Origin of the sequence: Herbidospora galbida (genome assembly GCF_005233835.1) — a bacterium.
GTDB lineage: Bacteria > Actinomycetota > Actinomycetes > Streptosporangiales > Streptosporangiaceae > Herbidospora > Herbidospora galbida.
In genome coordinates, this window is the sequence record NZ_SZQA01000026.1 from 1 (window position 1) to 56,661 (window position 56,661).

Below are 56,661 nucleotides of genomic sequence, written 5' to 3' on the forward strand. Positions count from 1 at the left end.
GCCGAGCCGGTGCCCGCCGGCGCCGCGCCCGCTCCGGCGCCCAAGCCGGCTCCGCGCCGCAAGTCGCGGGCCCGCCGCGCCTCGGTGCCGTCGTGGGACGAGATCATGTTCGGCGCGCCCAAGCAGGACTAGCGCTTGAGGAAGGGCGCCATCCAGTCGGGGGTGACCTCGGCGGCGAACGCGGCCGCCTGGGTCTCTCCGGCGTCGATCGCCTTGTAGCCGCCGCTGCCCGCGCCGACCCCGGCGATCACGGTCACCAGCCCGGCCCGCCGCTGGAACCACGACTGCTCGATGGTCCAGCCGACGACGGCCCGGCGTTCGACGACCGCCTGGGCCCGGCGCAGCGACCCGGAGCGGACCGACAGCCGGGTGCCGTCGTAGGTGTGGCCCAGCGAGCGGTAACGGTCGAGGCCGAGGGCGATTCCGGCCACGGCCAGGACGGTGGCGGCGACTCCGATGAGGGCGTAGCCCAGGGCGTACATGACCAGGGCGAGGACCACCCACGGCGCGATCGCCCGGAACAGGCGGCGGCGGCGCGCGGCCGGCGGGTGGGGGCGCAGCGCCTCGCTGAACGGGCCGACGGCCTCGGCGGCGATGTCGTCGACGGCGGCGCGGGGGGCCACGGGGAGCAGCTGGCCTCGGGTCTGGGAGTCGCCGAGGCCGGTCACCACCGCCCACAGGCGGGCCACCCGGGCGCGGCGCTCCAGCGGGCTCTCGGCGATCTCGTAGCCCCGGATACGGCGGCGTTCGAGGGAGACCACGCGCCGGTTGACGAGGCCGCGCTCGGCCACCAGGTGGTCGCCCCGGCCGAACAGCACGAAGTTCCAGTTGAAGACGGCGTACATGGCCGTGGCCAGGAACGGCATCAGCACGACCAGCACGATCGCGGCGCCGACGAGGAGCAGCGGGTGGCCCCAGAGCCATTCTCCGGCGGCCACCGCGTCGTCTTCGTCGAGGCCGAGCTCGCCGCCCCACTGGAAGGCCAGGCCGACCGCGCCGGCGACCAGCGCGAACGGGGTGAACAGGTAGGCGCCGGACAGCGGGCCGTAGCGCAGCCAGGCCATCGGGACCCGGAGGAACACGTGATCCTGCGGCGCGGCGGGCTGTTCCTGGGCGACGGGGGTGTGGCGGGACAGCAGCACCGCGCGCAGCCGCTCGGCCTCCTCGACGGTGATGCCGTCGAGCTCGCCCTCCTGTTTGTCGCCTCCGGCGCCGGTGTCGAGCTTGAGCACGGCCAGGCCGAGCAGCCGGTGGAGGAAGGGCGTGGTGACGTCGACGCCCCGGATGCGTTCCAGCGGGATGACGCGGGTCGAGCGGCCGATGAAGGCGCGGGACAGTTCGAGCCGGCCGCCGGTGATGGTGTAGGAGAAGGTGGCCCAGCGCACGACGGCGTACAGGACCGAACCGGCGACGCCGAACGCGGCCCAGATGAACGAGCGCGGCGAGAAGCCCCCGGCCACCAGCACCCCGGCGAGCGGCACGAGCAGCGAGGGCAGCACCCTGATCGGGTCGATGAGCAGCAGCTTGGGACTGAGCCGGGCGGCCTCCGGCACCGGCTCCTGGAAGGGCATGCTCACGTCGCGTCGTCCCGGAGTTCCTGGGCCCGGCGCGACAGCTCCTCGGCCAGCCGCGCGGCCACCTCGTAGTCGAGGCCCTTGATGGTGGACGACCCCGCGTAGGAGGCGGTCCGGATCTCGACGGTCGCCAGCCCGAAGAAGCGCTCCAGCCAGCCCTGCGCCTTGTCGACGGTCTGGATGCGGGACACCGGCACGAACACCCACTTGCGCGACAGCCAGCCCGAGCGTGCGTAGACGACGTCTGCGGCCAGCTCCCAGCGGTGCACCGCGAACCGGACGACCGGCTCGGCGAGCACGAACGGCACGAGCACCAGCCCGATCACCAGCGAAGCGACCCAGGTGCGGTCGAGCAGCCACTGGGGCAGGAACTCCCACCCCGTCATCCACATCGAGAGCAGCACCAGCCCGCCCACCAGCAGCACCGTCACGATGACGGCCTCCGCGAACCAGAGCGACCTGGCCCTCGGCGACACCTGGTTGGCGGGGTCACGCAGCGCGTCACGCATCTGGCATCACGATCCCACCCTAAATCGTCGGGATGTGCCGTTGGTCACCCCCCAACCCGCGCTTGAAGATTTCTACCGGCCAGTACCACTTCCCCACCAGAATCATAGGAATCCCAGGTCACACGGGTCTGGCCCGGGTGGACCACGGTATGAACCCGGCGAATATGGAGATTCTTCTCGCTGTGGATCATCGCGATCGGGTCGGCGCACCTGCGGGATCCGCGTAGCATCATCGGGCATGGGGTCGCTGACGAAGTCCGTTCGCACGCGCCGAGCCGCTCTCATTCCGGCGGCCGTCGCAGCGCTGACGGCATCGGCCTCGGGCTGCGGAATCGTGGGCGGAGGTTCGCCCGCCGACCTCGACGTGATCAGTGTGTCGAGCCCGCAGTTCCGTGACGGCGACCCGCTGCCGTCGGGCTACTCGTGCAAGGGAGACCTGGGCAATCCGCCCCTCCGCTGGTCGGGTACGTCGGGCGCCAAGTCGGTGGCCCTCGTGGTCGACGACAACGCCGCGGGAGACAAGGCGATGGTGCACTGGGTGGTCTTCAACATCGAGCCCGACACCACCGAACTCGCGGAGAACGGCATCCCCCGGGGTGCACGGCAGGGGCAGACGACTAGTGGAAAAGTCGGATATGTGCCCCCCTGCCAGCCCAATGACAGCTACCGTTTCACCGTCTACGCCCTGAACGAGAAACTGGACCTCCCGCAGGGTGCCCCCCTCTCGGAGAGTCTGGCCACGATCGCGTCGCACACGATCGCCCGAGGTCGCCTCACTGCGGCTGACATCGAGTGACATGCTGATGACCGGAGGTAGTAGTGGTGGACCAATCTTCGCCTAGGGTGTGACAACGGTCATTGTGGTCGAGCAGAATCGGATCCTGAATTGCTGAGCGCAGGTGATCACAGGGGGCAGGTCGCGTCGATGGCCGCGCGATCTCACCGGCGCCGCTGGAAGGCCATGGCCTTGAGGGTGGTGCTATGACCGCGGTCATTTTGGGCCTTGTCGCCGTTGTGCTGTTGGTGCTGATCGTCGTGGCACTCGGCATGCGGTCGATGAACCGGAGAGAGAGTGCGCTCTCCTCCGAGCGCATCAAGGCGATGGCCGAGGGCGCCGCGAAGAAGAAGGGCAGCCGGCCGGCCGAAGAGACGTTTTTCGAGAGCTTTCCCGAGGGCTTCGACGCCTTCGAGGAGCCGAAGAAGGCTCCGCCGAAACCGGCCGCCAAGGCCCCCGGCGCGCCGCCCCGTCCCGGCAGCCGCCAGGGCGCCAAGCAGCCGGCGCAGCGCGCCGGCGCCGGAGCCCCCCGTGGCAAGCGCGGGGTAGACGAATGGGGCGCCGACGACGACTACGACGACGACTACTGGTCGCGCGTCCGCGCCGACGACGGGGCGTTCGGCGGCACCATCAAGCAGCGCATGGCCACCCCCCGTCCGGTCGAGCCCGAGCCCGCGGCGGCCGCCCCCACCCCCATCGCGTCGGTCACCCCCATCAGCGCCGTCGACCCCAACGCCGCGACCGTCCAGGGCGTCCTCCCTCAGCGCCCGGCCGCGCAGCCGCCCGTACAGCCCGTCCCGACTCCGGGCGTCGTGACCCCCATCGCCGCCGCGCTCACCCCGGGGGTGGTCACCCCGATCGCCGGTCTGTCGACCGGCCCGCTGAACACCGGAACCCCGTCCAACGGGTTCCTGTCCCCCGACACCGGCATGGTCGACGGGCTGCGTGCCACCCCCTCCTCGCAGCTGGCCGAGCAGAAGACCGTCACCTTCTCCGCGCCGACCCCCGACCTCAGCAGCCCCGCGACCGGGCCGTTCACCCCGCCCGGCGCCTCGACCGGCCCGTTCTCCTCCGGTCCGTCGACCGGGATGTTCGAACGGCCGGCCGCCTACGACCAGCCCCCGACCGGACCGTTCCCCAGCCGCCCCGCCTACGACGGCGGCTACGACACCGGCTACACCAGCGGCAACTTCCCCACGCCCGCCGCGCCGCAGCCTGAACCGATCCCGCCGGCCTACCCCGAGCCCGCCGGCTGGCCCGCCCCGCCCGCGGGCGGCACCTACCAGCCGCCGGCCGCCGCTCCCCCGTCGTGGGGCAGCACCAGCGGCGACGTGTTCGACGACCCCGAGCCGCCCCGTCCGGGCAGCGGGTCGACCTGGTCGACCGGTGAGGCGGCGGGCTACCAGATGCCCGCGGCGCCGCCCTCCTACAACGACTTCTCGACCGGCGCCTACCAGACCGGCAACCTGCCGACCCCGGCGCCCGGCTCCTACGAGGTCAGCGCCGGCTGGGCGACGATCGACGACTCCGACTCCGTGGCCGGCTCCTACGGCTACGACCAGCAGCAGGGCTACCCCGGGGCCGTCCCGCCCGCCCCGCCGCAGAACAACGGCGGCAGCTGGCCCTCCTACGACGAGCTCTACGGCGAGCAGACCACCCGCAGCGGCGGCGGCCGCCGGGGCACCCATCGGAACGGCCCCGAGACCGACCAACCCGACTATTACCGCTGATTTCGGCGTTCCAAGTAGGACCCTCGGCTGACCTTGGCATAAGGTCGCCGCATGACCGGGGGTAACAGTTCGACCACGCAGCGTGTCGCATCCGTGCTGCGCCATGACGTTCCGGCCTCACTCGTGGTGTTCCTGGTGGCGGTTCCACTATCGCTGGGCATCGCGGTGGCGTCCGGGGCGCCGATCGCGGCCGGGCTGGTCGCGGCGATCGTCGGTGGCATCGTGGCGGGCGCGCTGGGCGGCTCCGTCGTCCAGGTGAGCGGTCCGGCGGCCGGGTTGTCGCTGGTCGTGGCCGACCTCGTGCAGGTCTACGGCTGGCGGGCCACCTGCGCCATCACCCTGGCGGCCGGGCTGCTGCAGATCGTGCTCGGCGCGTTCCGGGTGGCCAGGGCCGCTCTGGGGGTCTCCCCCGCCGTCATCCACGGCATGCTGGCCGGGGTCGGCGTCGTCATCGCGCTCTCCCAGCTGCACATCGTGCTGGGCGGCAGCCCGCAGCGGTCGGCGCTCGACAACCTGCTGGAGGTGCCGGCCCAGGTGGCCACCCTCCACGGCGACGCGGTGATGATCGGCCTGCTGACGATCGGGGTGCTGCTGATCTGGGACCGCATCCCCAAGGTCCGGCTGGTGCCCGCTCCGCTGGCCGCGCTCGCCATCGCGACGGTGACGGCGGCGCTGGCGGGCTGGAAGTTCACCGAGGTCGACCTGGCCAACGGGCTGAGCCAGCTGGCCGGGCCGATCCTGCCCACCGGCGACTGGCACGCGATCGCCGCCTCGATCCTGCTGGTGGCCGTGCTCGCCGGGGTCGAGTCGCTGCTGACGTGCGTGGCCGCCGACCGCATGCACGACGGGCCGCGCGCCGACCTCGACCGGGAGCTGTGCGCGCAGGGCGTCGCCAACGTGGTGTCGGGCGGGCTCGGCGGCCTGCCGGTGTCGGGCGTGGTGGTCCGGACGACCACGAACGTCCGGGCGGGCGCGCGGTCGCGCTGGTCGACGGTGCTGCACGGCGTGTGGGTGCTGATCGCCACGATCGCGTTCGCCTCGGCCCTCGGGCTGATCCCGATGGAGGCGCTGGCCGCCCTGCTGCTGTTCATCGGCGTGAAGATGGTCAACCTGGGCACCGCGCGCGGGCTGCGCGGCCACGGCGAGATGCCGATCTACTTCCTGACCATGGGCGCCGTCGTGCTGGTCGGGCTGGCCGAGGGCATCGTCATCGGGCTCGGCCTGGCCGCGCTGCTGGCCCTGCGGCGGCTGACCTGGGTGTCGGTCGAGGTCACCCCGAGCGGCGGGCGCTGGCGCGTCGTGGTGACCGGGTCGCTGATCTTCATCGGGGTGCCCCGGCTGACCGACTCGCTGCGCACGATCCCGCGCGGCGGCGACGTCGACCTGCTGCTCAACGTCGACTTCATGGACAACGCGGCGTTCGAGGCGCTGCACAACTGGCGGCTGGAGCACGAACGGGGCGGCGGCACCGTCGAGATCGACGAGCTCCACGACGACTGGTACATGGCCGCCGCCAGCGGGACCCGGGTGTTCCCGGCCAAGACGCCGCCCAAGCTCGACTGGTCGTGGCTGCCGTGGGCCTACCGGCGGCCCCCGGCGGCCGAGCCCGGCGACCTGCTGGAGGGCACCCGCGAATACCAGCGCCGGACCGCCCCGCTGATCCGGCCGCTGCTGACCCGGATGGCGCGCAAGCAGTCGCCGTCCCACCTGTTCATCACCTGCGCCGACTCGCGGGTGATGCCCTCGGTCATCACCGCGAGCGGGCCCGGCGACCTGTTCATGGTCCGCAACGTCGGCAACCTGGTGCCCCGCTTCGAGTCGGTGCCGGCCGACGACTCGGTGGCGGCGGCGATCGAGTACGCCGTCGGCGTCCTCGGCGTCAGCACGATCACGGTGTGCGGCCACTCGGGGTGCGGCGCGATGGCGGCGCTGCTCGGCGACGCGCCCACGGGCCTGACGGCGGTCGGCAACTGGCTGCGGCACGGGCACCACTCGGTCGAGCGGTTCGAGAACACCCCCCACGGGCCCGAGCAGGCGCCGCTCGACCACCTGTGCCGGGTCAACGTGATCCAGCAGCTGGAGAACCTGCGCAGCCATCCGATGGTCGACCGGCTGGAACGTTCCGGGAAGCTGAGGCTGTCGGGGCTCTACTTCGACATCGCGACCGCCCGGGTGCACGTCCTCGACGAAGGGGGCTTCAGTCCCGTGCCGGAGCTTCGCACAGGGTGAAATCGGCTCCCGGTGAAACGGGGCAGACCCCCCGACATCGGGCACCCAGGATGGGGCCATGAGAATTCTGGTGATCGGCGGCTCGGTGTTCCTCGGCCGGGCCGTCGTCGAGGAGGCCCTCGCGCGGGGCCACGACGTGACCGTGTTCAACCGGGGGGTGAGCCGCGCCGACCGTCCCGACGTCGAGTCGGTGCATGGCGACCGCGACAACCACGACGACCTGGTGCGCCTGGTCGAGGGCCGTGAGTGGGACGCCGTCGTCGACGTGTGCGGCTACACCCCCGCGAAGGTGCTCGACGGGGTGCGCGTGCTCAACGGGCACGCCTCCCACTACACGTTCATCTCCAGCATCAGCGCCTACAAGGGGTTTCCCGGCGAGATCGGCGTCAACGAGGAGTCGGAGCAGTTCCCCGGCGACCCCGAGGCGACCGAGGGAGACTACGGCCCGCTCAAGTCGGGCTGTGAGGTGGCCGTCAGCGAGAACTTCGAGGGCGGCACCCTCATCGTCCAGCCGGGCCTGATCCTCGGCCCTCACGAGAACGTCGGCCGGCTGCCCTGGTGGCTGACCCGGATCGAGCGCGGCGGCCGGGTGGTCGCGCCCGGCAACCCCGACCGGGAGATGCAGCTCATCGACGCCCGCGACATCGCCGCGTTCACGATCGCGCAGGTCGAGAAGGGCACCACGGGCAAGTTCCTGACCGGCGGCGTGCCGGCCAACACCACTTACGGCCAGTGGCTGCGCGAGTGCGTCGAGGTCACCGGGTCGGACGCGGAACTGGTCTGGGTCGACGACGCGGTGCTGCACGAGCACGGGGCGCAGATGTGGACGGAGTTCCCGCTGTGGGCCGACGACAGCATGCCCGGGGTGTGGCTGACCGACTCGTCGAAGGCGCACGAGGCCGGGCTGACGTGCCGCCCGGTCAGCGAGACGGTGCGCGACACGTGGGAGTGGCTGCGGCACGTCCCGGTCGGGGAGCGGGTGTTCGGGGCGCGGTTCACCCACGGCATCGATCCGGACAAGGAGGCCGCCATCCTGGCTGACTGGGACAGCAGGGGCTGACGACTTTCCCGGCATCCCCACCGAGAGCGGAACGGTGCCCCTAGGATTCACGAGCCGCGTTCAGACGGCTACGCCACGTGATGACTCGGGGAGAAGCGTTTCATGGCAAGGTCCATCAAGGGGAACTCCGCCCTTGCCCGGCCCTACCGCGACCTCGTGTGGCTCGCCTATCTGACGCTGCCGCCCGACAGCGGCGAGCGGCGGGTGCTGCTCGCCCACCGCCTCGCCGCGCGGGCGCTGCTGCGGCGTCCGGGCGACCCGGCGCAGGCCCGTCTCGACGTGCTGAAACGGGTGCTGAAGCGGCGTCCCTACCCGCTGATCGGGTTCGGGCGCCGTCTCGAGGTGGTGCCCGCGGTCGTCCGCAGCGACGAGCGCGCCTTCACCGCCGCGCTGGAGGAGCTCCCGCCGGCCGCCCGCGCCGCTTACGCGCTCACCCGCATCGAGGGCCTCGACGCGGGCGAGGCCCGCCGCCTGCTGGGGGCCGCCGGGGTGGCCGAGCCGACGATCGCGCTGGCGCTCATCGACGCGCTCGACGACGAACACGGCCGCCTCGAAGACCACCGCCCGGCCGCCGACCCGACGCTGGCCCGCATCTACGGCCGGGGCCCGTCCAAGGTCCTGATCGCGCTGACCGCCGTCGGGGGCCTGCTCGCCGTCTCGGGCGTCCCCCACCTGCTGGGCCTGTACGACGTCCGCGCCGCCCCCGCCGCCCCCGCCTTACCCGAGGTCAGCCGGGTCTCCCCCGGCACCTGGCGGACCACCACCACCCTCGACCTGCACACCTGGGAGCCCCGGGGGGACCTGACCGACGACAACGGGCTCGTCGCCCGCGCGGTCCGGGCCTGGCAGGGCGAGGTGACCCCGCAGCCGGTGTCGGGCGCGCTGCCCAGCCCGCCGGTCGCGCCCCAGCTCCTCTACGCGGGCCGCCTCGACGGCACCACGGTCGTGCTGCTGCGCGACTCCGGCCGGGTCGCCCGCTACGCCGAGACCGGCCGGTCGCGGTCCGTGGAGGTGTTCCCCGAGCCCCGGCTGAAGGCCGACGGGTCGACCCCGCTGAAGCTGTCGGGCGGCCGTTACCTGGTGCCGCCGTGGGTGACCGAGGTGTCGGCGGCCAACCTGAGCCGGCTGGGCGCGAAGTGGCGTGCGGTCGCCCTGACCGGCGGGGTGACCGATCCGGTGCCGCAGGTGGCGGCCGGTCCGTGCTGGCGCGGCCCGGTGCTGCGGCTGCGTGCGCCGGGGGTGGCCCACGGCATGGCGTACACGATGCTCGATCTGGGGCGGCTCGCGCTGGCGAACGTGACCCACCAGGCGCCGCCGCCCGCCGAGATCAACCGGATGGGGCCGGAGGAGATCGACGTGTCGCCGGGCGGGTTCAGCGCGTGGGCGCACCTGTCGTGCGCGCTGCCGTTCCCCCCGGCCGAGGCCGAGGCGGCGACGGCCTGGGAGTTCTGGTCGGGCGAGCTGCCCGAGTCGGCGCGGGCGCGGTGGATGTGCGCCCGGTTCGGCAACGCCGACGGGAGCAGTTCGGTCAGGGCGGTGCTCGCCGTCGCCACCCCCGGCCGGACGGTGACGATCCCGACCGGCTCGCGCGCCGGCACGTGGGACTGCAGCCGCCTGAGGCGCCACGTGGTGGCGGCGACCTGGTGGCAGGCGCCGTCGGGCCAGTGGTACTACCTGGTCGCGGGCAGCCGCGACGTCGCCCGCATCACGGTGACCGGGCCGACGGTCAAGGACGTCCTGGCCGGACGCGGCCTGATCGCCACCCTGGGCCCGAGCGGCGGCACGCAGCCGACCGGAGAGGTCACCGTGACGGCCGGCACGACGACCGTGCTCCGCGAGACGGCCCCCTGACTATCGTGACCCCGTGGACCAATGCGTGTGCGGGCACGACCGGCATCGGGCGCCGCGTGACAAGACCGAGGGCCTGGTGCTGGCCGGGCACCTGCGGGTGATCGAGCCCATGCTCGAAGTGGTCGAGCGCGACGACTCGCGGTGGCTCGGCATCCTGCGGTGCACGTCCTGCGGCCGTTACTGGGCCGAAGACAGCATGTCGTCGGGGCACGCCGACCTGTTCTTCGTCTACCCGGTCGACACCGCCGACCCGCGCGCCTGGCTGGCGGCGGCCCGGCCGGTGCTCTAGGCGATCCAGGGCGGGGTGCCGTGGACGGTCCCGTCGGGCAGGATCGCCTTGGCGTCGCCGGCGGCCGTGACGACGGCGGTGAAGCCCTCGTCCGCGGCGGTGACCTGGCGGGCGGTGTGCGCCGGCATGACCACGGTGTCGCCCCCGGCGACCTCGAAGGTCTCGCCGCCGAGTTCGACGGTGGCGCCGCCGGTGACGAACGCCCAGATCTGCTCGCGGTCGAAGTCGTGCCTCGGCCCGGCGATCCCGGGGTTGCCCTCGACCCGCCACACGGAGTGTGCCGACCCGCCCTGGCTGGGTGATGCGAAGGTGGTCATGACCCCGCCGGGGGTCTCGGAGCGGCGGGCCGCGGCGGCGCGGATGACGGTCATTTCAGTCCTCTAAGATAGACAACATCGTTGTCCATATAGTCAATCAGGTTGTCTTTCATGTCAAACGGGTTCGAGCTGCCGCTGCGGCTGCTGATGGCGTTCCGGGTGCTCATCGACGCCCTCCACGAGGAGCTCGCCGAGCGGGGCCACCCCGGCATGCGGCCCATGCACGGCTTCGTGCTGCAGGCCGTCGCCCGGGGCGCCGACTCGGCCGCGTCGCTGGGCCGCACGCTGGGCGTCTCGAAACAGGCGGCCGGGAAGACCATCGAGACGCTGGAGGGGCTCGGGTACGTCACCCGGGTCCCCGATCCGGCCGACTCCCGCCGCAAGACGGTCGTGCTGACCGATCTGGGGGTGGACGCCCTGCGGCGGTCGGCCGAGGTGTTCGACGAACTGCGGACGCGGTGGGCCGCCGAACTCGGGGCCGGGCGGCTCGACGACCTGGAGGACGCCCTGCGCCGGATGACGCCGGGCGACCTGTTCCGGCTCGACGTGCCGGGGTGGTTCGGCTAGCTCCCCCAGCCGGGGACCGTCCGATCGAGGATCACCAGGGGCAGGTCGCGGGGCGACTTCGCCTCGTAGGTGGCGTACAGGGGGAAGATCTCGGTCATCGTCGGCCAGAGGTCCCGCTTCTCCTCCGGCGTCGCGGTGCGGGCGCGGGCGGTGAAGACCTCCGGGCCGACCTGGACCGTCACGTGGGGGTCGGCGGTCAGGTTGAGATACCAGGCGGGGTGGGCCGGGGAGCCCCCGTTCGAGGCGACCAGCAGGTGGCGGGGGCCGTCGGTGCCGTAGAAGAGGGCGGTGCGGCGGGGGCGGCCCGACTTCCGGCCGGTCGTGGTGAGCAGGAGGGCCGGTTTGCCCTGGTAGGTGTGGCCCTTCCGGCCGCCCGACTCGACGTAGGTCGCCACGTGGCTCGCCACCCAGCCCGTGGGGCTGCTCTCGATGTCGGCGCGGGGCCTGATGGGGGCGTACCGGCGGAAACCACCGCTGGTCATCCCGGGGAAGTCATAGACCCGCTGCCAGGCCGGGCTGCGGAGGGTGAGCGCCTCCTCGTGGGCCTCGGCGCCGGTCCAGCCGGCCAGGTTGAGCATGCGGGTGCCGTCGAGGCTGGTGTGGAAGCGTCCCGAGATGCCGCCCGGGTGGGGGTCCTCGGCGGCCATGGCGTCGAAGACGGTGTCGATCCAGCGGCGCAGCCGGTCGGGGTCGGGGGCGTCGAACTCCGCCTCGACGGCGACCACGCAGCCGGGCTCGCGTCCGTCGGCCGCGTGCCGGTAGAGGTGGTAGGCGGTGGGGTCGGCGCCGGTGAGGTCCTTCAGGAAGGCGCCGCCGTCGGTGGTCCATCGGCTGTACGTCAGGACGGTGGTCGCGTCGAGGCTCTCGTACACCTCGAAGGAGACCAGCCCCTCGGGCCACGGCGCGGGGGCCCACCCGTCGGCGGCGTTCGACTCGGTCGTGAAGAACAGGTCAGGCAACGGGGACTCCGTAGGGGTGAGCCCGGCGGGCCGACGCGAGAGCGCGCCCCCACCAGGTGAGCTGGTCGAGCAGCCGGTCGGCGGCGGCGCCGCACGGGCCGGGATCGAGCGGCCGCCCGTCGTCGCCGAACTGGCCCGGCGCCCAGACGAAGGAGACCGTCTCGCGGACGGTGACCGCGTGCAGCTCGGCGAAGACCTGCCGCAGGTGCTCGACCGCCCGCAGGCCACCCGAGATGCCGCCATAGGAGACGAACCCTATGGGTTTGGCCTGCCACGGCGTGACATGCCGGTCGATGGCAGTTTTCAGCGGGCCCGGGAAACTGTGGTTGTACTCCGGCGTGACCACGACGAACATGTCGGCCGCCAGCAGCGCCTCGTCCCCGGGGTCCCCGTCGACCAGGTCGACGACCTCGACGGTCAGGCCGGTCCGCTGCCGGGCGTGGCCGGTGAACCACTCGGCCACGACGGGCCCGAACCGGCCCTGGCGGGTACTGCCGACGATCACAACGAGCTTCATGGCTCCACCCTGGAACCTCAACCGGGCTTGAGGTCAAGCCGTGATACTGGAGTCGTGCTCTCCACGGTCCGGTCGCGATTACGCGCCTTCGCTGAACACCGGGGTCGGCGCAGTGCTCGCGGCCTCGTGGAAGGACATCGGGCCGAACCCGTGGATCCTGCTGGTCGCGCTGGAGATCCAGTGTCTGGCGTGGTTCTGGATGGTGCGGTCGTACCGGCAGCTGAACAGCGCCAAATACGCCGTCATCGGCGCGCTCGAGGAACGGCTGCCCGCCTCGCCTTATTGGCGCGGGGAATGGGAGGCGCTCGGCCGGGGAGTCGATCCCGGCCGCTATTGGCCGCTGACGCGCGTCGAACAGTGGATTCCCCGCCTGTTCGCCGTCACGTACCTGGCGGCGTTCCTGGTGGCCCTGCTCGTCTGACGACGCGGCCGGTGAAGTCGACCACGACGCGGTTGCCGAGCGGCTCCTTCAGGCTGAGCGTCGCCTTCCTGAGCGGCACGGCCACCCGCTGGTCGCAGTCGCCCGTCTCGGTGCTCGACACCCGCAGGCCGATCTGGACGAACGACGGGAACTCCACCACGGTCGGCACGATCTGCGGCTCCGGCGTCCCCGGGCACGGCATCCCCCAGCTGACGGTGAAGGTCGCCGTCAGCCTCTGACCGTCGACGGACAGGTCGTTGACCAGCGTGGACGGAATGATCGAGCCCAGCCGCCAGAAATGGCTCGCCGTGAGGGCGGGCCAGGTCAGCGTGCCGCCCTCGGCCAGCCGGAACCGCCAGGCCGGGAGCTCGATCGGCCCCCGGTCGGTCGTGAAGGCCGACTCGGTGAGCTCCGTGGCCGCGATGCGGGCCTCGGGGCCGCCGGTCGTGAGGTGCGAGCGGAGGGCGGTGAGGGCGTCCTGGGGGCTGGTGAGGGTGACGTACCGGGGCAGGCCCTGAACGGTGAGCTGCCTCGACGGCGGGGCGGTCCCGGGCAGGCTGGCCTCGGCCGGGGCGCGGCCCCTGGCCGCCTCGTCGGTGAGCGGCAGCGGGTCGAGGACGATGAGCGGGCGATCGAGCGCCGAGGTGACCGGGAAGTCGCGCCAGAGGTCGGCGACCTTCGGGCCCGGCGCCTTCGGCGGGGCCGCCGGGTCGGGGGTGCAGGCGGCGACGGCGAGGACGGCGGCCAGGAGCAAGAGGAACCTGCGCATGACGCCTCCCGTTTCGGGATCCCAACCGAAGAGACGGATTCGGTGGACGAGAGGTTCGTTTCCGGGACCCTCAGATCAGGTTCTCACGCGCGTAGACGGCGGCCTCTGTCCGGTTGCGGACACCGATCTTGGCGAAGGCGTTGTTGATGTGCGTCTTCACGGTCGTCTCCGCGATGAACAGCGCCGCCCCGATCTCGGTGTTGCTGAGCCCCCGCGCGACCAGCCGCAGCACCTCGGCCTCCCGCCCGGTCAGCCCGTCGGGCAACGTCACGCTCGGTGGCGGCGCGGCGCGGACCAGCGCCTCGACCAGCCGCCGCGACACCGCGGCCGTGAAGGTCGACTGCCCGGCGGCGGCCGACCGGAGCGCGGCCGCGATCTCGGCCCGCCCGGCGTCCTTGGTGAGATAGCCGCGGGCCCCGGCGAGCAGTGCCGAGTCGACCGACCGGTCGTCGTCGTAGGTGGTCAGCACCACGACCGCCGTGCCGGGATACTGCCGGGCGATCCGCCGCGTGGCCTCCACGCCGTCCATGACGGGCATGCGCAGATCCATCAGGACGACGTCGGGACGCCTCTCCGCCACCAGGCGCAGGGCCTCCTCCCCGTTCCCGGCGTCGCCGACGACCTCGATTTCGTCGACCAGCCCGAGCAGCGCCACCAGCCCCTCGCGCATGACCTGCTGGTCGTCGACGACCACGACCCTCACTCGGGCACCTCCGCGCGGACCACCCATTCGCCGCCGTCCGGCCCGGCGGTCAGCGTCCCGCCCGCCAGCGCCAGCCGCTCCCCCATGCCGCGCAGCCCGTGCCCGCTCGTGCCGGGCAGGCCGGCGCACGGGTTGCGCACCACCAGCCGGACCGCGTCGTCGCCGTACCCGAGCTCGACCGTGACCGGCGCGCTCGCGGCATGCCTGGCCGCGTTGGTCAGCGCCTCACGCGCCGTGCGCAGCAGGCACACTTCGGCCGCCGGGGTGATCGGCCGCCGGACCCCGGTCGTCCGCAGCTCGGCGGCGACGTCGTGATCGCGGCGATGCTCGGCGACGAGCAGGCTCAGCGCGTCGGGCAGCGGCGGCACGTCCTCACGCAGCGCCGCCACCGCCGACCGCGCCTCCAGCAGCCCTTCCCTGGCCAGCGCCCGGGATCGCCGAATGCGCGCCGCCGCCCCGTCGACGTCGCCCTTCTCGGTGAGCAAAACCTCGGCGACCTCCAGCTGCACCCCGAGCGCCCCGAGGGAGTGTGCGAGGACGTCGTGGAGCTCCCGCGCGATCCGGGCCCGCTCGGCCAGGGCCATCGCCCTGATCCGCTCGTGCTGGGCCCGGCGGTAGTGCCGGCGGTGCAGGGCGAACAGCACCGCGCACGTCATGACGGCCCCGCTGACGACGATCGCCGACCGTGGCTGCGTCCACCACAGCATGCTCGCGGCCATCAGCCCCAGATCGGCCCCGGTGACCACGACGATCGCCGCCATCGGCGGCGTGAGATGCGCGGCGAACAGCAGCAGCGTGGCGAACAGGAACACCGTCGGCGCCGCCTCCGCCGACCCCGACACCGCCGCGGCCGCCCCCGAAGCGGCCGCGAGCAGGCTCGCGGCCGTTCTGGGACGACGGGCGTCGAGGAGGACGAAGGCCAGCCAGCAGGCCATCGACGCCCCGAGGGCCGACCAGACGAACGCGGGGGCGCGATCGGGCGAGGCGGTCACGAGAGACCAGCCCAGGACCAGCGTGATCAGCAGCCTGACCAGGCGACCCGTCTCCGGGTCGTCGGCGGCCAGCAGGCGCATGACCCGCGCGCGCACCTCACGCATCTGCTTAGCGGGCGTCCTTCAGGGTCAGAATCATGTCCACCAAGATAAGGCGGAAGGCGACGAAGCCGACCACGACCAGGATGGCGACGACCACGATCGCGAGCAGGAGCTTGCCGTTCATCTTTCCCCCATTGGCGTCCAAGAGCCGGTGCAGCAGGTCGAGCCAGATGCCCGAGCGGTTTGTGGGTTTGGTCATGGGTGGGACGGTAGGGAGAAGGTGGGGTGGAGTTGGCCCTTCTTTGGGTGGAAAGGAGGGTGGAGGCCGACCGGCCGGCGGCGCGGCCTGCGCGCCCGCGGGCAGGGCTACGCTCGGTCGCATGGCCATGCCGAGAAAGGGCTCGCGGCTCATCACCGTGGCCGACACGGTCTATCGGTGGCGGGTCCGCCACAGGCCCACATATTGCGAGGGCCTCGCCTGGAGTCCGCTGTCCTTTTCGGTGGAGCACGCCACGCGCCCCCGAAGCGCCCTCAAGGTCACTCTGCCCTGCGCCCGGCCCGACAACTGGCTCGGCGAGAAGACCATGACGCTCCGGCCGGCGCTGGTGGCATCGGTCATCCGGCGCGCGCTCGGCAGGGGATGGACGCCGGATGCCGGTGCCGGGGCCGTGTTTCTCGACATCACCGAGGACGAGCTGCCGGAGCTTCTGGGCGAGCCGCCCGAATATGTGCTCCCGTTTCTACGAGGCGGGATCTGAGCTCGGCCTCAGTCGAGGCTGGCGCGGACGTAGTCCGCTCGAGTCGGGGCGCTCATCTCATGCCTCGCCGGCGGAGCTGCCGTCAACCACCCCGATCGAGCGGGTCCAGGATCACCGGCTCGCCTTGGTCGCCGATGCAGGCTCTCGGGTGACGCTTAGGCTTGCCGGGTGAGCCATGAAGATCAGAGCGCGATCGAATCGGCAGATACTTCGGCCCTGGTCTTCCGCAGAGGACTCCTAGCTGGCGGCTGGCGAGCAAATGTCCAGGCTTGCCGCTGACGTCCGCGCCTTCTTGAACCGGCGGCCGTAGGAGCCTGCATGCCCGGGGGCCGATGTGCCCCGATGATGATCTGGCCGGCTCAGAGAATTAAAAGGCGGACGAGTCGGCCTATAGGCCGGGTTCATATTCGGTATGGGCACTGCCTGCGACTACGCCGGCGGGACGGCTCGCTACCTGCGAGAACGATTCCACCTGTTCTCATCGCTTGCCAGCGCTTTCCGGCGCCATGTGCCCTAAAAGTGCCCGAGAGCCAGAGCAACCACAAGCCCACCGCCGCCGACCACTTGGCCATGCGAGGGGCATTCGACCCTGTCAGACGACCCGGGCACGGATGCCTTCGACTACGAGAGCGCCCGATAACGAACCAGATCCCGATCAAGCCAACAACCTCTGACAGGCCCAAATCCTGACCGCAGCAACCGTGTCGTCGCTGCGTCGGCTTTTGCAGCTCCATGTTTCCGCAGGTCATCCAGTGTGAGAGCAGCAAGAATGCTCTGAGTTAGATCAAGGGACGAGGGAAACCCCACCACTCGATCGGGCCCAGAACCTCATCGGCAGAGTAACCCCCGCCCAATCTCATGCGATACATCCTCGGTGCGCCGCTTCAGCCTGACGCGCACCTTTAGGTCAACGCGCCATGTGGAGCATAGTGACGAATAACATGAAGGACATCGCCCTCATCGGCACTATCATAATCGCCCTCTTGGGCGGGTACTACTTAAAATCGAATCACCGAGAGGAGATCGAATGCATGAAGGCCCGAATGGAATTCGAGAAAGCGGAGCTGGCCGCCTACTACAACAATGAGCTAGCCGGGCTTGGCCCAGCCTTACATCGCGACGCTTTGGAGCGGACCAAATATGCCGCAGAAGCATCGATGAGATCGATGGCAAACGCAGTTCTTTTCCACGAGGACTGCTTCAGCACGACAGAGATAGGCAGGGCCCAAAAGCTTTCTGATAACCCATAGAAGTTCGATAGCTAGAAACTAGCAATGAAAGGCTAACAATTCAACATTGTAGATGATTTCGAAAGCTACTGACAGGGGCCCGCAGAATTGGGAAATCAGGCTATCGGCTACTTTGAGGCGTGGGTCGCATGGGCTAGCGGCACCGACATCCGCCATCGATTACTCTGGGGATTAGCAATCTACTGGTGGGCTCGGGCTTCTAAGGTTGCCGCACTCATTGCAGGTCTCGTGATTGTTATGGACATCATTGGAGAACGAAGGCTCAAAAAATATCTCGAAAACAAGAAAGACAGAAGAGCCAATAGGACCGCCAGGGTGGCGACATATATTACGCTCGCAAGCTCGGGATATGTGGCGGCCGTACTAATCTCACCTCAAGAGGCCAGCATATTTACGTTTACATGGCCAAGTTGGCAGATTCTTCTGGGTACAGCAATCGCCGAGCTAGCAGTCGGCATAGGACTATTCACGCTCGGCGCACATCGCATAGTGTCCACCTTCCTTTGGCTCTATAATCACGAGAATATAAAACGCGCCGCACTCGCCCTCAGCGCACTACTTCTCCTTTTAGCATTTCATTTTGACTTTCTTGCCTCGTGAACCCGGGTTGCAGTCAAGAAGGCTCTTGGCGCTCAATTGTCTGAGCAAGTGGCAGTCCATCAGTTATCAAGAATTCAACACGGTATTTCGCTCCAAACGAGTCCTTGACAACAACATCCCAGCTCTCCGACGAAATATTATACGACTCCGAAACCAACTCAAGACTGTCGCTCTCATCTGGGAAGTCGATGTTCGCCGATGCATATGTGTTTCGCAGCAATTTGCTATATCTACTCCAGATCATCCACCGAGCAAAACTAATAGCTTCATCTCGGTCCATTTCGCGGAAGTTACCGAAATCATCGGCAAAATTCCGAGCACTTTCCCCGGCTCGTTGAAATCTGGCTTGCAGGGAAGCAAACAATTTCAGCGTCGTTGCGGCAATGAGTCCATCAACAGTGGACTGAGCCAAGAATATCGAGATCTCATAGAACGGGCCCCCGTCAGCACCCCAAGAGTACCGCCCTTCATGTGCATCGATGAAATGAGCAGGCACCCGCTCGATGTCCTCTAAGAACAACCGCTCTAAGTCTTCTCGGATCGTCCGCGCTTCCGATCGCGGGAGTGCAATCGTGGTCAACCATATTTTTGTGCTCCCGAGAGAATCTCCTTTTCCTTCGGCCACCGTGACCGTGACCCGCGTCATTTCGTTTGCTCGATCGAAAAGCGAACTCATTTCGCACCTCCATGTCATTGCAGCATACGGACTTGGACCCTACATCAGCGCGGACATTCGATCACCTCGTACGCCGTCGTCCCACCCCGGAGGGGCAGCGGGCCGGAGCCGGAGGGGCAAGCCCGGCTTTACGTGTACCTGTTCCCGGTGACATTCCTCATCCGCTGGTTGCCCTGCGTGCAGAGCCGGGCTTGAGCCGGAGTCTCCGGTCTGCTGGGCTTGCCTGGGACGACGGTGTGCGAGGTGATCCCCCGCCACCGCTTAAGAACCCGTCACGTCTTGCACCCACGATCACCTCGGGGCCGGAATCCCCGCCGGAGGCAAAACCCCTGATCTCCTGCGATCGGCAATGTCATTGCTCCGCCGAGGTCCGGTTCTCATCCGGCTACATGGTTGAACCGCTGTTCCGAGTCGGGCGCGGGGAGGTGGCGCGGCCGGGACCGGCCCGAAGAGGCCGCACGCCCGGCCGTGCCAGGCCGTACCGCGCCGCCGGCGCCCGCAGGGCGGCGGCTTGAACCCGTAAAGAAGGTTGTAACCGGCACTCGTACGTGAGGCTTCTTGCAGCGCACAGACAGCAATCCGTGCCTACCGAGTCCTCTCAGCGATAAGGTCCCGAAGATCAATGCCGTAGTCCCTGACAAGCAGGCTGATCACTATTCGGGAGGTTGTCACCGCAGTGAGATCTCCTGCCAAGCCAACGCGCACGATTTGGCGAACGCTGTCGATATGTCGGACTATCCGCCACGGTTTTGGGCTTACACGGAGCCATCGGTCTAAGATTGCCAAACTAACTTGAGTGTGCTCAGAGGCTATTTCTGCAAGCTTGGAAAATACGGAGCCGTCAACCTCAATACGACCAGCTAAAGTGAGTGTCACGAGGACTTGTTTTGATGACCATGATGCGTCAAAACAACCACTGGCGAACCAGCGGCCAAATTCAGCCAATTCACCCGCGTCACTACCGTTTCGAGCGGCCTCTACCCGGAACTCCCACAATCTAGTGAGGCGCTCAATTAGGGCAGGGTCAGAATAATCCAGTTCCTTTAACCCGAAGCCAACTGACCGGAGAAGATCCTTTGCGACTTCCTTCGATGCATGCAGATAAAATCGGCGCAAAAGCGAGTTGTGGCTCTCTAGGTCTATTTGACCATTCCACAGACGATTGATTAGATGACTTCCAAGTGCCTCAACACGGAATTCCGCCACCCTATCTTGATCTTCCGACTCCATCCGATCAACCATGGCGCTATAGACGTCAGTTAGCAGATCCCAGGTTTCGGAATTCAAATTCCCTCGAAGTAAATAGCCATCCCAAGCCGCCTCTAGTAAATGCGACTGATCTAAATCGAGCGGGAAGATTCTTGACGCATTCCGCCGCGTCCATTCACGGTCCATCAACACCAGGCGAGCAAATTCTTCACCGTAAACAGAACGCACTGCTCGGGATGGCTCGTAGCTCGAATCGAGATGGCGGTCCAAGAGTATAAGCAAGTACTCGATCACCGAGTCAGGCGATCGTTGCCGAAGTCGCAGCCCGTAGGAAACAGCAGAACGCAACCCCTGAGGCCGTATTGTACTCTCGGCGAGCGCTAAGAATACACTTCTCTCTTCTAGCGCTTGGCCAGCTTCATCTTCGAGCGTAGGCGTGGGGTCCTGACAACAAGATTCGATGATTGACCAAATCTTAAGGTCGAGGTCAGAGGAATTTGAGCCGGACTGTCGAGTAAGTCCAACGGCCAGGAGTTGGATCATTTCAAGGCGAAGGCCGCGCCATTCTCCGCCGACGCTGGAATCCGCTTCACCAACCAGCGCGGATTCCGCTTCCCGATTAATCCACGCCAGGAGCTCCAGAATTCCGGCCCAGTCAAGGTGAACATTGGTTTGCGCGGCTTGCCATAGCCCATTCAACACAGCGCTGACATAGATAGCAGGAAGCCCAATGAATGCGCTGGCTTCATTCGACCATCGCGCAGGCTCACGCTGCACGACTGAACTAAGCGCTCCACGCAACGATGCTGAACTCACGGCCGGCCAGCGATCATTTGATGGCTGCCAGGTCCGTAAAAGTTCAATCAGATCATCGGTAGGCATAGTCGCTAGCTCGCCCGGCCTGATTGCCTCCTCGATTTGCCCGGACCATACAGCAAAAGACTGAGGGGCGGGTAAGGTTGGATCAGGCGCTTCTCCATATTCAGCGACTAAAGCCTGATAACGTGCGTCACGATCCGGCGGCAAAGCGCTTCGGATAGCACCGAGTCGATCCCGCTTCCACCGTGCCACACGTTCCGGCGCGAGCGGCTCAGCTATTCGCGAATTCGCGGTCGGCGAGAGCGCTCCGATTCGAGCGGCCTGAGGCTGAGGACCCTCATCAATAAGATTGATTAGTCGACGTAGACTGTACGGATTGAGACAAGAAGCTCCATGATGGGCAAGCAACAGGTACTCGTGGTCCAGATGCGAGTCCTGAATAATCTCCCTATTCACTAGATGAGAATTTACGAGATCGCATGCTTTATTCACATATTGTGAAAGCACATAGAGAGCTAGACGACGAAATATGGGCCACGAGTGCGACTCCAGCTCACCAACGACCTCGGAAATCTTATCTTGATCCGAATCAATGATGGCCTGCGCACTATCGCGTACAACATCTACAAGCATATGCCTTAGGTCGGACTCGTGGGCCACTTGGCGACCTGCAATATTCGGCCGCCAAATCATTGACCCATCATAACTTTGTTCTTCACCGCGCTCCTCCATTTCACGGCTGATCACTTTGGCGAGTTGTACCGACAACTCTGCGAGCACATCCACCCCTACTTTGTCTACAAGAAGAGGCACATATTGCTGCAATACTAACCCATATTCGTATGCGTCAACGCTACTTGTGGGACCATAACGGTTCGGTAATTGTGCTAGTAAAACTCTGGCCAGCGTCATAGCAGCATCGACCTCACCACCTTGACACAAGGCCGCCATCAGTGCGCCGACCTCATCGGGAAACCACATTCCGAATCTACTCTGGATTCCTTGAACGATGGTCGGCACGAGTCGAGCGCCTAGCTCTGGTGACACCGCACCACCAACCATGACAATGTCGCGATGCACTCGGCTATTGTCGGTAGCGGGCATCAATAGCACCGTCTCGACCGCTGCTTTCGGAGCCGCTGATGCGATTCTGGCCAGATATTCTGATTCCGCCCAGCTAGGCATCTGTACCGTACCAGCGTTGTCATCCACTTCTGGAGAAGGTGGTGAACTGAAATAGCCGACTTGACGCAACGGCAGGAGCCAAGTTGCAGAAGCCCGCGAGAAGAAGTATCCAGAGACCACCTGTGTATGCGGGAAGCTCTGCTTCAAGGTATTGGCATCAGCTTTAGTCGGAGTAGATATTTTCAGGAGAAGATCGAGACGCTCGAAGACCTGAAAGTATCTCGACTCAAACTGCTCCATGATCGCATCGAGCACTTGCTCAAATCGATCGATAAGCCCTAAGAAATCTTCATCTACGGGGCGAGGGGGATCTAATGCCAATCGATGAGCCCGGCCAGCCAAATTATCTGGACTATCCTGCCCCGCCATCCCCAGCCAAAAGACCGCTACTGCATCCTCATGCGATATGCCTAGGTCGTCCAGAACCGCACGGATCTTTGCCCGGTGACGGTCTTCCTTGACTCCCTCCGCTGCATCTGCAGGCTCCAGTACCGACTGAACGGCGCTAGCCAACTCACGGAACGCGTGCGCGACCAGATGTGTCACTGTACGCCGACGTGGATTTTCCGCCATCAACTCACAGGCATCACGGAAGAACGCAGCCGGGCCAGGACCTACCTGTGTCAGCAGCCAGCGAGCAATCCTCTCCTGACGAGGAGATAGGGGCAGATCTCTGCTAGAGGATGGCGATGAACTCAACAACGTGATCAGCTCTCCGCTCGGCGACCAAGACTAGGCCGAGCCTGCCACATGCAAGTGCATCTTTACGGGTATAAGCGCTCTTTTCGCGTACCCGGTTCCCTCGTGCTAATACGCGAGGCCGGCAAGCAACGATACCCACAGCTCGTGCCCTGCGCCGGTCGACATCCGAGGCGTCTCGCACGTCACCCCACGGCGCCGACGACGGATGAACGTCTGCCCTCCGGCCGCGCACAGCTCATAGACAGTCGGCTGGCACTCACACGTCCAAGCAAGCGACCGAACCCGCCCCATAGTCTCCGTCCGCCACCACGTCAGTTTGACGTGCTTGTCCTGCGCCGGCGCAGGATGCGGACTCAGGCACGAGTTCATGCGCACGGAAGCGGCGAACCCATCGCCACCGTCGCCCACACGGTCCGACTCCGCTCGTCTCCATGTACGCCCCACGCCTGCGCCAGGTGGTCGACGAGATCGAGGCCACGCCCGCACTCCTGGCGATCGTCAGGCTTGCGCACCTCGGGGCGCCCCGCTCCCCCTTCATCGAGCACGCCAAGCCACACCCGCGACGCCTCCACACGGACCGTGACCATGAACCGGCCCCCGGGCTCGCCGCTGCCCGTGTGCCGGATGGCGTTCGTCGCCAACTCCGAGACGATCAACTGGGCAGTCTCGACCTCGGCCCGTGGGGGTAGATGCTCCGCCACGAACCGGCGGGCTTCGCTGACCTGTCTGGTGATTCCGGGAAAGGTGCGGCGCCACTCAAAGGGGTGGGCGTTCATCTCGGCGCACCTCACGATCATGCAGGTCACACACGGTCAGCTCGCGATCGGTACTTAAAGTACTGCTACAGTATTCCAAGTACAAGTCACTTCCAGTACTTGCCACGCACATTAAGTACTGATCGCATGGGAAGCGGCGACTCCAACGGGCCACACGAACGGCCCCACACACGAAAGGAAGGGGTGTCATGTTCGGCCTAGTAGTCCGGTTCACCTGCAAGGACGACACCACCGCAGAGGCGTTCGACCAGCTCATCGGCGAGACCATCGAGGGCATCAAGGCGCACGAGCCGGGCACGCTCGTCTACACCGTCCACAAGGTCGAGGGTGAGCCGCTGCTGCGGATCTTCTACGAGCTCTACCGCGACCGCGCCGCCTTCGACTTCCACGAGGAGCAGGAGCACACCAAGCGGTTCCTCGGCGCCCGGGACGACCTGCTCGCGGATGTCGAAGTCGACTGGCTCGACCTCCAGGTCGGCAAGGTCACGACCCCGTGAGCGAGGAGTACCAGCGCGCCTTGGGCCGGCGGATCGCCCAGGAGCGCAAGCGGCGTGGTCTTTCCCAAGTGGAGCTGGCCAACCTCGTCGGCCGGTCGGTCGCCTGGGTCTCGCAGGTCGAGCGCGGCGTTCGCAAGATCGACCGTATGTCGGTGCTGGAGAAGGTCGCCGAGACCCTCGAAGTGCCCTTGTCCGAGTTGGCCGCTGAGGCGCCGATCGTCGCCGCCACCGCTGAGGAGATCCCCGGCTCGGCGAACCTGCGCCTCGTACTCTCCGGGGCGCACGCGTTGCGGGCGATGCTGCACGCGGCTCCCGTACCGCTGGCTGATGAGATCCGGCCGCAGGTCGAGCGGGCTTGGCATCTCACCCACGAAAGCCAGTACGTCGAGCTCGGAGACCTGCTGCGCAGCCTCATTCCGGTGTTGGAAGGGGCGGGCCGGTCGGCGCCCGAGGAACGGCGGCCGGAACTGTTCGAGATGCTCGCCGCGCTCTACCAAGCGTGCTCGGCGGCGCTGGCCAAGCTCGGCGAGCCCGAGGCGGCATGGATCGCCGCCGACCGCGCCATGGTCGCGGCCGAACGTGGCGGTGACCCGCTGATGGTGGCCGCCGGCGCTTTCCGGCTCGGCTTCGTGTTCCTCGGTGCCCGTCTCTTCGACCAGGCCGAGGAGACCGCGCGGACCGCCGCCGAGGCGTTGTGGTTCCTGGCCGACCAGGGCAAGCCCGAGGCTATGTCGTTGTGGGGCGGGCTCACGCTGCAACGTGCGGTCGCGGCGTCGCGGCTCAACCACGCCGACGCGGCTTACGACCATCTCGCCCGTGCCCGGGGCATCGCCGAGAAGCTCGGTGAAGGGCGCAACGACTACAACACGGAGTTCGGCCCGGCGAACGTCGCCCTCTATGAGGTCGCGGTGGCGGTCGAGCTGGGCGACGCCGGTCACGCTCTGCGGGTCGGTACGGCGGTCGACACGTCCTCGTTGTCGAGTGAACGCCGCGCCCGGCTGCACATCGACGTGGCCCGTGCGCATGCCCAGCGCCGTCAGGTCGCCGAGGCGACGAACGCGCTTCTCGAAGCGGAGAGGATCACACCCGAGCAGCTTCGCAACCATCGCATGGCCCGGCAGCTCGTCTCCGATCTGCTCACCATGCAGGACCCGCCCACCTCTGACCTGCGAGAACTCGCAGAGCGGATCGGCGCGTAGGAAAAGTACTAGAACCAGTACTTATAGTACTAGCTAATATTCGGAGTACCAGGTAGCGTCTGTGTTGGCGCTGAGGTCCCTGAAGCACCAGGGATCACGGCCCCAGCACAGGCGCTTTCTGCGTTTCCAGGCCGCCACTCACGGCGGCGAACATCAACAGCCAAGAGATGAGTTCAGCATGCGCAACATCCCCGTTGACCTGTCCGCCCTGTCCTTCATCGTGGCCGGCGAACCCGAACCCAAGCTCCTCGACCGCGCCACCGGTGAGGTCAAGAAGGACGCCGAGGGCCGCGAGCTCTACACCATCCCCCTGCTGCCCAAGCCCAACGACGACCGCCGCAACCCCGTGATCGTCGTGACGTTCCCGTCCGCCACGTTCCCGAGCATCCCCGAGGGTGTGCAGGTCCGGCCGGTCGGCCTGGCCGCCTTCTACTGGCAGATGGACGGCCGCTCCGGGCTCGGCTTTCGCGCCGAGGCCATCCTTCCGGCCAACGTCAAGGCCGCCTGACCGGCGACATCCCGCGCCCCGGGAGCGGGTCTAAGCCTGCCAGCTCCCCTGCTCCCGGGGCCTTCCCTTCGCTCACCGAAGAGAGGCACCAAGTATGACCGACCTACTCGATTCACTCGCCCCGATCGGGGTCGTCCTGGCCTTCGTCGCCGCGCTCCTCGTGACCTGGCGATACCTTCACCCACCGTCGTTCTGGCTCGGCGTCGGCTACCCCTTACGGGCCATGCGCGTCTACCTCACCTGGCCGAGCGTCGCCGCCGGCTGCGGGCTGACCACCAAACGGCGTCGTCTCCGGCGACGGCTCGACGGCGTCGAAGTCCTCAACCTCATCGCGACGGGCCGCGACCACAAGCGCCGAGTGCACCGCGTCGCCGTCGACAAGGCGCCCTGGCTCGGCCTGGTCCTGCCGCTGCGGCACGGCTTCAAGCTGTGGGTACGTCTTCCGGACGGCCACACCCCCGACCACTACGCCGCCAAGCTCGACCATCTCGCCCACGCCTGGCGTGTGCACTCGGTCCGGGTACTGGGCTGGAAGCCCGGCAAGGTGCAGCTTCAGGCGACCGTGTACGACCCGCTCACCTCCGTCAGCGCGCCCATCGTCGACCGGTTCCTGAAGGTGTGCGTCGGGCGGCTGGAGACCAATGCGCCCTGGGTCATCGACTTCCTGACCGTCCCGCACTGGCTCATCACGGGCGCGACGCAGTCCGGCAAGTCGACGCTCATCAACCGGCTCATCTGCGGCCTGGCGCCGCAACGACTCGCCCTCATCGGATGCGATCTCAAGGGCGGGGTCGAGCTCACCCCGTACGAAGACCGGTTGACGGCGCTCGCCACCGACCGCGCGCAGATGACGGCGGTGCTGAACCGGCTCGTCGACGAGATCCGGCGCCGCATGGCGATCTGCCGTGACTTTCGGGTGCGCAACATCTGGCAGCTCCCCGAGAGCGGTCAGCCCATCCCCATCGTCGTGTTCGTTGACGAGGTCGCCGAACTGTTCCTGATGGTCGACAAGTCGGAGAAGGACGAGATCGCCGCGACGGCGACCAACCTCATCCGCATCGCCCAGCTCGGCCGGGCGTTCGGGGTCTATCTCGTCATCTGCGGCCAACGAGTCGGCTCCGACCTCGGGCCTGGAGTCACCGCGCTCCGCGCCCAACTCTCCGGCCGCGTCTGCCATCGCGTCAACGACCCCGAGACGGCGAACATGACGCTCGGCGACATGGACCCGGCCGCGCTCAACGCCGCGCGGCTCATCCCCGCCGAGACGCCCGGCCTGGCCGTCGTCACCGGTTCGGACGGCCGTTGGTACAAAGCCCGGTCCGAGTACGTCACCGAACAGCAGGCGGAGCAAGCCGCGGTGACCTACGCCCACATGACACCCACGTGGGCCGACATCACGACCGTGAACGTCGAACCCGTCAGCGACGACGAGTTCGACCAGTACGCGGCCTGACCATGCGCCGGCACCTCCTCGACTCCGGCCCGGTCGCCGTCCTGGCGGTCATCGCGGCGGTCGGCTCCTTCACCCACATCAGTTCGCTCGCCGCCAAGCACGGTCAGCCCGGCTGGCAGTCCTGGGCCGTGGCCGTCTGCATCGACCTCATGTGCGTCATGGCGACCCGCGAACTCCAGCGCGACAAGCGCACCGGCCGCCCTCGACGTGGGCTCGTCTCGTGGCCCGGCCTGGTCCTGGCCGGCGGGATCGTGCTCACCCTGGCGGCCAACCTCGCCGAGGCCGAACCGACCGCCTGGGGCTGGATCACTTCGGCGACTCCGGCCGTCGCCTTCCTGGTAGCGGTGTCGATGCTCGAACGCCGCTCCTCACACCAGCCCGAAGAACCCGCACCCGAAGACGACCTGATCAGCAGAGCGCGGCATATCGCCGAGGAACACGGCGCCCCGCTCACCTGGGAAGTGCTCAGCGAGCGTCTCGACGTCGCCCCAGATGTCGCCTTCGACCTGCTGACCCGCATCTGAAGGGAGACCGCTCATGGCCAGACCCCGGAAGAAGAAGCCCGTCCCCTGCCCGGCCTGCAACGGTGAGGGCCAGATAGAGGCCACCATCACCGTCAAGCGGGGCCGCACCATCGTCCAGCTCGACACCTGGGCGTTCTGCTTCGACTGCACCGGAAACGGCGCCTCGTGATCCGCTCCCGCTGCTGCACCTGCGCCGGCACCGGGCTCGTCAACGACGACCAGGGCGAGGCCGTCACCTGCCTCGACTGCCTGGGAACCGGCATCGACAACCACGGCATCTGAACCCCTCGACGCGAGGCGGGTCCACGCCTGCCAGCTCCCCGCCTCGCCTCCCCACCCCTCAGCTCACCTGGAGAACCCTTGTCTTTCGCATGCCTTCGGGCGGTCGCATGACCCCCACCTCGATCTCCGACCTCCTCGGCCCGGTCCTCCGCGACCTCGCCCGACGCTCTGGACACGACCTCAACCGCTGGCTGGAACAGGTCGACCGCCTCGGCGGCTGCCGCGAACCGATGCGGCTCACCGGCCACGCGGAAACGGTCGACACCCGCACCGGTCAGGTCATCGCCACGTACGACACCAACCGCGAACCCCACGGACACCTCCTCCTGCGCTGCGGCAACCGGCGTGCGTCCCGATGCCCGTCGTGCGCCGAGGTCTACCGGCGCGACACCTTCCACCTGATCCGCGCCGGACTCCTCGGCGGGGACAAGGGTGTACCGGAGACCGTCAGCACGCACCCGCGTGTCCTGGCCACGCTCACCGCCACTTCCTTCGGGCCGGTCCATCGCGGTCCCGGCAAGGACGGCAAGACCGTCGTGTGCCATCCCCGGCGGACCGGCCCGTCATGTCACCGCTGGCACAAGGCCGGCGACCAGCGTATCGGGCAGGCTCTCGACCCCGACACGTACGACTACACCGGCCACGTGTTGTGGAACGCCCACGCGGGGGACCTCTGGCGGCGTTTCGCCATCTACCTCCGTCGCCACCTGGCCGCCGCCGCCGGACTGACCCGGGCCGTCTTCAACGACACCGTTCGGGTCTCCTTCGCCAAGGTCGCCGAATACCAGGCGCGCGGCCTGGTCCACTTCCACGCCGTCATGAGACTCGACGGCCGATCAACTGTTGGCCTTCACGCTCCTCCCGACTGGGCCACCATCGATCTGCTCGACGCGGCGATCAGGTCGGCGGCGGTGTCGGTCAGCCTCGACGTCCCCGGCCGTGATGAGCCGCTCCGCTGGGGGCGACAAGTCGACGTCTCCCCGATCACGGCCGGGGCCATGACCGAACGCGCCGTCGCCGGATACGTCGCCAAGTACGCCACGAAGTCCGCCGAGACCTCCGGCACCCTCGACCGGCCCGTCAAGGCCCACGACATCGCCCGCCTGGACGCCCAGGGCGTGCCCAATCACACCGCCCGCCTGATCCGCACCGCCTGGCGGCTCGGCAACCACCTCGTCCACCCCGAGTACGCCCACCTCCGCCTCCGGGAGTGGGCTCACATGCTCGGCTTCCGGGGCCACTTCTCCACCAAGAGCCGCCTCTACTCGACCACCCTTACCGAGCTCCGTCAGGCTCGCGCCGACTTCCGCATCAGGTTCACTCGCGACCCGGCGACCACGCTCGTCCTCGGCAACTGGACGTACGCGGGTCAGGGCTTCACCCGAGGGGAGCGCGCCTTGGTCGCCGAACTCCGGGCGGAGGAGGTGGGCCGATGAGGAAGAACGACCGCCTGTGGTCCGTGGACGACCTCGCCGACTTCCTCGGCGTCCCGGCCGGGACCATCTACCAGTGGCGCACGCGCCGGACGGGACCTCCCGGCCGCAAGATCGGCCGTCACCTGAAGTACCTCCCCGAAGACGTCTACGCCTGGGTGCGTGAGCAGTCATGACGGTCTGGGACCAGTGGCACAAGACCCACCCCAAGCCGGGTGAGGCGAAGTGTCCCGAACACAAGCGCGTACCAACCGCCCTGCACGGTCAGGGCACGCGCTGGCAGGTCCGCTACCGCGACGAGAAGGGCCACCAGCGCAAGCGCAACTTCGAGAAGAAGGCCGACGCCGACCGCTTCGACGCCACCCGTCGCGCCGACGAGCCGCGCGGCGAGTGGATCGACCCCAAGCTCGGCCTCACCCGATTCGAGGCGTACGCGGCCACGTGGTTGGCCTCACGGCTCCACAAGCCCGGCACCTCGACGACCTACACAGCCCACCTGAAGAAGCACATCTACCCCATCTTCGGCTTGGTGCCCCTGGTGACCATCCGCCCCACGGCGGTGCAGAAGTGGGTCAAGGACCTGAACGCCAAGGGCCTCGGCCCCCGGACCGTAGAGACCATCTACGTGATCTTCTCCAGCATCATGCGCGGTGCCGTCCGGGATGGCATGATCCGCCGCTCCCCCTGCATCGACATCCGTCTTCCCGACGCCGACAAGACGACCATTCGCCTGCTGACACCCGCTCAGGTGATGGCTCTCTACCGGGCCATACGACCGGAGTACGCCCCGCTGATCCTCCTGGGCGCGGCGGCCGGCCTCCGCCAGGGTGAAGCCTTCGGGGTCGCCCTCGACCGCATCGACTTCGTCGAGGGCATGCTCACAGTGAACCAACAGGTCGTGATCGTCGACCGGCGCCCTACGTTGGCCGTCCCCAAGACGAGAGCCTCGATCCGAGACGTGCCGCTCCCGGAGCTCCTGTCCGACGCACTCGCCCGTCATATCGAGAAGTACGCCCCCGAGGATGTTCTCTTCCGAACCGGCCAGGACAACCTCATCCGTCGCGACTACTTCAACGCCAGGGTTCTCAAGCCCGCGATACTCGCCGCCGGCGTCCCCGCCGACATGACGTTCCACGACCTACGCCACACCTTCGCGAGCACAGCCCTCGCCGAGGGCGTCCCCATTTCCGAGGTCTCCTGCTGGCTCGGCCACGAGTCCATCACGACCACTGTCGACCTCTACGGCCATCTCGTCCCCGAAGCGTCCGGACGAGTTCGCGACGCGCTCGACTCCGCCTACGCCGCCGCTCTACTCCTCGACACCTAACGCTACGCGTTCATCGCATCCCAAGTCGAAAATTCCCGCTGTAATCTTGTGAGCAGTAGTCACAGCCCTAGCTTCATTTCCGCTCCGGCAACTGTCTCCAACCTCGCTTTTTCGCTTAGGACGGTCTGTGGTTAGCAGACCTTTGGGGTGCCAATCACGGACCGTTTACGTTTGTGTATATAGGTACACACCTCCAGTCCTCACACCAGAGTACTTTTAGCCCATTAAATTCACCGACTTTTATAGGCTAGAGATGACTCAATAATCCCCCCAGAAATCAGACTCAGAATCCAGGGAAAAATCTTCTTGGGACCCCGCGCCAGACATTCAGGTCAGCAGGTATCCCGGAATGCGATAGTCGCCGGAATGTAATTCCGCCATTCTTGCTCAGTAAGGCCACCATCGGCTCTGACGCAAACCATTGCAGGTGCATCTTCAATCGTGATATCGATCTCTTTGAGGTTACCAGCGGCCTCCAATGTATAGAGGGTACGGCCGTCAGAACTGAATGACACGGCTATAACGTCACTGCCATAACCGGTAATTGGTACACCTATGAGTGCGTGGGTCTTTACATCCCAGATTCGCACGCTTCGATCCTTACTAGCTGTCGCAATCATGGTTCCATCTGCGGAAAATGCGGCAGCAACGGTCGGTCCAGTGTGGCCCGACAAAGGGGGATTGATCGGTTTCAGTGTTTCTGTATCCCAGAGCCAGACCCGAGCGTCAATAGTGGGACCGATCTGGCCTCCGCAGGAACAGTCGTTCTCACCACGCACTAAGAGGGTACGACCATTAGGACTCACAGCAAGAGCTTCACTGCTTGCCTCCATAGTGGAGCCCTCACCTAGTTCGCTACTTGCTGTGGACGGGTCCCAAATTGTCGTATGGGTCGTATGACTGAGCGCAAGGCGTTTATCGGGAGTCCAAACAAGCGTGGAGACGACAAAAGGAGTGGTGACAATGGTTTGAGAGTTGCGGCGGATGTCCCAAAGTCGCAGATGGAAATCGCGGTCAGAAATTGCCAGAGTATGGCCATCCGGATGGAAGGCAATAGCCATGACTTCGTCCATGTCCTCGTCTCGCTCTGACACGGTGATGCGAGACTTCTCCCGCATGCGGGACACATCAATAAGGGATATCACGTGGTTCGAGCGCACGATTGCCAAGGTCTGCCCGTCAGGTGAGTATGACATGGCCGGTACGCTAACAGCGGGGGGTTGGATCGTGTCCCAATTGACATCCCATGGCCCCTTTATGTCTGCGCCAATCTGTCGACCAGTACTTCGGTCCCATAGTCTGACAGCACTATCCGCCACTGTCGCAACGGTACGTCCATCTGGGCTGAACAGCGCTCCTCGAATGGGGCCACCCAAGGCGCCGGTATGGGCGAGCAGCGACTTGGGACGAGTAAAGGAGCTAACGTCTACGACACGAGAGGTAGCGTCATGACTTCCAATATGCAACGCCGCGTCGTCTCGCATGAGTGCCACAGTATTGATAGAAAATCCGGGATAGGTAAGGCGATGCAATTCGGCCATAGTCTCCGTGTCCCACAATTGAACCGCCCAGCCGTTTGAAGTGACCAGTACGCGGCCGTCCTGGCTGAAGACTCCATCCACAACACCTGGTGAGTCCACTGCACCACTAGCCCAATTTAGCGACCTGGCTTTTACTTTGCCCGTGAGGTCCAGCAACCGAGCGCCCTGGCCAGTCGTCATTACCCACCTCTTATTTGAGCTAATTCGTATGCCATATTCCGTCGGACCGCCATCGTCCCTTTTCATTCGCAGCCTGTATATCCGGGTGGCGGTCGCTCCAATCTTGTACACATCAACATTCCTGCCGTTGACCAATGCCACTAGATCGCCTGCTGCATTTGTGTCAATACGCTGGACTTGAGTGGGTAAACCAGGTACTGGCGTTACGTCAGGCAGTCGAATGAGAGTCTCCTCAGCCTGTTTACCTATAGAGGCACCGAATTTTTCTGATGCCACGAGACGAATGACACCTGATGGCTCGGCCATTATCTGGCCGCTTCTGGAGTTCCACACCATGCTGCGATTCGCACCACTATCATCACCAAAGGTTGCTCCCACTAATTGTCCATCGTGGCTAAGAGTTGTCTCAGCCACATCCTGATTCACATGCAGCGTTCTTCTTAAGCGGCGAGCCCTTAGGTCCCAGATTTGTATGTTGTGGCCGACGACCACCGCCCCAGTGGATCCATCTCCGCTAAATTTTGCACGATTGGTGGTGGCGAGTGTAAATACCGACAGTTCTGGTTGCAGCAAAGACCCGAGCAACGCTGATCGGGTCTCCGCTGTAGCACTGATGGCATAAGCGGCTAAGGTAAGCCGCATAGCCGTGAGGGGATCTGATTGGCGGAGTTGTGAAGCTGCAGCTGTTACGTTGCTGCTCTCAGCGACATCACGCTGAAGGTTGGCCTCGCGACGAAGATTATCGGCCAAAATGACTAGGCCGATGCTGATGATAAACAAGAGCGTTAAGCCGATGATGGCTGCAGTACGCAAACGCCCTCTCGTGAGGGTCGCCGCATGCTCAATGGCCTCGAGGCTGACGCTGGCATCTAGGAATTCCTGAGCTAAAGTTCCCAAAGCGTCGCGGCGTCCCGCGTGTCCAGCCCAGTCAACAATGAGGGCTAGGCGGCTGCCTCGGTAGAGGCTGCCAGAGTCGCGGCCGTCAGCGTTCCATATGCGGGCAGCCTCAATCAGCTCTTGCTGAACGAGTAGGCCAGCTCTATCTGCGTCGATCCAGGAACGGAGAGATGGCCAGGCGTAAATTAGCGCCTCATGGGTGATCTCGACGACTCCGTTGTCCACAGTGATGAGCCGAGCGTCGTCGGCAGCGAAGCAGTCGATCAACTTCACAACTTCGTCCTCGGCCTGCGGCAACTCCGCTAAAAGTTGTTCGCGACTAACCCGCCTGCGGGTATCTTCTGTTCCCTCACTGACGTGAACGAGACGCAAGAAAAACGGCCGGGCGAGTGCACGCGTAGGTTCGTCGAGCTGGCGCAGTACTCGATCTGCGGTGTGGGCGAGTGCACCCTGAATTCTGCCAGTCTCAATATAGGATGCAACGGTTAGCAACCGACTTTCACTCTGTCGCCAAGTCGCCCGAAGGGCGTGTGAGAGAAGTGGCAGCCGACCCGCTTCATATGACCCACCATCCTCACGACTACCAAGGTCTCGAAGCAATAAATCGGTGAGTCCTGGCTCCATCTCTAGCTCGACAACGTTAGCCGGACGCTCGATCACCGCACGTACTTCCGTACTGGTCATCGGTCCGATGACAATGGGGTGCGCCAACGTGCGGGCAAGTTCAGGGTAGTCGGCGCAACGTCCGAGGAAGTCGGCACGCATCCCCAGCAGTACTGACGCGGCCGACCCTGCAGCGTGTAACGCACGAATGAAGGCATGTCGGCGTGACTTATCCCCGCATTCGGTAAATATCTCTTCGAACTGATCGACCACAACAAGTAGGTGTCCAGGCACGGTCTTATGTGGATCAGCGGCGCCGGCCGCCTCCTGCCATACAGCCGCCGCCTCATCAGCGCTGAGCGCGAGCCGTGTAGCCAACTCATGAGAGGAGCCAGCCGTCAGCGGAGCTAGGCGCGATGCTAAAACGGTCACCGGATCATTCGATGGCGTGAGTACGAGCCGTTGCCACCCGACTGCACCTTGGATATTGAGCTCGCCACGCGCCACAGCAGGTAGAAGGCCGGCACGGAGGAGCGATGTCTTGCCCGATCCCGATGCTCCTATAACCAGGAGAGGGCCAGAGGCGTCGTCGTAACAGGCACTAACTCGTCTGCATAGCTCGGCCGTGAGCTTTTCTCGACCGAAGAACCAAGCGCTGTCCGCTTCGGTGAACGACGTCAATCCGGGATAGGGGCAAAGGCCATCCATCGAGGGCATTGCGTGGTCGGATGATTCAGCTCTGGTCTCGGCACTGAGCTGGCGAGCTGGATTCCTCATGAGAATTAGGTCGCCAGCCATTCCGGTCGACTTCCGCCTCGGTCGAGGGCAGCCAGCTGCGGGCAGCACCCGGCTTAAGTACCGGAAGACGTGGTTCAGTGTCAAATTCTTAGGCCCAGCGGGGTCACCGTTGCTGAGCAAGCGGATCAGAGCGCCAAGGAAGGCAGTATTGGTGGCACCAACGGGCGCGAGTGCTAGTTCGTTGTGGCCCGCAGAGGTAAGTACGAAGGCGCCGGAGATTTCGGTCAGTTCAGCGATCTCTTCGGAGTCGCTCAATGACCCCACCGCCCGGCCGGAGAAGCAACAGTCCAGGATCACGATTTTCACACGCGCCGGACTGTCTAGCACGAACTGCCGAAGATAGTCGTAGGACCACGCGGTGTATTCATGTCTTTCGTCTCTACCACTTTCTCGGGTAGCTAGATGCAAGCCTCCCCGTTCAGTTAATAGGCCGTGTCCAACAAAGCTGACCATCAGCACGTCCGCTGCCCGCTCCGTGACGGACTGCAGCGCGTTTCCGAACTCCCTATTGTCCGCAGGATTAAGGAGTGTTTGGATTCGATCTCGCGGTACGCGGCAATGCCGAACTAGTGCCTCAGTTAGATCAGAGAGTGTATGAGGTACCGCCAACACGTCTGGCAGTCGCGATCCGGGGAGATGCAGAGATGTGCCTACAAGCAAGATCTCAGCGTTCGCAAGACCAAAGAATTTCTCTTTTTGATCATCAGCCAGTTGTGTCATCGCCCTGTTCCACTGCCGAGGGCCTTTCAGGGCTGCCAGCTAACCACTTATTCAGCTCCGAGGTGAGGCTACTAAGAACAGTTGCGTCTAACGAGCGGACCCGTTGTGCCGAGATATCAATTTTGGCGCCATCGTCGCGTTGAATGGTGATTCTCGTATTACCAGTACGGTGGCGGATCCATGTGATGACGGTGGCAGATAGAATGGTCAAAGCCCCGCCAGGGGCAAGCACCAGCGTAAGCACTTCCACTAAACTGCCCAGATATCCCGACGACACAGCCGGCTCTTCTGTTCTGACGTGCCCACCCAACTCCTCCTCGGCAGCTAGCCACGCGCGCAGACTGTGAGCATCTCCTCCGGCGCCATCAACTGGCACTAGTACAGTGATAGTTGCCATACCGACCATCCTTCGTCCTCCATAGGCGTCCTGAGTCACCCCACACCCATCCCATCATCAGAAATCGTTCGAGTAAAGATAACGTTTGGCCCGAAGTTGGCACCAAAGAAGTTGGGATTCCAGATCACCTCTCCTTCAATTTCCATGTTTTGCTGCTAATCACTGGAATTGCTTGTTACAGAAATGGTCTAGTGAGCCTTTTGAGGTCGCTTGTCCTAATGGAGTGCGGGGGACTGCAGCGACTCTGTAGATGTGATCGCTAGCCCCCCTCGGAACGGCTCGTGATTGACGCCTCTTCGAGGCGGTTGTGACGAGCCGTTCGTCGATTAGCCCGGGTGCTTCTGAGACATGCGTCGCTGAATGCAGACGAACAGGTTGATTTCGGTCAATCCAGCGCACGGAATCGACTGGCGAGGCGACGCCTCGCCCTCGCTAGCAGTGACCCCACAGCTTAGGGTCTTCGCATACTGGCAAGACGCTGTTCCTGAGCCTCACTCGGACCCAGTAAATGCCCGCAAGTCATAGGTTGCGGCCCGGGACGGTAAGTTGGTCCGACATGGTCGGCGAGCCATGCGGTGGCTCCAGATCTGCTCCAGTCGGCCGCGAGTGTATGCAGTGACACTCGATCCGAGGCATCTTGGCAGCGACTCGCCGCACTCGATTTCTTATTCTCTTGCCTCTAGATCACTGGCACTGTGCCCGAATTGTGCCCTCTAGGTTGTTGGATCATGCCCGGAGGGCACACCCATGCAGGTCAGAAGCCTGCAAGGCGGACGAGTCGGCCTATAGGCCGGGTTCTGTGGTCATCGCTGACCGACGGCCATCCATCTAGGGCCACGATTGCTCGTGGTCTCAAGCGGTCTACCCGCGCACCATCGGACGGGCAGTCCTCAAGCGGCGCGCGCGGGAACCCGAAAGTCCCCTTCTTGACCTTGCTCCGGGTGGGGTTTACCTAGCCGCCCCCGTCACCGGGGGCGCTGGTGGTCTCTTACACCACCGTTTCACCCTTACCTCCCCCGTAAGGGAAAGGCGGTCTGTTCTCTGTGGCACTGTCCCGCGGGTCACCCCGGGTCGGCGTTACCGACCACCCTGCCCTGTGGAGCCCGGACCTTCCTCGGCGGAACCCCCGTGACAGGAGTTCCGACGCGGCCGTCCGGCCGGCTCGTCCGCCGTACGTCCAACCCTATCGGCTCTCCAAGCCCCCGTTGTGGCCCACTCCAAGTGGCCCATCGGCCAGCAGGGAGACGAGCTGCGGAAACACGAAGTGGCCCCCCGCCAAGTGGCCCGATTCTCAAGTCCACCCCAACCGTCCGGCAAGCGGCTGCGCGTCCAATGTCACAGAACGTGGTCGCGGATGCGGCTACACAAGGTGTCGCCACGATATCCACAGGGGGGTAGTCGAACGATGAACGCCACGAACCGGCCGCCGAGAGGGCCACGGCCGATCCGGGTCGGTCAGCAGGCCCATCCACGCCTCAGGGTCGACGGGATCGACCTGGTCACGCGGCCCATGACGCTGGACGACGCCCAGGGCGTACGGGAGATGCACGAACGGTGTTCCCCGGAGTCGCTGCGGTCCCGTTACTTCGGGCCGGTGCCCCGGCTGAGTGACGCGGTCATGCGGCTGTTCACCGATCCGGAGCGGGGGACCACGCTGGTCACGCAGGTCTCCGGCGAGGGGGGCATCGTCGCGATGACGAACCTCATGGACCTCGCGCCCGGGGAGGCCGAGGTGGCGATGCTGGTCGAGGATCGCTGGCAGGGGCGGGGGCTCGGGCGGGTGCTGATGGGATGTGCGCTGGCTCTCGCGCCGTCGAGGCGGGTGCGGGTGATCACCGCCAGTGTGTACGCCGCCAACACGCGCATGCTGTCGATTCTCGAAGGCGCGGGGGCCGAGAAGCCGTCGATGACCGGGCTGATCCTCGACGTCCGGCTCCCGCTCGCCTCCTCCGACGTCAGCGCTGGAGCGACAGGTGGGCCGTGTCGTTGAAGACGCGCAGGACCGACGGGCCGTCGCTGTAGTAGTCGATCGCCGACAGGCAGGCCAGGTCGAGGTGCATCCGGTAGAGCGCTTCGGGGGGCGCGTTGAGGGCGTACCGGACCAGGAGTTTGATCGGGGTCACGTGGGAGACCAGCAGCACGGTCTCGCCGGGGTGACCGGCCAGGATGCGTTCTCTGGCCCGTTGCACGCGGTGGCCGGCCGCCTGGAAGCTCTCGCCTCCCGGCGGGGCCACCGCCGGGTCGGCCAGCCAGGCGTTCATCTCGTGGGGCCAGCGGTCTCTGATCTCGGCGAAGGTGCGGCCCTCCCACGCGCCGAAGTCGGTCTCGCGCAGGTCTTCGTCGACGTGGACGCGCAGGCCGGTGGCCTTGGCCACGGCTTCGGCCGTCTGGCGGGCGCGGCCGAGCGGGGAGGAGACGATCGCGTCGAGCTTCGCGCCGGCCAGGCGGGCGGCGGCCTTCTCGGCCTGGGCCTCGCCCAGCTCGGTGAGGGGCGGGTCGCCCAGGCCGGAGAAGCGCTTCTCGACCGAGAGGGCGGTCTGGCCGTGGCGCAGCAGGACCAGCGTGGTGGCCACGCGGGTGGCGCCGGTCCACGGATTTCCCGTCTTTCCCGACGTGCTCGTCGAAACGGAACCGGGCCGCGAGCCGGAGAGAGAGCCGTCTAGAAGATCCGTCTCAGCAGTCGGGCCAGCAGCCGTCTCAGCAGGCTCCTCCGGCGGCCCGTCCGCAGCCTGACCCTCGTCTTTCCGCGCCGGATCCGGATCCGCGTCGACGAACCGCGTCGTCGTATGCGTACTCGTACTCGTCCATTTTTCGCCACGTGCCGCCGCATCCATCGCTTGGTTGGCCAGGCCGTCGGCGTGGGTGTTGCGTTCGCGGGGGATCCACGTCCACGTCACGCGGAAGCGGCGCGCCAGGGCGGCCGCCTCGGTGGCCAGGGGCCGGAGGCCTTCGTTCTTGATCTTCCAGCGGCCGGCCATCTGCTCGATGACCAGCTTCGAGTCCATGCGGACCTCGACCGGGACGCCGTCGAGGCCGAGGCCCGACAGCGCGGTCAGGCCGGCGATGAGGCCCCGGTATTCGGCCACGTTGTTGGTGGTCACGCCGATCGACTCGGCGGCCTCGGCGACGACCGTGCCGTCGGGGGCGAAGACGACCGCGCCGTAGCCCGCCGGGCCCGGGTTGCCCCGGGAGCCGCCGTCGGCCTCGATGGAGTAGCTCGTCACAGGCCCGACTCGTTGGTGCGGACGAGGATCCGGCGGCACTCCTCACACCGCACGACCTCGTCGGGCTTGGCGGCCCTGATGGCGTTCAGGTCGGCGATCGACATGGTGGTGCGGCAGCCGAGGCAGCGGCCACCGTGGAGGAGGGCGGCGCCCACGCCGCTCGACTCGCGCAGCTTCTCGTAGAGGGCCAGCAGGTCGGCGGGGATCTCCCCGGCGATCGCCTTGCGGCGGGCGGTGACTTCGGAGCCGTCCTTGTCGATCTCGGCGAAGGCGGTGTCGCGGCGGCTCTCGGCGCCGACCAGGTCGGCGGTGATGGTCTCGCGCTCGGCGCGCAGGGCGTCGACGCGGGCGTCGGCCGTCTCGCGGCGTTCCATGATCTCCAGGACGACCTCTTCGAGGTCGCCCTGCCTGCGGTGCAGGGAGGCGATCTCGGACTGGAGGCCGGCCAGGTCGCGCGGGGAGGACACCGCGCCGGAGTCGAGGCGCTTCTGGTCGCGCTCGGCCCGCTGGCGGACGGCGTCGACGTCGGACTCGGCCTTCGACTGCTCGCGGCCCAGGTCGGTGGCCTCGGTCTCGGCGGCGATGATCTGGGTGGCGATCTGGGCCAGGCGTTTGCTCAGGTCGTCGATGCCGGCCAGTTCGGGGAGGGTGCGGCGGCGGTGACGGAGCCGGTCGAGGGCTGCGTCTTGCTCAGCCAGGTCAAGGAGGCGCTTCTGTGCGTCCGGTGCGGCTTTCATCCCTATCCTCGCTGTGCTGTTGTGGTCCAGGCGTCGGTGACCCTCTCGGAGACGCGCGCCTCCACATTATTGCCCGTCGCCGCGAGAGCCTGGGTCAGCCTTTCTGCGGCATCGGTGAGCCAGGGCCACTCCGTCGCCCAGTGGGCGGCGTCGATCAGGGCGGGGCCGTCGTCCTCGGCGTACTCGCTCGCCGGGTGGTGGCGCAGGTCGGCGGTGAGGAACACGTCGACGGCGGCCCGCCTGGCCGCTCTGAGCAGGGAGTCTCCGGCGCCGCCCGAGACGGCGACGGTCTTGACCAGGCGGTCGGGGTCGCCGGAGACGCGCAGGCCCCCGGACGTCCGGGGCAGGCCGTGGGCGGCCAGGGCGGCGAACTTGGCCAGCGTCATCGACACCGGGAGCTGCCCCACCCGGCCGAGGCCCATGCGGGGGCGGTCGGGCAGCGGGGCGAGCGGGCGGAGCGGGCCGGTCAGGCCGACCGCGCGGGCCAGCGCGTCGGAGACGCCGGGGTCGGCGACGTCGGCGTTGGTGTGGGCGGTGTAGAGGCCGACGTTCGCCCTGATCAGGCGGTGGACGATGCGGCCCTTGGCGGTGGTGGCGGCGACCGAGGTGACGCCCTTGAGGTAGAGCGGGTGGTGCGTGACGATCAGGTCGGCGCCCCAGTCGAGGGCCTCCTCGGCCACGGCGGTCACCGGGTCGACGGCGAACAGCACCTTCCCCACCGGCTGGGCGGGGTCGCCGCAGACGAGGCCGACGGCGTCCCACGACTCCGCGGTGGCGGGGTCGTAAGCCGACTCCAGCGTGCGAATGACCGTTTGCAGGGTGGTCTCAGTCACCCTGGGAGGTTACCGGCCCCCGGGTTAGCGTGGTCTCCATGCGCGTCGCCATCGTCGGAGCCGGGTTCGGCGGCCTGTGCATGGCCGTGAAGCTGACTCGCAGCGGGATCCCCCACGTCGTCTTCGAGAAGGGCGCCGGGGTCGGCGGGACCTGGCGTGACAACACCTATCCGGGGGCGGGCTGCGACATCCCCTCGCACCTGTACTCCTACTCGTTCGACCCCTACTGCGACTGGTCGCGGCGCTATCCGGGGCAGCCGGAGATCCTCGCCTACCTGGAGATGATCGCGGCCAAGCACGGGATCCGGCCCCGGTTCGGCACCGAGGTGACCGAACTCGCCCACGACGGCGCCGGCTGGCTCGTGGTCACGCCCGGCTCGGTCGAGCGGTTCGACGTGGTGGTCACCGCCGTCGGGCAGCTCAACCGGCCGCACGTGCCCGACATCGCGGGCGCCGGGTCCTTCGCGGGCGACGCCTTCCACTCGGCCCGCTGGGCGGGCCGCGACCTCACGGGGCAGCGGGTCGCCGTCATCGGCACGGGCTCCTCCGCCGCCCAGCTCATCCCGCCGGTGGCCGAGACCGCCGGGCACGTGGACGTCTACCAGCGCACGCCCAACTGGGTGCTGCCGAAGGCCGACGCCGAGTTCGCGCCGCTGACCAGGGCGATGTTCCGATGGGTGCCGGGGGCGCATCGGGCGTACCGGCGATGGTTCTTCGGCTACGTCGAGAAGACGCTCTGGCCGGCCCTGGTCGGCGGGTGGAGCACCGACCTCGTCCGGCAGAAGGCGCTCGCGCACCTGCGCCGCCAGGTCCCCGATCCCGGGCTCCGCCGCGCGCTGACCCCCGGCTATCCGCCCGGCTGCAAGCGGGTGGTCTTCGACAGCCTCTTCTATCCGGCGCTGACCAGGCCGAACGTCGACCTGGTCACCGAGCCGATCGTGCGGATCGCCCCCGAAGGGGTGGAGACGCCCTCCGGGCTCAGAAGAGCCGACACGATCGTGTACGCCACCGGCTTCCACTCCACCGAATTCCTCCTGCCGATGACCGTCACCAACGCCGACGGCCGCGACCTGCACGACCAGTGGAAGGACGGCGCCGAGGCCTACCTGGGCCTGGCCGCCCCCGGCTTCCCCAACCTCTTCTTCCTGTACGGCCCCAACACCAACCTCGGCCACAACTCCATCGTCTACATGCTGGAGGCCCAGGTCAGGTACGTCATGGGCTGCCTCGACCTGATCGCCCGGAGAGGCCGGATGGAGGTGACGGAGGGGGCGATGTCGGCGTACACGAGTGCTCTGAACAGGGCTCTGGCCGCCACGGTCTGGAGCCGCGACTGCCACAGCTGGTACAAGACCGCCGACGGGAAGATCACCAACAACTGGCCCCGGACCGCCCGCGAGTACCGCCGAATCACCCGGCGTCCCAGGCCAGGGGCATACAAGTTCGGGGCGGGGCGGTAACGTCCGGTAGACGCTTTCCCCGGAAGGAGCCCCGCCATGCTGCACTTCGACGCGGTGGTGGCCGACACCCACAACGACCTCCTGATGGCCGTGGCCGCACGCCCCCCGAAACACTGGGCCCGGTACTTCCGCGACACCTGGCTCCCCCAGCTCACCGAGGGCGGAGTGGACCTCCAGGTCCTGCCGGTGTTCATCGACGACTGGTACCGCCCCGAGGGCGCCCTGCGGCAGACCCTCCGCATGATCGAGGCCGCCCATGTGATCGCCGCCGAGGTCGACGAGGTGCGCCTGTGCCTCGACGGCGACGACATCTCCGCCGCCCTGTCCGACGAGAAGATCGCGCTGGTCCTGGCCATGGAGAGCATGCCCGGCCTCGACTCCAGCGTGGAGCTCATCCCGACGCTCCACCGGCTCGGCGTGCGGGTGGCCTCGATCGCGCACTGGGGCCGCACCCCCCTGGCCGACGGCAGCGGGGAGGACGCCACCGGCTCCCGGCTGACGGCGGCGGGGGTCGAGGCCCTGGCGACCATGGAAGACCTCGGGATCGTCTTCGACGTCTCCCACCTGGGCGCCTCCGGCGTCGCCCACGTGCTGGAGCTGGCCCGGCGGCCGGTGATGGCGACCCACTCGTCGGCGCGGGCCCTGCTCGACCACCACCGGAACCTGACCGACGACCAGCTGCGCGGCGTCGCCGCCACGGGCGGCGTGATCTGCGTGAACTTCCTCCCGGCGTTCCTCACCGAGCATCCGCGCAAGGTCACGGTCGACGACCTGGTCGACCACATCGCCCACATCGCCTCGGTGGCCGGCATCGAGCACGTGGGGCTCAGCCCCGACTTCATCCGCGAGGTCCTCCACGACGTGACCCCGCCCTGCTGCGAAGCCGCCCCGTCGGGCCTCGACGTCGACGCGGTCATCCCCGACCTCGACGGCCCGCGCGGCCTGCCGCTGGTGACCGAGGCGCTGGAGAAGCACGGCTTCTCCCCCGAGGAGATCCGGCTGATCCTGGGCGAGAACGTGCTGCGCCTGTTCCGCGCCGAACTGGGGGTCCGCCGGTGAGCCTCGACCAGATGATCGACGACCTGGAGGAACTGGTCGGCTGCGAGTCGTTCTCCGCCGACCACGCGGCGGTGGCGAAGAGCGCCGAGGTGGTCGCCGAGGTCGGCACCCGGCGGCTGGGCGCCGCTCCCGAGCGGGTGACCATCCGGGGGGTGTCGCACCTGCGGTGGACCTTCGGGCAGCCGCGCGTGCTGCTGCTCGGCCACCACGACACGGTGTGGCCGGTCGGCACCCTGCGCGACATGCCGTGGAGCTGCCGCGACGGCGTCGCCCGCGGCCCCGGCGTCTTCGACATGAAGGCCGGCCTGGTGCAGCTCTTCCACGCCCTGTCCGGCCTGCCCTCCCTCGACGGGGTGTCGGTGCTGGTCGTCGGCGACGAGGAGCTCGGCTCCCCCACCTCGCAGCCGCTGATCGAGGAGTCGGCCCGGGGCCTGTCCGCCGCGTTCGTCCTGGAGGCGAGCGCCGACGGCGGGGCGTTGAAACTGGCCCGCAAGGGCATCTCCCGGTACGAACTCCTGGTGCACGGGCGAGCGGCCCACGCCGGCCTCGAACCCGAGAAGGGCGCCAACGCCGGCATCGAGCTGGCCCACCAGATCATCGCCATCACCCGGATCGCCGGGAACGTCTCGTCGTCGTCCCGCCCCGGCTCGCTCTCGGTGACCCCGACATTGATGTCGGCCGGGACGTCCACGAACACGATCCCCGCCCTCGGACGGGTGGCCATCGACGTGCGCGTGCCCGACGTGGCCTCGCAGCAGCGGGTCGACGAGCTGATGCGGGCCCTGACCCCCGTCCTCGACGGCACCCGACTGGAGCTGCTGGGCGGCCCGAACCGCCCGCCGTTCGACGGAACCGCCTCCGCCGCCCTGTTCGAGCGCGCCGTGGAGATCGCCGCCTCGCTGGGGATGCCCCCGCTGACCGGGGTCTCCGTCGGCGGCGCCTCCGACGGGAACTTCACCGCCGGGGTCGGCACCCCCACCCTCGACGGGCTGGGCGCCCTCGGCGGCGGGGCGCACGCCCCCGAGGAGCACGTCCTGGTCGAACACATGCCCGTGCGGGCCCGGCTGCTGACGGAACTGGTGCGGTCGGTGCTGGCGTGATCGTGCGGGAACTGACCACCCTGGCCGAGTTCGAGGCCCTCTACGGGGTGTTCGACGCGATCTGGCGGCCCGATCCCACCAACCCTCCGGTGACCGTCGAGCTGATGCGGGCCTTCTCCCACTCCGGGAACTACGTGGCGGGGGCGTTCGTCGAGGGGCGGCTGGCCGGGGGGTCGGTGGGGTTCTGCGCGCCTCCCCGGGAGGCGTCGTTGCACTCCCACGTGACCGGGGTGGTCGCGCCCGGGGCCGGGCTGGCGCTCAAGCGGCACCAGCGGTCGTGGGCGCTGGACCGGGGGATCTCGACCATCACGTGGACCTTTGATCCGCTCGTCCGGCGCAACGCCTACTTCAACCTGGTGAAGCTGGGGGCGCGGCCGGAGAGGTACTACGAGAACTTCTACGGGGCGATGGGCGACGAGGTGAACGCGGGCGACGAGTCCGACCGGGCGCTGGCGGTCTGGCGGCTCGCCGATCCCGGCCCGGCCGACGAGGGGTTGGAGGCGGCGGTCGCCGTCGCCGACGGTCCCGTCGTGAACGAGGTCTCCTCGCCCGTCGTGCTGATCCGGCTGCCGGAGGACATCGAGCGGCTGCGGCGGGATGACCCGGTCCTGGCCAAGCGGTGGCGGATGGCCGTCCGGGAGGAATTGGGCGGACGGCTCCAAAACGGGTGGCGGGTGACCGGGTTCCGCGACGGCGGCTACGTGCTGCGGTCGCCCTCGGCCAGGTAGGCCGTCCTGACCTTGGTCCGCGACAGCTTCCCCGTCGGCGTCCGGGGCAGGTCGTCCCGGAACTCGATCACCCTCGGGTGCTTGAACCTGGCCAGCCGGGGCCCCAGGTGCTCCCTGAGCTCCTCCTCCGTCACCTTCTCCGCCGGCTGGACGAGCGCCACCACCGCGTGCCCCCACTCCTCGTCGGGCACGCCGATCACCGCCGCGTCCGCCACGCCGGGGTGTGAGAGCAGGGCGGCCTCGATCTCGGCGGGGTAGATGTTCACGCCGCCGCTCACGATCAGGTCCGTCCGCCGGTCGAGCAGGAAGAGGTACCCGTCGGGGTCGAGGTAGCCGATGTCGCCGGGGGCGTACCATTCGCCGCGTTTGGAGGCGGCGGTCTTGGCCGGGTCCTTGCGGTATTCGAAGGTGCCCAGCGACGACTTCACGTAGATCATTCCGGGCTCGCCGGGCGGGAGCTCCTCGCCGTCCTCGTCGAGGATGCGGGCCTTGGTGCCGGGGACGGGGCGGCCGACCGTGCCGGGGTGGGCGAGCCACTCGTCGGGTTTCACGGCGAAGGCGATGGTCGACTCGGTCGAGCCGTAGTACTCGTAGAGGACCGGGCCGAACCACTCCATCATCGCCTGTTTCACCGGTACGGGGCAGGCGGCGGCCGTGTGGGTGACCTGGCGCAGCGAGGAGACGTCGAAGCGCTCCCTGGTCTCGGCCGGGAGGCGGAGCATGCGGTGGAACATGGTCGGGACCATCATCGTGTCGGTCACCCGGTGGCGTTCGATCAGTTCCAGCACGGGTTCGGGGTCGAACCTCGGGGCGATGACGACCGTGTGGCCCAGGTGGAGGGCGAACTGGGCGTGCGCGCAGGGGGCCGAGTGGTACATCGGCGAGGTCACCAGGTGCACGCCGTCGCCCGGCCGCAGGTCGAGCACCTGGTCGATGAACCACAGGTAGAGCGGCAGGACCTCTTCGGGGGTCTTGGACGTCCGGGGCCGCTGGACGCCCTTCGGGAAGCCCGTGGTGCCGCTCGTGTACCACATGACCTGGCCGTACGTCCGGTCGGGCGGGTCGGTGACCGGGTTGCCCAAAGCCAGGGCGGCGACGTCCTCCGGGGTCCGGACGACCAGTTTCGCGTCGCTGTCGGTGACGATGTAGCCGATCTCGGCCTCGGTCAGGTGCCAGTTGACCGGCACGTAGTAGAGGCCCGTCTGGCCGGTGGCCAGGAGCATGACGAGGGCGTCCAGGCCGTTGCGTAGCGTGCCCGCGACGACGTCGCCGGCGGACAGGCCCTGGTCGCGCAGGCCGTGGGAGACCTGGTTGGCGAGGGCGAGCAGTTCCCCGGCGCGGACCTCCGTGCCGTCGACGTCGATCACCGCGAGGCGGTCGGGGTCCGTCCGGGCGATCAGGTAGAAGCTCGGGTCCATACATCGAGCATTACGCCAGACGACCTGTTTGCCCAGCCTTGACCACCTTGAGTAGCCGGGATCCGACTTTCTGTGATCATCTGGGACATCAGGGGGAACAGGTTGTTCGGATGGCGCCGATGGTCGATGCGGGGCCGGTTGACGTTCGTCGCCGGTCTGGTCATGACGCTTCTGTGCCTGGCCGTGCTGGCGACCGCCCTCATCGGACTGCGGGGGCTGGCGAACCAGTACAACGTCGACCGGATCGTGCGGGTCACCCTCAAGACCATCCACATGCTGAAGAACGACCAGATCCCGTCCGTGCTGCCGTCCCAGGGCATCGCCGGGGTGCAGGTGATCCGGCCCGACGGGTCCGTGGAGTCCTCCAGCGTGCTGCTGCAGGGCAAGCCGCGGATGGCGTTCTTCCAGCCGCCCGACACGACCGTGCGGCAGGACATGGTCCACTGCGACTCCACACTGTGGCCCGACCAGTGCATGGTGATCGTCGCCATCCGCGTCTACAGCCCCAACGGCGACTACCTGATCTACGCCGCCGACCCGGTGGTGCCCTGGTACGTCGACCCGAGGGTCGACCTGCTGCTGTTCCTCGGCGCGGGGCTCATCGTCGCGGTGACGACCTTCGGCACGTACCTGCTGGTGGGCAGGGCGCTGCGGCCGGTCGACGCGATCAGCGAGGAGCTCGCCACGATCACCGCCAGCGACCTGGACCACCGGGTGCCGGTGCCCAGGAACCACGACGAGATCCGCCGCCTGGCCGAGACCGCCAACGCCACCCTCGACCGCCTGGAGGAGGCCGTCGAGCAGCAGCGCCGCTTCGCCTCCGACGCCTCCCACGACCTGCGCAGCCCCCTGACCGCCATGCGCGCCGAGGTCGAGGGCGCCCTCCTCGACGTCGAGACGGCCGACTGGGAACACACCGGCGAGGCCATCCTCGGGAGCATCGACCGCCTCCAGGCCCTGGTGGACGACCTGCTCCAGATCGCCCGCCTCGACTCGGGCGCCCCCGGGCGGATGGACCCCGTCGACCTGGCCCACCTCGCCGCGACGGAGATCGACCGGCGCAGGCGCCGGGTGCGGATCATCCGGGAACTGCAGCCCGGCGTGATCATCATGGGCGACCGGCTGCGGCTCGCCCGGGTGCTGACCAACCTGCTCGACAACGCCGAACGACACGCCAACTCGGTCGTCGTCGTCAAGGTCTACGAGGAGGCGGGCTGCGGCGTGCTGGAGGTCCTGGACGACGGGGCCGGGGTCCCCCACGACAAGCGCGAGCACGTCTTCCAGCGGTTCACCCGCCTCGACGCCGCCCGCTCCCGCGACGCCGGCGGGACCGGCCTCGGGCTCGCCATCGCCCGGCAGATCTGCGAGGGCCACGGCGGCACCCTCGGCATCGAGGACAGCGTGAAAGGCGCCCGGTTCGTACTGCGAATCCCCGTGTCGCGCTAGGGTTCCGATGTGGCACGGGGAATCAGCCGCATGCGCCGGGAGGATCTGCTCAAGGTCGCCTGCGAGGTCATCGCGGCCCAGGGATTCGGGCATACCCGCACCGTCGACATCGCCCAGGCTGCGGGGGTGAGCCAGGCGCTGCTCTTCTACCATTTCGAGACGAAGGAGAAACTGTTCGCCGCTGCCTTCGGATATGCGGCCGAACGCGACCTCGACAATCTGGAGGCGCTGCTCGATTCGGCCGGGGGGCCGGTCGACAAACTGCGGGCGATGCTCAAGTTGTATTCGCCGAGCGGTAAATCGAAATCGTGGGCGCTGTGGATCGACGCCTGGTCGGAGTCGATGCGGAACCCGGCTCTCGAAGACGTCTCCCGGGCGCTCGACCTGCGCTGGAAGGACGCCCTCCGGGAGATCCTGGCGGCCGGGGCCGACGACGGGGTGTTCAAGTGCCCCGACCCCGAAGGGGCGGCCTGGCGGTTGATGTCGCTGATCGACGGGCTCACCGTTCAGGTGACCGTGCACAAGAGGATGCTGACCCGGGCGCGGCTGTTCGAACTGGTGCGGACCGCCGCCGCCGTCGAACTCGGGCTGGAGCCCGATCAGCTGGCGTAGGCGTCGAGCGCGAGGCCGTCTTTCAGCGGGTTGATCTCGATCTCGGTGAGCTCCGGGCGGGCGTCGAGGATTCCGCCCAGTACGACCATCGCGTGCGCCACGGCGTCGACGTCGGCGGGCGGAGCGCCGCGCCAGCCGTTCAGCACCCGGGAGACGCGGGTCGTCGCGATCAGGTCCTTCGCCCGCTCATGGGTGAGCGGGGCGAGGGCCGTCACGGTGTCGGCGATGAGCTCGGCGAGGACTCCCCCGGCGCCGAAGGTGACGACCGGCCCGGCGTGCGGGTCGCGGTGCGCGCCGACGATCAGCTCCACCCCCGGCGAGACCACCTGCTCCTCGACCCAGAGCGGCAGGCCGCCGAGCCGGTCCCGCATCCGCCGCGCCTCCCGGTGGAGTTCCTCCGGGGTGCCGACGCCGAGGACGACGCCGCCCACCTCGGTCTTGTGGGCCGGGCCCAGGGCCTTGAGGACCACGGGGTAGGTCAGGCCGGGGTCGCCGCCGTCGTAGAGCGTGCCGTCGGGGAAGGAGATCCCGGAGGCCAGGAGGGTGCGACGCAGGGCGACGAATCCAGATATGTCGCCCAGGGGCGTGGAAGAGGCCGCCGGTGGCGTCCAGACCTCCCGGGAGAAGGTCAGCGCGCTCAGGCCGGTCATGACGGCGTCGATCGTGCCGTGGACGGGGACGCCCGCCGCTCGCAGGAAGTCCACGGTCGGGCCCTCGGGGCGCATCGTGTGGATCAGGCAGGGCCGCGTGGTGAGCGTCTCGGCCAGGTGGGCGGCGGCGGTGAGCTCCGCGCCCTCCAGCGCCGGGCTGTCGGCGGCGTAGCTGGCGAAGTAGCCGGTGAGAACGACCGCGTCGACCTCGGGCGCGACGAGCTCCGCGATCTTCGGGTACGTCGCCAGGTCGGCCTCCCCCGCCCCCGCCAGGTCGACCGGGTTCGACAGGCCCGCCTCCGGCGGCAGGAGGGCCCTCAGCGCCTCGGCCGTGGCCGGGCTGAACGCGGGGACCTCCAGGCCGAGGCGTTCGGCCAGTTCGGCGGCAATCGCCCCCTGACCGCCGCTGTCGGCCACCACCGCGACCCGCCGTACGGGGGCCGGGACGGCCAGGCACGCCTGGGCGATGTGGATCGCCTCCTGCGGGGTGCGGGCGCGCAGGACGCCCGCCGCCCGGCACAGCGCGTCGACGACCGCGTCGGGGGTGGCGAGCGCGCCGGTGTGGGAGGTGACCGCGCGGCGGCCCGCCGCCGAGCCGCCGACGGTCAGCAGGATGACGGGCTTGCCGCCCGCCAGCGCGATCAGGTCGCGGCCGATCGACAGGTCTTCGAGGTAGAGGATGACGACACGGGTGTGCGGGGCGGCGACGACCGCCTCGGCCAGTTCCCGGACGCCCAGGTCGGCGGCGGCCCCGACGGAGACGAACCGCGACAGGCCGAGGCCCTCCTTCGCGGCCAGATAGCCGAGTTCCAGGCCGACCGAGCCGCTCTGCGAGACGACGCCGATCGGGCCGGGGGTCAGCGTGCCCCAGGTGAGGGCGAGGGCGGAGGCGGAGTCGTACACCCCCATGCTGGTCGGGCCCACGAGACGGGCCCCGGCCGAGCGCACCCGCTCGGCCAGCGCGGGCAGGCCGCCGGGGTAGACGACCCCGGCGGTGATCGCGACGAGGGCGCGGGCCCCGGCGTCGAGGGCGTCGCCGACGACCTGCTCGTAGGTGTGCGGCGGGGTCGCGATCGCGACCAGGTCGGGGGTCTCGCGGAGGTCGCGCAGCGAGTGGTGGGTGGGGTGGCCGAGGACGTCGGCGCCGCGGGCGTTCACCAGGTGGACCGGGCGGCGCGAGGCGCCGCTCAGGGCGCCCCTGGCCAGCCAGTAGCCCCATTTGGCGGGGTCGCCGGAGGCGCCGACGACGGCGACCGTGCGGGGGTCGAACAGGGCCTCGGTCATCGCCCGGCCGCCATGTTGCGGTCGCTCAGGTCATGGGCGACCTCTCGCGGCGTCCGGCCGGGGTCGGACATGATCTCGGTCGTCACCCGGCGCATCCAGGAGCGGATCTTCGCGAAGGCGGCGTCGGCATCGGCGGGGATGTCGCCGAACAGGGTCCACCACCACCACGAGTTGGTCGCCGAGTTGGCCACCACGTCCGGGACGACCACCACTCCCCTGGCGGCGAGCGCGCGTTCGGCCTCCGGGGTGACCGGCACGTTGGCCGCCTCCACCACCAGCCGGGCCCGCACGCGCGGGGCCTCCGCCGCCCCGACGCAGTAGGAGACGGCGGCCGGGATCAGCAGGTCGCAGTCGACGTCGAGCCACCCGTCGCGGGGCCGTTTCTCGCCCGGGATCCGGCCGAAGGGGTCCCGGGCGCGGAGCAGCGCCTCCACGTCGAGGCCGCCGGGATCGGTCAGGAGGCCGTCGGCGTCGGCGACGCCGACGATCCGCACCCCCGCCCGCGCCAGGAACCGCGCGGTCGCGCCGCCCATGGAGCCGAAGCCCTGGACGACCGCCGTCGGGTTCCGGATGCCCAGACGGTCGAGCGCCGTCAGGGCCGACTCGGCCACGCCGCAGCCGCCGGCCAGGTCGCCCAGGCCGATACCGTCGACCGTGACGGCGAAGGCGGCGTCCAGGCGCTTCAGTGCCGTGTCGGGGTCGTCGAGGAGCGGCAGCACGGCGTCGATCGAGGTGCGCAGGCCGGCCGCGTGGCAGGCCTCCTCGATCGACTCCTGGCGCAGGCCCAGGTCCTCGCCGGTCGCCCAGTAGGTGGCCAGCAGGGGCTTCATCGCGGCGATGTAGCGGTGCAGCATCCCGGTCGCCTCGGGGTCGAGGGGATCGCAGTCGATGCCGCCCTTCGCGCCGCCGAGCGGCTGGTAGGCCAGGCCCGGCTCGTAGGCGATGGCCTCCTTGCGGGACATGCCCCGGGCCAGGTCGGCGACCTCGTCCAGGGTCACCCCGGCGCGCATCCGCAGCCCGCCGCTGCTGACGCCCCGGCCGAGCCGGTCGATGACGAGGTAACCGGGCCGGCCGGTGACGTCGTCGGTCCAGACGACCTGGAGGAACGGGGTCATGACTGCTCCTGGATGACGATCACCGTGGGGCGGTCGGCGGCGAACGCCGCCTCGATCTCGCCCGTCAGGTCGTGCGGGTGTCCGACGCCACGGGCGCCGAACGCCTCGGCCAGCCGGACGAAGTCGGGGGCGTGCAGGTCGACCGCCACCGGGGGCATGGGGCGGGCCTTCATCTCGGCCCGGATCTCGCCGTAGCCGCCGTTGACCGCGACGACGATCGGCAGGTTGAGACCGAGCTCGACGGCGGTGGCCAGCTCTTGGACGGTGAACTGCAGCGCGCCGTCACCGGCCAGGACGCAGACGGGGAGGTCGGGGTCGGCGACCTTGGCGCCGATGGCGGCGGGGAGGGCGTAGCCGAGGGTGCCGAAGCCGGTGGGGAACAGGAACCGGCGCCGGAGGACGGCCAGGGCGCCGTAGTAACAGAACATCGAGTTGTCGGCGGCGATGACGGCGTCACCGGAGAGGGCCCTGGCGATGGCGTCGAGCTCGGCCCGCCAGGGGGCGGCGAGGTCGGCGCGCTCCCGCGCGATCCGGTGAGCGACCTCAGCCAGAGGCCCACGTGTCTCGCCGTCAGGCCCCGGATCGGTGCCGGCTGCCTCGCCATGCCGACTGGTCGCGGGCATGACCGGGTCGGTGCGGGAGTCGGCCGTCTGGCTGACCTTCGCCAGGAGGGCCGGAAGGGCCGTTTCCGCGCGGGCGGTGATCGGGATCGTCGCGTCCACCGTCTGGTCCGGGTCGACGTCGACGCGGATGAGGGTGCCCTCATAGGCGAAGTCGGTCCACAGGTCCGAGGGGGCCAGCTCCGTGCCCACGGCCAGCAGCACGTCGCACGACTTCAGCCACGTCTGGGTGGACTTCAGGAAGAGGGCCGGGCCGAGGTTGCGGTGATGGTCTGTAGGGAGGATCCCGGTCCCGTTGATGGTGCTCACGATGAGGGCGTCCACCGTCTCGGCTAGCCGGAGGGCCGCCTCCCCTGCGCCTCGGGCGCCGCCGCCGAGGACGATGCCCACACGCCGGGCCCCGGTCAGGGCCGCCGCCGCCTCCGGGAGGCCGCCCCGCGCCGGGACGGTGAACTCTCCCTCCGCGTCGAGGAGGTCGGCCGGGATCTCGATGTGCACGGGTCTCGGGCGGCCCGCCGCGAAGAAGGCGAACGCCGCCGCGAGCGCCGCCGGGATCTCGGCCACCGCCGTCACGCGGTGGCTCCACGCGCAGACCGCGTCCATGGCCGCCGACTGGTTCTTCGTCTCATGCAGGTAGCCGGCGCTCCGGCGCGGATGGGTCGTCGGCACGCCCGGCGAGAGCAGCAGCAGCGGGATCGAGTCGGAGTAGGCCTGCCCGGCCGCCGCGGCGGCGTTCAGGATGCCGGGGCCGGTCGTGGTCAGCACGACGCCGGGCCGCCCCGAGATCCGGGCGTAGCCGTCGGCGGCGTAGCCGGCGCCCTGCTCGTGCCGGGGAGTGACCAGCCGGGTGCCCTGGCGGGCGAGGGCCTCGTACAGGGCGAGGTTGTGGGTTCCGGGGATGCCGAACACCGTGTCGACCCCGTAGGCGGCCAGGGTGGCCGCGACCGCCGTCGCGCCCGTCATGAGCGGGCCAGCGACCGGGAGATGATCAGCCGCTGGATGTCGGAGGTGCCCTCTTCGAGCTCCTCCAGCTTGGCGTCGCGCAGCCACTTCTCCACGAGGAACTCCCTCGAGTAGCCCCACCCGCCGAACGTCTGCATGGCCGCCCACGCGCACCAGACCGCGTTCTCCGACGCCGTCAGCTTGGCGATCGCGGCCTCCTCGGTGATGGGGTGGCCGGAGTCGTACAGGTCGGCGGCCCGGCGCGTCAGCAGCGCCGACACGTCGGTCTTGGCGGCCATGTCGGCCAGCCGGAACGCCACCGCCTGGTGGCCGATGATGGGCGTGCCGAACTGCTCCCGCTCCTTCGCGTACGCCAGCGAGACGTCCAGGGCCGCGCGCGACAACCCCGTGCAGGCGGCGGCGATGAGCACCCGGGAGGCGTCGAAGGTCCGCATGAGCCCGCGGAACCCCTGGCCCTCCCCGCCGAGGCGGTCGGCGACCGGCACGCGGACCCCGTCGAGGAACAGCTCCGCGCACGCGATGCCGCGCTGTCCCATCTTCGGCATCGGCGCCCCGACCGTGAAGCCGGGCGCGTCCCGGTGCACGACGAAGGCGGTCACCCCCTTGGAGCGGGTGCCGGGCGCGACCGTCGCGAAGACGACGAACCACTCGGCGAAGGGCGCGTTGGAGATCCACGTCTTCTGGCCGGTCAGCACGTAGTGGTCGCCGTCGCGCTCGGCCCGGGTGGTGATCGACGCCGCGTCGGAGCCGACGCCGGGCTCGGTCGTGGCCAGCGCGGTCAGGGGCGGGTCGTCGCCGGCCAGCGGCGCGAGCAGACGTTCCCGCTGGGAAGGGGTGCCGAGCTCCAGCACGGGCGAGGCGAAGAACCCCCCGGAGGTGATCAGGTTCCCGATGGAGATGTCGCCGTGGCACAGCTCCTCCTGCACCAGGCACTGGGTGACCAGGTCGGTGACCCCGCCCCCGCCGTACTCCTCGGGGATCATGAACGAGGTCAGCCCGGCCTTCGCCGCCTTCGCCCAGATCTCCCGGGGGAAGACGTGGTCGCCCTCGTCGACCTCGCGGGCCCGGGGCCGGATCTCCTCGGCGGCGAACCTGCGGGCCAGCGCGACGACGTCGGCCTGCTCCGGGCTCAGCTCACGGCCGAGACGGGGGACTCTGGGCATGGTCTCTCCTCGGGTACGGGCCGGGCCACGATCCCCATGGCGGCCAGCATGCAGCCGCCGCCGACGAGGACGGTCCAGGTGAGCGGCTCGCCGTACAGGACGGCGGCGAACGCGGTCGCCCACACGGGCTCGACCGCGATGACGACGGCGGCGGCGGTCGGCGGCACGTGCGCCTGCGCCCACGTCTGGGCGAGGAACGTCCCGGCCCCGGCGACGGTGGCGAGGTAGACCACGCCGGTCCAGTCGACGGCGCTCTGCGGCAGGGTGATCCCGCCGGGCGCGGCGGCGACGGTCATGACGACGGCCAGCGTGAGGATCTGCACGACCGAGAGCGCGTACGCGTCCTCCGGCCGCGACCACTTCCCGAGCGCGACCAGGTGCACGGCGTACAGCGCCGCCGACACGGCGGTCAGCGCGACCGCGCCCGCGGGTGCGCCGACCGGCCCGCTGAGCAGGCTGAACGAGGCGGTGCCGACGGCGGCGAGCCCGACAGCCGCCCAGGTCGGCCGGCTGACCCGGGTCTTCAGCCAGACCAGGGCGATCAGCGGGGTCATGACGAGGTAGGACCCGGTGACGAATCCGGAGACCGACGAGGGCAGCTCGGCCAGCCCGATGGTCTGCAGGGTCAGCGCGACGCCGTAGACGCCGCCAAGCAGAGCGCCCGTCCCCCACAGGCGCGGGGTCAGGTTCCGGAGCGCGCGCGGCCTGATCGCGATCAGGACCAGCACGGCGAGCCCGAACCGGGCGGCGTAGAGGTCGGCGATCGGCAGGCGGGCGACCAGGTCCTTGGTCAGCGGGAACGTGGATCCCCAGACGGCGGTGACCGAGACCAGCGCGAGCACGCCCAGGTGGTAGTGGCGCTTCACGGGCTGCGCCGCAGGGTGTCCTTGACGACCTCGCCGCCCTTCATCACGAACGCCACGTCGGCGAACTTCGTGATGTCGAGCTCGCCGGGGACGGCCACGAGGTCGGCGTACCGGCCCGGAGACAGGGATCCGACCCGGTCGTCCCACCCCATGCACTCGGCGCTCGTCAGGGTCGCCGCCTTCAGCGCCTGGATCGGCGTGAGCCCGTGGTCGACCATGGTGGCCAGCTGGCGGCCCTGGAGCCCGTGGGGGAAGCCGCCGGCGTCGGTGCCGAAGCCGATCTTCACCCCGGCCCGCACCGCCCTGCGGAACCCCTCGCGCTGCGCCTCGGCGGTCTCGTCGTTCTTGCGGAGCTGTTCGGCGTCGTAGCCCTGCGACGGGCCGGTCTCGCGGATCCAGTCGGCCCACCAGATGTCGGCCGACAGGTAGGTGCCGTGGGCGGCCATCAGGTCGGCGGCCTCGTCGTCGAGGAAGCAGGCGTGCTCGATCGACCGCACGCCGGCGCGCACGGCCCGCTTGATGCCCTCGGCGCCGTGGGCGTGGGCGGCGACGTACCGGCCGTACCAGGACGCCTCCTCGACGGCGGCGCGCATCTGCGCCTCGGTCAGCTCGGGCGCGCCGGGGATGGTGCCGCTGGCCAGCACGGCGCCGGTGGCGATCAGCTTGATCAGGTCGGCGCCGTGGAAGACGATCTCCCGGACCCGCTCGCGGATGTCGTCGACGGAGCGCGTCTCGCCGAACCGGAACTCCTTCGGCACCTCGACGTCGTGGGCGAACCCGGTCAGCATCCCGCCGCCGCCGCGCACGGTCACATAGGCGCCGGCCACGGCCATGCGGGGGCCGAGCACGTGCCCGGCGTCGATCGCGTCGCGCAGCGCGACGTCGACGAAGGCGCGGAAGGTCCCGACGTCGCGGACGGTGGTGAAGCCGGCGAGCAGCGTGTCGCGGGCGTTGGGGATGGAGGCGAAGGCCTGCCGGGCGGCGCTGTGCTTGAGCTCCTGGGCGTAGTCGCCGCACGCCGCCACCCCGACGAGATGGGTGTGCAGGTCGATCAGCCCGGGGGCCACGGTGACGTCGCCGAGGTCGCGGAGCTCGAGGACCTCCCCCTCGAACCCGGCGTGAGGACCCGTCGAGACGATCCGGTCGCCCTCGATGACGATGAGCTGATCGGTCAGCAACCGCTCGCCGACGACGTCGACGAACCGGGCGCACCGCACCGCTCTGGCCACCGGTCCTCCCCTCCTGTTTTACTGAGTCGCTACTCAAACACAGCAGGGTTTACCTTGGCAATAACGGGAGCGCCGATGCAACCGAAGGACCTGGCGACCGACCGTCTGCTCACCGAACTGACCGTCTCCCCCGACGGCTCGCGCGTCGCCGTCGTCGAACGCCGCGTCGTCGCGGGCCGCGAGCGCCACCGCCTCCTGCTCGTCCCGACGACCGGCGGCCCGCCCCGGGTCCTCACCGCCGAGGCCTCCGCGCCGGCGTTCTCTCCTTCCGGTACGTCCATCGCCTACCTGCACAAGAACCAGGTCTGTGTACGCCCCCTCGACGGCGGCCCCGCCCGCACGGTGACGGCGTTCAAGCGGGGCGTCGTCGAGTTCGCCTGGCTCGACGAGACCCGCTTCGCCGTGCTGGCCCCCGACGACACGTCGCCCGTGATGCGCGGCGACGTCGCCCGCGTCGTCCGCCGCCTCGACTGGCGCGAGGAGGGCCACGGCCTGCGCCTGCACCCCACGCACGTC

The 56,661-nt window shown here is 68.2% G+C and carries 52 protein-coding genes and 1 other RNA gene (1 of these 53 only partly in view); 28 read left to right on the top strand and 25 right to left on the bottom strand.

From position 1 onward, the window contains the following. Positions 1-128: 128 nt before the first annotated feature. Complete coding sequence (locus tag FDA94_RS24595) at positions 129-1,571, bottom strand: PH domain-containing protein (protein WP_246060141.1); 1,443 nt, start codon at positions 1,569-1,571, stop codon at positions 129-131. Positions 1,572-1,573: 2 nt separating this feature from the next. After that, positions 1,574-2,083, bottom strand: a complete 510-nt coding sequence (locus FDA94_RS24600) for a PH domain-containing protein (RefSeq protein ID WP_137249449.1) — start codon at positions 2,081-2,083, stop codon at positions 1,574-1,576. 238 nt (positions 2,084-2,321) lie between these two features. Between FDA94_RS24600 and FDA94_RS24605 the strand changes: the two genes are divergently transcribed. From FDA94_RS24605 to FDA94_RS24630, 6 genes are all read left to right on the top strand, one after another. Beyond that, positions 2,322-2,879, top strand: a complete 558-nt coding sequence (locus FDA94_RS24605) for a YbhB/YbcL family Raf kinase inhibitor-like protein (RefSeq protein WP_137249450.1) — start codon at positions 2,322-2,324, stop codon at positions 2,877-2,879. Positions 2,880-3,064: 185 nt separating this feature from the next. Beyond that, entirely contained in the window at positions 3,065-4,588 is a 1,524-nt protein-coding gene (locus tag FDA94_RS24610; RefSeq protein WP_170991101.1) for a hypothetical protein, read from the top strand. Between the two features lie 51 nt (positions 4,589-4,639). Then, positions 4,640-6,817: a SulP family inorganic anion transporter gene (locus tag FDA94_RS24615; protein ID WP_137249452.1), complete on the top strand. Its 2,178-nt coding sequence runs from the start codon at positions 4,640-4,642 to the stop codon at positions 6,815-6,817. 58 nt (positions 6,818-6,875) lie between these two features. Then, positions 6,876-7,877: an NAD-dependent epimerase/dehydratase family protein gene (locus FDA94_RS24620; RefSeq protein WP_137249453.1), complete on the top strand. Its 1,002-nt coding sequence runs from the start codon at positions 6,876-6,878 to the stop codon at positions 7,875-7,877. 102 nt (positions 7,878-7,979) lie between these two features. Then, entirely contained in the window at positions 7,980-9,728 is a 1,749-nt protein-coding gene (locus tag FDA94_RS39420; RefSeq protein WP_170991102.1) for a hypothetical protein, read from the top strand. 13 nt (positions 9,729-9,741) lie between these two features. Next, a complete protein-coding gene (locus FDA94_RS24630; RefSeq protein ID WP_137249454.1) occupies positions 9,742-10,017 on the top strand; it encodes a hypothetical protein in 276 nt (91 codons plus the stop codon). Here the strand turns inward: FDA94_RS24630 and FDA94_RS24635 are convergent. Further along, positions 10,014-10,388 (bottom strand): cupin domain-containing protein, encoded by a 375-nt coding sequence (locus FDA94_RS24635; protein WP_137249455.1) that lies wholly within the window; start codon positions 10,386-10,388, stop codon positions 10,014-10,016. The two genes, FDA94_RS24630 and FDA94_RS24635, sit on opposite strands and share 4 nt — an antisense overlap. Positions 10,389-10,445: 57 nt before the next feature. Here FDA94_RS24635 and FDA94_RS24640 point away from each other — a divergent pair, with 57 nt between their 5' ends. Further along, positions 10,446-10,901, top strand: a complete 456-nt coding sequence (locus FDA94_RS24640) for a MarR family winged helix-turn-helix transcriptional regulator (RefSeq protein WP_137249456.1) — start codon at positions 10,446-10,448, stop codon at positions 10,899-10,901. Here the strand turns inward: FDA94_RS24640 and FDA94_RS41365 are convergent. Together FDA94_RS41365 and FDA94_RS24650 are read right to left on the bottom strand one after the other, a co-directional pair. Beyond that, positions 10,898-11,860 (bottom strand): nitroreductase/quinone reductase family protein, encoded by a 963-nt coding sequence (locus FDA94_RS41365; RefSeq protein ID WP_170991103.1) that lies wholly within the window; start codon positions 11,858-11,860, stop codon positions 10,898-10,900. The genes FDA94_RS24640 and FDA94_RS41365 overlap by 4 nt on opposite strands. Continuing rightward, complete coding sequence (locus FDA94_RS24650; RefSeq protein WP_137249458.1) at positions 11,853-12,377, bottom strand: NADPH-dependent FMN reductase; 525 nt, start codon at positions 12,375-12,377, stop codon at positions 11,853-11,855. The genes FDA94_RS41365 and FDA94_RS24650 overlap by 8 nt, the downstream gene beginning before the upstream one ends. 112 nt (positions 12,378-12,489) lie before the next feature. Between FDA94_RS24650 and FDA94_RS24655 the strand changes: the two genes are divergently transcribed. Beyond that, complete coding sequence (locus FDA94_RS24655; protein ID WP_212735495.1) at positions 12,490-12,798, top strand: RipA family octameric membrane protein; 309 nt, start codon at positions 12,490-12,492, stop codon at positions 12,796-12,798. On the opposite strand, the gene FDA94_RS24660 is transcribed toward FDA94_RS24655, so the two are convergent. From FDA94_RS24660 to FDA94_RS24675, 4 genes are all read right to left on the bottom strand, one after another. Continuing rightward, a complete protein-coding gene (locus FDA94_RS24660; protein ID WP_137249459.1) occupies positions 12,758-13,567 on the bottom strand; it encodes a hypothetical protein in 810 nt (269 codons plus the stop codon). The genes FDA94_RS24655 and FDA94_RS24660 overlap by 41 nt on opposite strands. A gap of 70 nt (positions 13,568-13,637) precedes the next feature. Then, positions 13,638-14,270: a response regulator gene (locus FDA94_RS24665; RefSeq protein ID WP_342778521.1), complete on the bottom strand. Its 633-nt coding sequence runs from the start codon at positions 14,268-14,270 to the stop codon at positions 13,638-13,640. Beyond that, positions 14,267-15,367, bottom strand: a complete 1,101-nt coding sequence (locus FDA94_RS24670) for a sensor histidine kinase (protein WP_246060137.1) — start codon at positions 15,365-15,367, stop codon at positions 14,267-14,269. Before FDA94_RS24670 ends, FDA94_RS24665 begins: the two co-directional genes overlap by 4 nt. Before the next feature lie 4 nt (positions 15,368-15,371). After that, entirely contained in the window at positions 15,372-15,563 is a 192-nt protein-coding gene (locus FDA94_RS24675; protein ID WP_137249461.1) for a hypothetical protein, read from the bottom strand. Between the two features lie 121 nt (positions 15,564-15,684). Here FDA94_RS24675 and FDA94_RS24680 point away from each other — a divergent pair, with 121 nt between their 5' ends. The 3 genes from FDA94_RS24680 (at position 15,685) to FDA94_RS24690 (ending at position 17,912) form a co-directional block, all read left to right on the top strand. Continuing rightward, positions 15,685-16,062 (top strand): SET domain-containing protein, encoded by a 378-nt coding sequence (locus tag FDA94_RS24680; protein ID WP_212735496.1) that lies wholly within the window; start codon positions 15,685-15,687, stop codon positions 16,060-16,062. 941 nt (positions 16,063-17,003) lie between these two features. Continuing rightward, complete coding sequence (locus FDA94_RS24685) at positions 17,004-17,312, top strand: hypothetical protein (protein ID WP_137249462.1); 309 nt, start codon at positions 17,004-17,006, stop codon at positions 17,310-17,312. Positions 17,313-17,549: 237 nt separating this feature from the next. Beyond that, positions 17,550-17,912, top strand: a complete 363-nt coding sequence (locus tag FDA94_RS24690) for a hypothetical protein (RefSeq protein ID WP_137249463.1) — start codon at positions 17,550-17,552, stop codon at positions 17,910-17,912. Between the two features lie 13 nt (positions 17,913-17,925). On the opposite strand, the gene FDA94_RS24695 is transcribed toward FDA94_RS24690, so the two are convergent. The 3 genes from FDA94_RS24695 to FDA94_RS24705 form a co-directional block, all read right to left on the bottom strand. Further along, on the bottom strand, positions 17,926-18,588 hold the full coding sequence (locus tag FDA94_RS24695; protein ID WP_137249464.1) for a hypothetical protein: 663 nt from the start codon (positions 18,586-18,588) through the stop codon (positions 17,926-17,928). A 585-nt stretch (positions 18,589-19,173) separates the two neighbouring features. Next, positions 19,174-22,347, bottom strand: a complete 3,174-nt coding sequence (locus FDA94_RS24700; protein ID WP_137249465.1) for a hypothetical protein — start codon at positions 22,345-22,347, stop codon at positions 19,174-19,176. A 521-nt stretch (positions 22,348-22,868) separates the two neighbouring features. Next, on the bottom strand, positions 22,869-23,279 hold the full coding sequence (locus tag FDA94_RS24705; RefSeq protein ID WP_137249466.1) for an ATP-binding protein: 411 nt from the start codon (positions 23,277-23,279) through the stop codon (positions 22,869-22,871). 188 nt (positions 23,280-23,467) lie between these two features. Between FDA94_RS24705 and FDA94_RS24710 the strand changes: the two genes are divergently transcribed. From FDA94_RS24710 to FDA94_RS24745, 9 genes are all read left to right on the top strand, one after another. Beyond that, a complete protein-coding gene (locus FDA94_RS24710; RefSeq protein ID WP_137249467.1) occupies positions 23,468-23,776 on the top strand; it encodes a putative quinol monooxygenase in 309 nt (102 codons plus the stop codon). Then, positions 23,773-24,975, top strand: a complete 1,203-nt coding sequence (locus FDA94_RS24715; protein WP_137249468.1) for a helix-turn-helix transcriptional regulator — start codon at positions 23,773-23,775, stop codon at positions 24,973-24,975. Before FDA94_RS24710 ends, FDA94_RS24715 begins: the two co-directional genes overlap by 4 nt. Before the next feature lie 178 nt (positions 24,976-25,153). Continuing rightward, the gene (locus tag FDA94_RS24720; RefSeq protein WP_137249469.1) at positions 25,154-25,483 is read left to right on the top strand and encodes an SCO3933 family regulatory protein; all 330 of its coding nucleotides are present in this window, start codon (positions 25,154-25,156) and stop codon (positions 25,481-25,483) included. 94 nt (positions 25,484-25,577) lie between these two features. After that, complete coding sequence (locus FDA94_RS24725) at positions 25,578-26,936, top strand: FtsK/SpoIIIE domain-containing protein (RefSeq protein ID WP_137249470.1); 1,359 nt, start codon at positions 25,578-25,580, stop codon at positions 26,934-26,936. Positions 26,937-26,938: 2 nt separating this feature from the next. Beyond that, entirely contained in the window at positions 26,939-27,460 is a 522-nt protein-coding gene (locus FDA94_RS24730) for a DUF2637 domain-containing protein (protein WP_137249471.1), read from the top strand. Between the two features lie 13 nt (positions 27,461-27,473). Next, positions 27,474-27,629, top strand: a complete 156-nt coding sequence (locus FDA94_RS39425; protein WP_170991104.1) for a hypothetical protein — start codon at positions 27,474-27,476, stop codon at positions 27,627-27,629. Between the two features lie 220 nt (positions 27,630-27,849). Then, a complete protein-coding gene (locus FDA94_RS24735) occupies positions 27,850-29,178 on the top strand; it encodes a replication initiator (RefSeq protein ID WP_137249472.1) in 1,329 nt (442 codons plus the stop codon). Further along, positions 29,175-29,351 carry a helix-turn-helix transcriptional regulator gene (locus FDA94_RS24740; RefSeq protein ID WP_137249473.1) on the top strand — a complete coding sequence of 59 codons (177 nt, stop codon included), beginning with the start codon at positions 29,175-29,177 and terminating at the stop codon, positions 29,349-29,351. Before FDA94_RS24735 ends, FDA94_RS24740 begins: the two co-directional genes overlap by 4 nt. Next, entirely contained in the window at positions 29,348-30,502 is a 1,155-nt protein-coding gene (locus tag FDA94_RS24745; protein ID WP_137249474.1) for a tyrosine-type recombinase/integrase, read from the top strand. The genes FDA94_RS24740 and FDA94_RS24745 overlap by 4 nt, the downstream gene beginning before the upstream one ends. Positions 30,503-30,834: 332 nt before the next feature. Here the strand turns inward: FDA94_RS24745 and FDA94_RS24750 are convergent, their stop codons facing one another. The 3 genes from FDA94_RS24750 to rnpB form a co-directional block, all read right to left on the bottom strand. Further along, a complete protein-coding gene (locus FDA94_RS24750; protein ID WP_137249475.1) occupies positions 30,835-35,241 on the bottom strand; it encodes a caspase, EACC1-associated type in 4,407 nt (1,468 codons plus the stop codon). After that, entirely contained in the window at positions 35,225-35,647 is a 423-nt protein-coding gene (locus FDA94_RS41595; protein WP_425460174.1) for an effector-associated constant component EACC1, read from the bottom strand. Before FDA94_RS41595 ends, FDA94_RS24750 begins: the two co-directional genes overlap by 17 nt. A gap of 761 nt (positions 35,648-36,408) precedes the next feature. Further along, an RNA gene (gene rnpB / locus FDA94_RS24755) (RNase P RNA component class A) lies at positions 36,409-36,803 on the bottom strand. A gap of 240 nt (positions 36,804-37,043) precedes the next feature. On the opposite strand from rnpB, the gene FDA94_RS24760 reads away from it, so the two are divergent. Beyond that, entirely contained in the window at positions 37,044-37,628 is a 585-nt protein-coding gene (locus FDA94_RS24760) for a GNAT family N-acetyltransferase (protein WP_170991106.1), read from the top strand. Here the strand turns inward: FDA94_RS24760 and FDA94_RS24765 are convergent. The 3 genes from FDA94_RS24765 to FDA94_RS24775 are packed head-to-tail and all read right to left on the bottom strand — an operon-like array spanning position 37,594 to position 40,432. After that, a complete protein-coding gene (locus FDA94_RS24765) occupies positions 37,594-38,862 on the bottom strand; it encodes a bifunctional RNase H/acid phosphatase (RefSeq protein ID WP_137249477.1) in 1,269 nt (422 codons plus the stop codon). The two genes, FDA94_RS24760 and FDA94_RS24765, sit on opposite strands and share 35 nt — an antisense overlap. Then, positions 38,859-39,599, bottom strand: a complete 741-nt coding sequence (locus tag FDA94_RS24770; protein WP_137249478.1) for a zinc ribbon domain-containing protein — start codon at positions 39,597-39,599, stop codon at positions 38,859-38,861. The genes FDA94_RS24765 and FDA94_RS24770 overlap by 4 nt, the downstream gene beginning before the upstream one ends. Positions 39,600-39,601: 2 nt before the next feature. After that, entirely contained in the window at positions 39,602-40,432 is an 831-nt protein-coding gene (locus tag FDA94_RS24775; RefSeq protein WP_170991107.1) for a Nif3-like dinuclear metal center hexameric protein, read from the bottom strand. 38 nt (positions 40,433-40,470) lie between these two features. On the opposite strand from FDA94_RS24775, the gene FDA94_RS24780 reads away from it, so the two are divergent. From FDA94_RS24780 to FDA94_RS24795, 4 genes are read left to right on the top strand one after another with little or no spacing between them, the layout of a single operon-like run. Next, the gene (locus FDA94_RS24780; RefSeq protein ID WP_137249479.1) at positions 40,471-41,892 is read left to right on the top strand and encodes a flavin-containing monooxygenase; all 1,422 of its coding nucleotides are present in this window, start codon (positions 40,471-40,473) and stop codon (positions 41,890-41,892) included. Between the two features lie 36 nt (positions 41,893-41,928). Beyond that, complete coding sequence (locus FDA94_RS24785; RefSeq protein ID WP_137249480.1) at positions 41,929-42,951, top strand: dipeptidase; 1,023 nt, start codon at positions 41,929-41,931, stop codon at positions 42,949-42,951. Next, complete coding sequence (locus tag FDA94_RS24790) at positions 42,948-44,051, top strand: M20 family metallopeptidase (protein ID WP_212735497.1); 1,104 nt, start codon at positions 42,948-42,950, stop codon at positions 44,049-44,051. Before FDA94_RS24785 ends, FDA94_RS24790 begins: the two co-directional genes overlap by 4 nt. Next, positions 44,048-44,779 carry a GNAT family N-acetyltransferase gene (locus FDA94_RS24795; RefSeq protein WP_137249481.1) on the top strand — a complete coding sequence of 244 codons (732 nt, stop codon included), beginning with the start codon at positions 44,048-44,050 and terminating at the stop codon, positions 44,777-44,779. The genes FDA94_RS24790 and FDA94_RS24795 overlap by 4 nt, the downstream gene beginning before the upstream one ends. Here FDA94_RS24795 and FDA94_RS24800 read toward each other — a convergent pair. Then, positions 44,749-46,197: an AMP-binding protein gene (locus FDA94_RS24800; RefSeq protein WP_137249482.1), complete on the bottom strand. Its 1,449-nt coding sequence runs from the start codon at positions 46,195-46,197 to the stop codon at positions 44,749-44,751. The genes FDA94_RS24795 and FDA94_RS24800 overlap by 31 nt on opposite strands. 126 nt (positions 46,198-46,323) lie before the next feature. On the opposite strand from FDA94_RS24800, the gene FDA94_RS24805 reads away from it, so the two are divergent. After that, positions 46,324-47,643 carry a sensor histidine kinase gene (locus FDA94_RS24805; RefSeq protein WP_137249483.1) on the top strand — a complete coding sequence of 440 codons (1,320 nt, stop codon included), beginning with the start codon at positions 46,324-46,326 and terminating at the stop codon, positions 47,641-47,643. Positions 47,644-47,652: 9 nt separating this feature from the next. Next, positions 47,653-48,255 carry a TetR/AcrR family transcriptional regulator gene (locus tag FDA94_RS24810; RefSeq protein WP_137249484.1) on the top strand — a complete coding sequence of 201 codons (603 nt, stop codon included), beginning with the start codon at positions 47,653-47,655 and terminating at the stop codon, positions 48,253-48,255. Here the strand turns inward: FDA94_RS24810 and FDA94_RS24815 are convergent. Genes FDA94_RS24815 through FDA94_RS24840 form a run of 6 tightly spaced genes read right to left on the bottom strand, consistent with a single transcriptional unit; the run spans position 48,243 to position 56,145 of the window. Next, entirely contained in the window at positions 48,243-50,189 is a 1,947-nt protein-coding gene (locus FDA94_RS24815) for an acetate--CoA ligase family protein (protein ID WP_137249485.1), read from the bottom strand. The genes FDA94_RS24810 and FDA94_RS24815 overlap by 13 nt on opposite strands. Next, positions 50,186-51,304 carry a Glu/Leu/Phe/Val dehydrogenase dimerization domain-containing protein gene (locus FDA94_RS24820; protein ID WP_137249486.1) on the bottom strand — a complete coding sequence of 373 codons (1,119 nt, stop codon included), beginning with the start codon at positions 51,302-51,304 and terminating at the stop codon, positions 50,186-50,188. The genes FDA94_RS24815 and FDA94_RS24820 overlap by 4 nt, the downstream gene beginning before the upstream one ends. Beyond that, positions 51,301-52,887 (bottom strand): thiamine pyrophosphate-binding protein, encoded by a 1,587-nt coding sequence (locus tag FDA94_RS24825; RefSeq protein WP_137249487.1) that lies wholly within the window; start codon positions 52,885-52,887, stop codon positions 51,301-51,303. Before FDA94_RS24825 ends, FDA94_RS24820 begins: the two co-directional genes overlap by 4 nt. Next, a complete protein-coding gene (locus FDA94_RS24830) occupies positions 52,884-54,050 on the bottom strand; it encodes an acyl-CoA dehydrogenase family protein (RefSeq protein WP_137249488.1) in 1,167 nt (388 codons plus the stop codon). The genes FDA94_RS24825 and FDA94_RS24830 overlap by 4 nt, the downstream gene beginning before the upstream one ends. Continuing rightward, positions 54,017-54,916 (bottom strand): DMT family transporter, encoded by a 900-nt coding sequence (locus FDA94_RS24835; RefSeq protein WP_137249489.1) that lies wholly within the window; start codon positions 54,914-54,916, stop codon positions 54,017-54,019. The genes FDA94_RS24830 and FDA94_RS24835 overlap by 34 nt, the downstream gene beginning before the upstream one ends. Then, positions 54,913-56,145 (bottom strand): metal-dependent hydrolase family protein, encoded by a 1,233-nt coding sequence (locus tag FDA94_RS24840; RefSeq protein WP_137249490.1) that lies wholly within the window; start codon positions 56,143-56,145, stop codon positions 54,913-54,915. The genes FDA94_RS24835 and FDA94_RS24840 overlap by 4 nt, the downstream gene beginning before the upstream one ends. A 75-nt stretch (positions 56,146-56,220) precedes the next feature. Between FDA94_RS24840 and FDA94_RS24845 the strand changes: the two genes are divergently transcribed. Further along, positions 56,221-56,661: the 5' portion of a S9 family peptidase gene (locus tag FDA94_RS24845; protein WP_170991108.1), read on the top strand. Its footprint extends 1,344 nt past the window's final position; only the first 441 of its 1,785 coding nucleotides appear in the window; its start codon is at positions 56,221-56,223; its stop codon lies beyond the right edge, outside the window.

Bases quoted from the DNA above. Each gene is read 5' to 3' on its own strand.
- FDA94_RS24595 (WP_246060141.1), bottom strand. From the start codon at position 1,571: ATGCCCTTCCAGGAGCCGGTGCCGGAGGCCGCCCGGCTCAGTCCCAAG.
- FDA94_RS24600 (WP_137249449.1), bottom strand. From the start codon at position 2,083: ATGCGTGACGCGCTGCGTGACCCCGCCAACCAGGTGTCGCCGAGGGCC.
- FDA94_RS24605 (WP_137249450.1), top strand. From the start codon at position 2,322: ATGGGGTCGCTGACGAAGTCCGTTCGCACGCGCCGAGCCGCTCTCATT.
- FDA94_RS24610 (WP_170991101.1), top strand. From the start codon at position 3,065: ATGACCGCGGTCATTTTGGGCCTTGTCGCCGTTGTGCTGTTGGTGCTG.
- FDA94_RS24615 (WP_137249452.1), top strand. From the start codon at position 4,640: ATGACCGGGGGTAACAGTTCGACCACGCAGCGTGTCGCATCCGTGCTG.
- FDA94_RS24620 (WP_137249453.1), top strand. From the start codon at position 6,876: ATGAGAATTCTGGTGATCGGCGGCTCGGTGTTCCTCGGCCGGGCCGTC.
- FDA94_RS39420 (WP_170991102.1), top strand. From the start codon at position 7,980: ATGGCAAGGTCCATCAAGGGGAACTCCGCCCTTGCCCGGCCCTACCGC.
- FDA94_RS24635 (WP_137249455.1), bottom strand. From the start codon at position 10,388: ATGACCGTCATCCGCGCCGCCGCGGCCCGCCGCTCCGAGACCCCCGGC.
- FDA94_RS24640 (WP_137249456.1), top strand. From the start codon at position 10,446: ATGTCAAACGGGTTCGAGCTGCCGCTGCGGCTGCTGATGGCGTTCCGG.
- FDA94_RS24650 (WP_137249458.1), bottom strand. From the start codon at position 12,377: ATGAAGCTCGTTGTGATCGTCGGCAGTACCCGCCAGGGCCGGTTCGGG.
- FDA94_RS24660 (WP_137249459.1), bottom strand. From the start codon at position 13,567: ATGCGCAGGTTCCTCTTGCTCCTGGCCGCCGTCCTCGCCGTCGCCGCC.
- FDA94_RS24670 (WP_246060137.1), bottom strand. From the start codon at position 15,367: ATGCGTGAGGTGCGCGCGCGGGTCATGCGCCTGCTGGCCGCCGACGAC.
- FDA94_RS24675 (WP_137249461.1), bottom strand. From the start codon at position 15,563: ATGACCAAACCCACAAACCGCTCGGGCATCTGGCTCGACCTGCTGCAC.
- FDA94_RS24680 (WP_212735496.1), top strand. From the start codon at position 15,685: ATGGCCATGCCGAGAAAGGGCTCGCGGCTCATCACCGTGGCCGACACG.
- FDA94_RS24685 (WP_137249462.1), top strand. From the start codon at position 17,004: ATGAAGGACATCGCCCTCATCGGCACTATCATAATCGCCCTCTTGGGC.
- FDA94_RS24690 (WP_137249463.1), top strand. From the start codon at position 17,550: ATGGACATCATTGGAGAACGAAGGCTCAAAAAATATCTCGAAAACAAG.
- FDA94_RS24695 (WP_137249464.1), bottom strand. From the start codon at position 18,588: ATGAGTTCGCTTTTCGATCGAGCAAACGAAATGACGCGGGTCACGGTC.
- FDA94_RS24705 (WP_137249466.1), bottom strand. From the start codon at position 23,279: ATGAACGCCCACCCCTTTGAGTGGCGCCGCACCTTTCCCGGAATCACC.
- FDA94_RS24710 (WP_137249467.1), top strand. From the start codon at position 23,468: ATGTTCGGCCTAGTAGTCCGGTTCACCTGCAAGGACGACACCACCGCA.
- FDA94_RS24720 (WP_137249469.1), top strand. From the start codon at position 25,154: ATGCGCAACATCCCCGTTGACCTGTCCGCCCTGTCCTTCATCGTGGCC.
- FDA94_RS24725 (WP_137249470.1), top strand. From the start codon at position 25,578: ATGACCGACCTACTCGATTCACTCGCCCCGATCGGGGTCGTCCTGGCC.
- FDA94_RS24730 (WP_137249471.1), top strand. From the start codon at position 26,939: ATGCGCCGGCACCTCCTCGACTCCGGCCCGGTCGCCGTCCTGGCGGTC.
- FDA94_RS39425 (WP_170991104.1), top strand. From the start codon at position 27,474: ATGGCCAGACCCCGGAAGAAGAAGCCCGTCCCCTGCCCGGCCTGCAAC.
- FDA94_RS24735 (WP_137249472.1), top strand. From the start codon at position 27,850: ATGACCCCCACCTCGATCTCCGACCTCCTCGGCCCGGTCCTCCGCGAC.
- FDA94_RS24740 (WP_137249473.1), top strand. From the start codon at position 29,175: ATGAGGAAGAACGACCGCCTGTGGTCCGTGGACGACCTCGCCGACTTC.
- FDA94_RS24745 (WP_137249474.1), top strand. From the start codon at position 29,348: ATGACGGTCTGGGACCAGTGGCACAAGACCCACCCCAAGCCGGGTGAG.
- FDA94_RS24750 (WP_137249475.1), bottom strand. From the start codon at position 35,241: ATGACACAACTGGCTGATGATCAAAAAGAGAAATTCTTTGGTCTTGCG.
- FDA94_RS41595 (WP_425460174.1), bottom strand. From the start codon at position 35,647: ATGGTCGGTATGGCAACTATCACTGTACTAGTGCCAGTTGATGGCGCC.
- FDA94_RS24760 (WP_170991106.1), top strand. From the start codon at position 37,044: ATGAACGCCACGAACCGGCCGCCGAGAGGGCCACGGCCGATCCGGGTC.
- FDA94_RS24770 (WP_137249478.1), bottom strand. From the start codon at position 39,599: ATGAAAGCCGCACCGGACGCACAGAAGCGCCTCCTTGACCTGGCTGAG.
- FDA94_RS24780 (WP_137249479.1), top strand. From the start codon at position 40,471: ATGCGCGTCGCCATCGTCGGAGCCGGGTTCGGCGGCCTGTGCATGGCC.
- FDA94_RS24785 (WP_137249480.1), top strand. From the start codon at position 41,929: ATGCTGCACTTCGACGCGGTGGTGGCCGACACCCACAACGACCTCCTG.
- FDA94_RS24800 (WP_137249482.1), bottom strand. From the start codon at position 46,197: ATGGACCCGAGCTTCTACCTGATCGCCCGGACGGACCCCGACCGCCTC.
- FDA94_RS24805 (WP_137249483.1), top strand. From the start codon at position 46,324: ATGCGGGGCCGGTTGACGTTCGTCGCCGGTCTGGTCATGACGCTTCTG.
- FDA94_RS24815 (WP_137249485.1), bottom strand. From the start codon at position 50,189: ATGACCGAGGCCCTGTTCGACCCCCGCACGGTCGCCGTCGTCGGCGCC.
- FDA94_RS24820 (WP_137249486.1), bottom strand. From the start codon at position 51,304: ATGACCCCGTTCCTCCAGGTCGTCTGGACCGACGACGTCACCGGCCGG.
- FDA94_RS24825 (WP_137249487.1), bottom strand. From the start codon at position 52,887: ATGACGGGCGCGACGGCGGTCGCGGCCACCCTGGCCGCCTACGGGGTC.
- FDA94_RS24830 (WP_137249488.1), bottom strand. From the start codon at position 54,050: ATGCCCAGAGTCCCCCGTCTCGGCCGTGAGCTGAGCCCGGAGCAGGCC.